Source organism: Streptomyces sp. NPDC046900, from assembly GCF_040644975.1.
Lineage (GTDB): Bacteria > Actinomycetota > Actinomycetes > Streptomycetales > Streptomycetaceae > Streptomyces.
Genome location: NZ_JBEYXD010000035.1, coordinates 7633 through 63321 on the forward strand (window position 1 = coordinate 7633; position 55689 = coordinate 63321).

General features: G+C 71.2%; 55 protein-coding genes and 1 pseudogene. 21 read left to right on the forward strand and 35 right to left on the reverse strand.

Annotation, left to right across the window (positions count from 1 at the left end):
* Positions 1-283: pseudogene (locus ABZ904_RS28395) on the reverse strand (hypothetical protein); the annotation flags it as partial.
* Positions 284-291: 8 nt separating this feature from the next.
* Positions 292-1371 (reverse strand): alpha/beta hydrolase, encoded by a 1080-nt coding sequence (locus ABZ904_RS28400; RefSeq protein WP_361826224.1) that lies wholly within the window; start codon positions 1369-1371, stop codon positions 292-294.
* Positions 1372-1583: 212 nt separating this feature from the next.
* Here ABZ904_RS28400 and ABZ904_RS28405 point away from each other — a divergent pair, with 212 nt between their 5' ends.
* From ABZ904_RS28405 to ABZ904_RS28420, 4 genes are all read left to right on the forward strand, one after another.
* Complete coding sequence (locus ABZ904_RS28405; protein ID WP_359396617.1) at positions 1584-1808, forward strand: hypothetical protein; 225 nt, start codon at positions 1584-1586, stop codon at positions 1806-1808.
* 327 nt (positions 1809-2135) lie between these two features.
* Positions 2136-2780, forward strand: coding sequence for a TetR/AcrR family transcriptional regulator (locus tag ABZ904_RS28410; protein WP_359396619.1), 645 nt, complete (start codon positions 2136-2138; stop codon positions 2778-2780).
* Between the two features lie 151 nt (positions 2781-2931).
* Entirely contained in the window at positions 2932-3159 is a 228-nt protein-coding gene (locus tag ABZ904_RS28415; protein WP_359396621.1) for a DUF3107 domain-containing protein, read from the forward strand.
* A 204-nt stretch (positions 3160-3363) separates the two neighbouring features.
* The gene (locus ABZ904_RS28420) at positions 3364-3633 is read left to right on the forward strand and encodes a hypothetical protein (protein WP_359396623.1); all 270 of its coding nucleotides are present in this window, start codon (positions 3364-3366) and stop codon (positions 3631-3633) included.
* 879 nt (positions 3634-4512) lie between these two features.
* On the opposite strand, the gene ABZ904_RS28425 is transcribed toward ABZ904_RS28420, so the two are convergent.
* A complete protein-coding gene (locus tag ABZ904_RS28425) occupies positions 4513-5250 on the reverse strand; it encodes a ferritin-like fold-containing protein (protein ID WP_359396625.1) in 738 nt (245 codons plus the stop codon).
* Between the two features lie 474 nt (positions 5251-5724).
* Here ABZ904_RS28425 and ABZ904_RS28430 point away from each other — a divergent pair, with 474 nt between their 5' ends.
* On the forward strand, positions 5725-7932 hold the full coding sequence (locus ABZ904_RS28430; protein WP_360998751.1) for a DEAD/DEAH box helicase: 2208 nt from the start codon (positions 5725-5727) through the stop codon (positions 7930-7932).
* 132 nt (positions 7933-8064) lie between these two features.
* Positions 8065-8943 (forward strand): alpha/beta hydrolase, encoded by an 879-nt coding sequence (locus ABZ904_RS28435; protein ID WP_360998735.1) that lies wholly within the window; start codon positions 8065-8067, stop codon positions 8941-8943.
* Here the strand turns inward: ABZ904_RS28435 and ABZ904_RS28440 are convergent.
* A complete protein-coding gene (locus tag ABZ904_RS28440) occupies positions 8940-9836 on the reverse strand; it encodes an NYN domain-containing protein (protein WP_359396629.1) in 897 nt (298 codons plus the stop codon). The genes ABZ904_RS28435 and ABZ904_RS28440 overlap by 4 nt on opposite strands.
* A 249-nt stretch (positions 9837-10085) precedes the next feature.
* On the opposite strand from ABZ904_RS28440, the gene ABZ904_RS28445 reads away from it, so the two are divergent.
* Positions 10086-10238 (forward strand): hypothetical protein, encoded by a 153-nt coding sequence (locus ABZ904_RS28445; protein WP_359396631.1) that lies wholly within the window; start codon positions 10086-10088, stop codon positions 10236-10238.
* 227 nt (positions 10239-10465) lie between these two features.
* Here the strand turns inward: ABZ904_RS28445 and ABZ904_RS28450 are convergent, their stop codons facing one another.
* From ABZ904_RS28450 to ABZ904_RS28460, 3 genes are all read right to left on the reverse strand, one after another.
* Positions 10466-11071, reverse strand: coding sequence for a MarC family protein (locus ABZ904_RS28450; protein WP_359396633.1), 606 nt, complete (start codon positions 11069-11071; stop codon positions 10466-10468).
* A 158-nt stretch (positions 11072-11229) separates the two neighbouring features.
* The gene (locus ABZ904_RS28455) at positions 11230-12096 is read right to left on the reverse strand and encodes a PHP domain-containing protein (RefSeq protein ID WP_359396635.1); all 867 of its coding nucleotides are present in this window, start codon (positions 12094-12096) and stop codon (positions 11230-11232) included.
* 113 nt (positions 12097-12209) lie between these two features.
* On the reverse strand, positions 12210-12851 hold the full coding sequence (locus tag ABZ904_RS28460) for a DUF6758 family protein (RefSeq protein ID WP_359396637.1): 642 nt from the start codon (positions 12849-12851) through the stop codon (positions 12210-12212).
* Positions 12852-13022: 171 nt separating this feature from the next.
* Here ABZ904_RS28460 and ABZ904_RS28465 point away from each other — a divergent pair, with 171 nt between their 5' ends.
* Entirely contained in the window at positions 13023-14285 is a 1263-nt protein-coding gene (locus ABZ904_RS28465; protein ID WP_360998731.1) for an MFS transporter, read from the forward strand.
* A 40-nt stretch (positions 14286-14325) separates the two neighbouring features.
* Here the strand turns inward: ABZ904_RS28465 and ABZ904_RS28470 are convergent, their stop codons facing one another.
* Positions 14326-14910, reverse strand: coding sequence for a suppressor of fused domain protein (locus ABZ904_RS28470; RefSeq protein ID WP_360998730.1), 585 nt, complete (start codon positions 14908-14910; stop codon positions 14326-14328).
* Positions 14911-15421: 511 nt separating this feature from the next.
* Here ABZ904_RS28470 and ABZ904_RS28475 point away from each other — a divergent pair.
* Together ABZ904_RS28475 and ABZ904_RS28480 are read left to right on the forward strand one after the other, a co-directional pair.
* A complete protein-coding gene (locus tag ABZ904_RS28475) occupies positions 15422-16540 on the forward strand; it encodes a magnesium and cobalt transport protein CorA (protein WP_360998728.1) in 1119 nt (372 codons plus the stop codon).
* 59 nt (positions 16541-16599) lie between these two features.
* Entirely contained in the window at positions 16600-17109 is a 510-nt protein-coding gene (locus ABZ904_RS28480; protein WP_360998726.1) for a hypothetical protein, read from the forward strand.
* 32 nt (positions 17110-17141) lie between these two features.
* On the opposite strand, the gene ABZ904_RS28485 is transcribed toward ABZ904_RS28480, so the two are convergent.
* Entirely contained in the window at positions 17142-17885 is a 744-nt protein-coding gene (locus ABZ904_RS28485; RefSeq protein ID WP_359396647.1) for a hypothetical protein, read from the reverse strand.
* Positions 17886-18057: 172 nt separating this feature from the next.
* On the opposite strand from ABZ904_RS28485, the gene ABZ904_RS28490 reads away from it, so the two are divergent.
* The 3 genes from ABZ904_RS28490 to ABZ904_RS28500 are packed head-to-tail and all read left to right on the forward strand — an operon-like array spanning position 18058 to position 21083.
* Positions 18058-19338: a CBS domain-containing protein gene (locus ABZ904_RS28490; RefSeq protein ID WP_359396650.1), complete on the forward strand. Its 1281-nt coding sequence runs from the start codon at positions 18058-18060 to the stop codon at positions 19336-19338.
* On the forward strand, positions 19328-19906 hold the full coding sequence (locus ABZ904_RS28495) for a DUF1003 domain-containing protein (RefSeq protein WP_359396652.1): 579 nt from the start codon (positions 19328-19330) through the stop codon (positions 19904-19906). Before ABZ904_RS28490 ends, ABZ904_RS28495 begins: the two co-directional genes overlap by 11 nt.
* Before the next feature lie 43 nt (positions 19907-19949).
* On the forward strand, positions 19950-21083 hold the full coding sequence (locus tag ABZ904_RS28500) for an Mrp/NBP35 family ATP-binding protein (RefSeq protein ID WP_359396654.1): 1134 nt from the start codon (positions 19950-19952) through the stop codon (positions 21081-21083).
* A gap of 91 nt (positions 21084-21174) precedes the next feature.
* On the opposite strand, the gene ABZ904_RS28505 is transcribed toward ABZ904_RS28500, so the two are convergent.
* The 5 genes from ABZ904_RS28505 to sigE form a co-directional block, all read right to left on the reverse strand.
* A complete protein-coding gene (locus ABZ904_RS28505; RefSeq protein ID WP_360998723.1) occupies positions 21175-21831 on the reverse strand; it encodes a hypothetical protein in 657 nt (218 codons plus the stop codon).
* 241 nt (positions 21832-22072) lie between these two features.
* Positions 22073-22504, reverse strand: a complete 432-nt coding sequence (locus tag ABZ904_RS28510) for a sec-independent translocase (RefSeq protein WP_359396659.1) — start codon at positions 22502-22504, stop codon at positions 22073-22075.
* Positions 22505-22702: 198 nt separating this feature from the next.
* Positions 22703-24532 (reverse strand): trypsin-like peptidase domain-containing protein, encoded by a 1830-nt coding sequence (locus tag ABZ904_RS28515; RefSeq protein WP_361826289.1) that lies wholly within the window; start codon positions 24530-24532, stop codon positions 22703-22705.
* Between the two features lie 643 nt (positions 24533-25175).
* The gene (locus ABZ904_RS28520) at positions 25176-26171 is read right to left on the reverse strand and encodes a zf-HC2 domain-containing protein (RefSeq protein WP_359396661.1); all 996 of its coding nucleotides are present in this window, start codon (positions 26169-26171) and stop codon (positions 25176-25178) included.
* Positions 26168-26938: an RNA polymerase sigma factor SigE gene (gene sigE / locus ABZ904_RS28525; RefSeq protein ID WP_359396765.1), complete on the reverse strand. Its 771-nt coding sequence runs from the start codon at positions 26936-26938 to the stop codon at positions 26168-26170. Before sigE ends, ABZ904_RS28520 begins: the two co-directional genes overlap by 4 nt.
* Before the next feature lie 151 nt (positions 26939-27089).
* On the opposite strand from sigE, the gene ABZ904_RS28530 reads away from it, so the two are divergent.
* A complete protein-coding gene (locus ABZ904_RS28530; protein ID WP_359396768.1) occupies positions 27090-27788 on the forward strand; it encodes an O-methyltransferase in 699 nt (232 codons plus the stop codon).
* 147 nt (positions 27789-27935) lie between these two features.
* Here the strand turns inward: ABZ904_RS28530 and ABZ904_RS28535 are convergent, their stop codons facing one another.
* Entirely contained in the window at positions 27936-28103 is a 168-nt protein-coding gene (locus ABZ904_RS28535) for a DUF3117 domain-containing protein (protein ID WP_003966491.1), read from the reverse strand.
* 369 nt (positions 28104-28472) lie between these two features.
* Between ABZ904_RS28535 and ABZ904_RS28540 the strand changes: the two genes are divergently transcribed.
* Positions 28473-29276, forward strand: coding sequence for an enoyl-CoA hydratase-related protein (locus ABZ904_RS28540; protein ID WP_359396663.1), 804 nt, complete (start codon positions 28473-28475; stop codon positions 29274-29276).
* 21 nt (positions 29277-29297) lie between these two features.
* Here ABZ904_RS28540 and ABZ904_RS28545 read toward each other — a convergent pair whose 3' ends face one another.
* Complete coding sequence (locus tag ABZ904_RS28545; protein WP_359396666.1) at positions 29298-29879, reverse strand: DNA-3-methyladenine glycosylase I; 582 nt, start codon at positions 29877-29879, stop codon at positions 29298-29300.
* Positions 29876-30223 carry a DivIVA domain-containing protein gene (locus ABZ904_RS28550; RefSeq protein ID WP_359396668.1) on the reverse strand — a complete coding sequence of 116 codons (348 nt, stop codon included), beginning with the start codon at positions 30221-30223 and terminating at the stop codon, positions 29876-29878. The genes ABZ904_RS28545 and ABZ904_RS28550 overlap by 4 nt, the downstream gene beginning before the upstream one ends.
* A gap of 151 nt (positions 30224-30374) precedes the next feature.
* Here ABZ904_RS28550 and folP point away from each other — a divergent pair, with 151 nt between their 5' ends.
* The gene (folP, locus tag ABZ904_RS28555; RefSeq protein ID WP_359396671.1) at positions 30375-31235 is read left to right on the forward strand and encodes a dihydropteroate synthase; all 861 of its coding nucleotides are present in this window, start codon (positions 30375-30377) and stop codon (positions 31233-31235) included.
* Between the two features lie 78 nt (positions 31236-31313).
* Here the strand turns inward: folP and ABZ904_RS28560 are convergent, their stop codons facing one another.
* Together ABZ904_RS28560 and dapE are read right to left on the reverse strand one after the other, a co-directional pair.
* Positions 31314-32072 (reverse strand): TIGR00730 family Rossman fold protein, encoded by a 759-nt coding sequence (locus ABZ904_RS28560; RefSeq protein WP_359396673.1) that lies wholly within the window; start codon positions 32070-32072, stop codon positions 31314-31316.
* Positions 32073-32184: 112 nt separating this feature from the next.
* Positions 32185-33264, reverse strand: coding sequence for a succinyl-diaminopimelate desuccinylase (gene dapE, locus ABZ904_RS28565; protein ID WP_361826243.1), 1080 nt, complete (start codon positions 33262-33264; stop codon positions 32185-32187).
* Positions 33265-33359: 95 nt separating this feature from the next.
* Here dapE and ABZ904_RS28570 point away from each other — a divergent pair, with 95 nt between their 5' ends.
* Together ABZ904_RS28570 and ABZ904_RS28575 are read left to right on the forward strand one after the other, a co-directional pair.
* Positions 33360-34316: a heavy metal transporter gene (locus ABZ904_RS28570; protein ID WP_359396677.1), complete on the forward strand. Its 957-nt coding sequence runs from the start codon at positions 33360-33362 to the stop codon at positions 34314-34316.
* Between the two features lie 324 nt (positions 34317-34640).
* Positions 34641-35072 (forward strand): ATP-binding protein, encoded by a 432-nt coding sequence (locus ABZ904_RS28575; protein WP_359396679.1) that lies wholly within the window; start codon positions 34641-34643, stop codon positions 35070-35072.
* Between the two features lie 67 nt (positions 35073-35139).
* Here the strand turns inward: ABZ904_RS28575 and ABZ904_RS28580 are convergent, their stop codons facing one another.
* Positions 35140-36231, reverse strand: coding sequence for a bifunctional succinyldiaminopimelate transaminase/glutamate-prephenate aminotransferase (locus ABZ904_RS28580; protein WP_359396681.1), 1092 nt, complete (start codon positions 36229-36231; stop codon positions 35140-35142).
* 153 nt (positions 36232-36384) lie between these two features.
* On the reverse strand, positions 36385-36705 hold the full coding sequence (fdxA, locus tag ABZ904_RS28585) for a ferredoxin (protein WP_043443616.1): 321 nt from the start codon (positions 36703-36705) through the stop codon (positions 36385-36387).
* 140 nt (positions 36706-36845) lie between these two features.
* On the opposite strand from fdxA, the gene ABZ904_RS28590 reads away from it, so the two are divergent.
* Together ABZ904_RS28590 and ABZ904_RS28595 are read left to right on the forward strand one after the other, a co-directional pair.
* Positions 36846-37895 (forward strand): GNAT family N-acetyltransferase, encoded by a 1050-nt coding sequence (locus ABZ904_RS28590; RefSeq protein WP_359396683.1) that lies wholly within the window; start codon positions 36846-36848, stop codon positions 37893-37895.
* A gap of 17 nt (positions 37896-37912) precedes the next feature.
* Positions 37913-38764: a transglutaminase-like domain-containing protein gene (locus ABZ904_RS28595; protein WP_360998710.1), complete on the forward strand. Its 852-nt coding sequence runs from the start codon at positions 37913-37915 to the stop codon at positions 38762-38764.
* A 37-nt stretch (positions 38765-38801) separates the two neighbouring features.
* Here ABZ904_RS28595 and ABZ904_RS28600 read toward each other — a convergent pair whose 3' ends face one another.
* From ABZ904_RS28600 to ABZ904_RS28635, 8 genes are all read right to left on the reverse strand, one after another.
* A complete protein-coding gene (locus tag ABZ904_RS28600) occupies positions 38802-39416 on the reverse strand; it encodes a response regulator transcription factor (protein WP_359396688.1) in 615 nt (204 codons plus the stop codon).
* Positions 39417-39426: 10 nt separating this feature from the next.
* A complete protein-coding gene (locus ABZ904_RS28605) occupies positions 39427-40605 on the reverse strand; it encodes a histidine kinase (protein ID WP_359396771.1) in 1179 nt (392 codons plus the stop codon).
* Positions 40606-40610: 5 nt separating this feature from the next.
* Entirely contained in the window at positions 40611-41351 is a 741-nt protein-coding gene (locus ABZ904_RS28610) for an ABC transporter permease (RefSeq protein ID WP_360998708.1), read from the reverse strand.
* On the reverse strand, positions 41348-42271 hold the full coding sequence (locus ABZ904_RS28615; protein WP_359396692.1) for an ABC transporter ATP-binding protein: 924 nt from the start codon (positions 42269-42271) through the stop codon (positions 41348-41350). The genes ABZ904_RS28610 and ABZ904_RS28615 overlap by 4 nt, the downstream gene beginning before the upstream one ends.
* A gap of 131 nt (positions 42272-42402) precedes the next feature.
* Positions 42403-44619 (reverse strand): hypothetical protein, encoded by a 2217-nt coding sequence (locus ABZ904_RS28620; protein WP_361826250.1) that lies wholly within the window; start codon positions 44617-44619, stop codon positions 42403-42405.
* 223 nt (positions 44620-44842) lie between these two features.
* Positions 44843-45262: a DUF6113 family protein gene (locus tag ABZ904_RS28625; RefSeq protein ID WP_359396696.1), complete on the reverse strand. Its 420-nt coding sequence runs from the start codon at positions 45260-45262 to the stop codon at positions 44843-44845.
* Positions 45259-46182, reverse strand: a complete 924-nt coding sequence (mshB, locus tag ABZ904_RS28630; protein WP_361826254.1) for an N-acetyl-1-D-myo-inositol-2-amino-2-deoxy-alpha-D-glucopyranoside deacetylase — start codon at positions 46180-46182, stop codon at positions 45259-45261. Before mshB ends, ABZ904_RS28625 begins: the two co-directional genes overlap by 4 nt.
* A gap of 270 nt (positions 46183-46452) precedes the next feature.
* The gene (locus ABZ904_RS28635) at positions 46453-46647 is read right to left on the reverse strand and encodes a hypothetical protein (RefSeq protein WP_003992731.1); all 195 of its coding nucleotides are present in this window, start codon (positions 46645-46647) and stop codon (positions 46453-46455) included.
* Positions 46648-46851: 204 nt separating this feature from the next.
* Here ABZ904_RS28635 and ABZ904_RS28640 point away from each other — a divergent pair, with 204 nt between their 5' ends.
* Positions 46852-48984, forward strand: a complete 2133-nt coding sequence (locus tag ABZ904_RS28640; protein ID WP_361826257.1) for a prolyl oligopeptidase family serine peptidase — start codon at positions 46852-46854, stop codon at positions 48982-48984.
* Positions 48985-49195: 211 nt separating this feature from the next.
* Here ABZ904_RS28640 and ABZ904_RS28645 read toward each other — a convergent pair whose 3' ends face one another.
* The 6 genes from ABZ904_RS28645 to ABZ904_RS28670 form a co-directional block, all read right to left on the reverse strand.
* A complete protein-coding gene (locus ABZ904_RS28645; protein ID WP_359396701.1) occupies positions 49196-50299 on the reverse strand; it encodes a dipeptide ABC transporter ATP-binding protein in 1104 nt (367 codons plus the stop codon).
* Positions 50286-51278: an ABC transporter ATP-binding protein gene (locus ABZ904_RS28650; protein ID WP_360998697.1), complete on the reverse strand. Its 993-nt coding sequence runs from the start codon at positions 51276-51278 to the stop codon at positions 50286-50288. The genes ABZ904_RS28645 and ABZ904_RS28650 overlap by 14 nt, the downstream gene beginning before the upstream one ends.
* 5 nt (positions 51279-51283) lie before the next feature.
* On the reverse strand, positions 51284-52288 hold the full coding sequence (locus tag ABZ904_RS28655) for an ABC transporter permease (RefSeq protein ID WP_359396704.1): 1005 nt from the start codon (positions 52286-52288) through the stop codon (positions 51284-51286).
* Complete coding sequence (locus ABZ904_RS28660; RefSeq protein ID WP_359396706.1) at positions 52281-53204, reverse strand: ABC transporter permease; 924 nt, start codon at positions 53202-53204, stop codon at positions 52281-52283. Before ABZ904_RS28660 ends, ABZ904_RS28655 begins: the two co-directional genes overlap by 8 nt.
* A 34-nt stretch (positions 53205-53238) precedes the next feature.
* Positions 53239-54861 (reverse strand): ABC transporter substrate-binding protein, encoded by a 1623-nt coding sequence (locus ABZ904_RS28665; protein WP_359396708.1) that lies wholly within the window; start codon positions 54859-54861, stop codon positions 53239-53241.
* A 303-nt stretch (positions 54862-55164) separates the two neighbouring features.
* Entirely contained in the window at positions 55165-55551 is a 387-nt protein-coding gene (locus ABZ904_RS28670) for a VOC family protein (RefSeq protein WP_359396710.1), read from the reverse strand.
* Positions 55552-55689: the final 138 nt, after the last annotated feature.

Sequence of the window (55689 nt, forward strand, 5' to 3'; positions counted from 1 at the left end):
CACGAGCCGGAGTGCCATCGGGAAGCCGGGGCACACCACGAGCCGGAGTGCCGTCGGCGAAACGCGGTACGCCGTGAGCCGGAGTGCCGTCCGGGAACCGGGGCACGCCTTGGGCGGGCGTGCCGCCCGGCGCGCCGGGTATCTCATGCGCCGGGGTGCCGCCGGGCGGGCGGGGTCCGTCCGTCGCTTCCCGCGTCGACGCGGAAGCCGCCGATATCCCCGGCGTCGCACCCGTGTCCTTGTTCGTCCTGTCGCCCCGCCCCTTGCGGCTGTGCCGTCCCACGCCGCGCCTCAGCTCCTCGCGCCGGCCGTGCCGGACTCACCCGTCGTCCCTGTGCCCCTGTTCTCGGGCTCATCGCCCCGGCCGGCCGCACGGCCGTCGCGACCGCTCGCCGGGTCGCCCACCGACTCGGGCAACTGCCCCGTGTCCGCGAGCAGTTCCCCGAACGCCGTGGCCACGACCTCCGGATACTCCATCATCGCGACATGCCCCGCGTCCGGCAAAGTCAGCAGCCGGGAGTCACGGAAGGCGCGCGCCGCACGGTGGGCCATGCGGTAGGACACCAGCTGGTCCCGGCCGCCGTACACCAGCAGCGTCGGCGCGAGGACCCGCTCCGCCTGGCGCCACAGCCCGTGCTGACCGCCCAGCGTGTACGCGTTCACGATCCCGCGCGCCGAGCGTGCCATCGCGTCCCAGAAGTAGGGCAGCCGCAGCCGCCGCTCCATCTCCTCGACGGCGTGGTCGAACCCTTCCGGCGTGACCTGCCCGGGATCTCCGTAGCACAGGGCCAGGACCCCGCGGACGCGCTGCTCGGCGCTCCATGACTTGGTGTAGCGGATGAACAGCCCGGCCACGCCGGGCAGCGCGAGCAGCCCCGTCGGCACGGCGCCGCGCTGGATGAAGACCTCCGGCAGCGCGGGCGACACGAGCGTGAGCGTACGGACGAGATCGGGGCGAACGGCCGCCACGCGGGTGGCGATGGCACCGCCCATCGAGTTGCCGAACAGGTGCACCGGTCCGCGGCCGGTGGCATCGAGATAGCGGATGATCGCCCTCGCGTGCCCCGTGACGGAGTAGTTGCCGTCGTCCGGGGGCGGCGAGTCGCCGAAGCCGGGCAGATCCATGGCCTCGCCGTCGACGAACCCGTCGAGCCGTGCCATGAGCGCGGACCAGTTCTGGGAGGACCCGCCGAGCCCGTGGACATACAGGGCGGGGGGCAGTCCTTCGCGCACCGGCGGCCGCGACCGCAGGGTCAGGGTGATCCCCGGCAACCCGACCGACTTGAGGCGCTCCCCTTCCTCGACCCTGACAGGAGCCACCTTCGGGAGCACATTGGCGGCAGCGACGGACGGCAGCTCGGTCGACGACATGCGGCAATGTTACGAGACGATCACACAGCGGCTCATGTGTTCGCCATCACAGAAGCTGGACGTGGCGCGCCGCTGCCGCCGGAAAGCGTCAGGAGTCCCGCTTCACCACACATAGCGTCCGTATCGGGTGTCTCCTAGGCTCATAGCAGGGCACCCGGTGGGGACCCTGCCTCTTTCAGGGACGTTCCAGGAGTTCTAGGAGGGAGCCCACCATGGCCGTAGACCCCACTGATCCCGAGACGTTCGAGGAAGACGTGAACGAGGCCGTCGAGATCGACGTGGAGGCCCCGGAGAACGACGTCGCCGAACAACTCACGGAGCTCACCCCGGCGCGGGAGGAACCCCTGACAGAAGAGGAGATCCTGCGGGCCAACGAGGCCGATCTCGTGGAGCAGAAGCGCGTCGTCGAGATCGATGACGAGGACGCCTATCAGTGAGTGGTGAGTATCGGCCGGACACGGGACCGGTGAGGCACAGGACGATCCCTTCGGGCGGTCGGCCCGTAGGTGCCGGAGGTCCGCCTCGGGCAGGACGCCCGCACCGGAGACGTGACAAGTGACCAGGGAGCGGACGAGTGCGCAGGTCGCGTGCCGCCGGGATCAGGGAGAGCCTTTCGCCCGCACTGCCCCGTTCGGCGCGCTCCGCGCGGCTTTCGCCACCGTCCGGTCCATGAAATTCTGCGTTCGCACCGCGCACAGCACGGTTACCGAAAAGTACGATGGCGGCGCGGCGCACACCGCATGTGGACGATTTTGGGAGGCGGCGTGACAGCCATCGAGCAGACAGAGGCGGCACGCCCGCGGGGCACTCGCCTGCCGCGCCGTGCCCGACGGAACCAGCTCCTGGGCGCCGCCCAGGAAGTGTTCGTGGCGCAGGGCTACCACGCGGCGGCGATGGACGACATCGCCGAGCGGGCCGGCGTCAGCAAGCCGGTGCTCTACCAGCACTTCCCCGGCAAGCTCGACCTCTATCTGGCCCTGCTGGACCAGCACTGCGAGGCCCTGCTGCAGGCCGTACGGAACGCGCTCGCGTCGACGACCGACAACAAGCAGCGCGTACGGGCCACCATGGACGCGTACTTCGCCTACGTGGAGGACGACGGCGGTGCCTTCCGGCTGGTCTTCGAGTCGGACCTGACGAACGAGCCCGCCGTGCGTGATCGTGTCGACAAGGTCACGATCGAGTGCGCGGAGGCGATCTGCGACGTCATCGCCGAGGACACCGGCCTGTCGCGGGCCGAGTCGATGCTGCTGGCGTCGGGGCTCGGCGGCCTCGCCCAGGTCGTGGCGCGCTCCTGGCTGCACAGCGACCGCAGCGTGCCGCGCGACCAGGCGGTGCAGCTGCTGACCTCGCTGGCCTGGCGGGGCATCGCGGGATTCCCGCTGCACGGCAGCGAACAGCACCACTGACGCGGCGGCCGGGGCGACGTGGGTTTTGTTCCCGGCGGCTGTTCGCTCCTGGCGTGCCGGAGCGGAGCGTGCACGTCCCCTCACCGGGCTAATGTGTGCTGGTACGGCGCGGACGGCCGCGCCCATCACTGACCGTCGGAGGGACAAAGCCGTGGAGGTCAAGATCGGCGTGCAGCACGCGCCCCGCGAGATCGTTCTGGAGAGCGGTCAGAGTGCCGAGGAGGTCGAGCGTGTCGTGGCCGAGGCGCTGGCCGGCAAGTCGCCCCTGCTGACCCTCGTGGACGAGCACGGCCGCAAGCTCCTCGTCCCCGCGGACCGCCTCGCGTACGTGGAGATCGGCGAGCAGGCCCCGCGCAAGGTGGGCTTCGGCGCGCTGTAGATCCATACGGAGCAATGGAAGGGGCCCGGTGGGACGCACCACCGGGCCCCTTCTGCTGCTCTGTCCCCGGCCTGTTTCAAGGCCGGCGGACACACAGACGGGGCACATCCCCCGCACAGAGGAGGATTGCCTTCCGCACGCCACGGGTAGTACCGGCTACGACTGATTTGCCCTGGCAGCAGCCGTGCGGGAGGGACCCTCGTCATGCTCTTGGAAGCGCTCGGCTCCGCCGTCCTCGGGCTCGCCCTGGCATGGGTGGCCGCACACCGACTGCCCCACCGGCTACCCGCCCGCCGCCTGGTGCTGCCCACCGGCGTGGCAGGGGCTCTCTTCGGCGCGTTCATCACTCACAGCGCGCTGGGTTCGGTGGGTCTGCTCCTGATCCTCGTCGGCTCGCTGGTCGTCTCCGCGGCCTCACTGTCGCTGCTGCTGCGTCCGGCGGAAAGATTCCGCCGCCGATCGGCGACGGCCTGAGGCCGGCCGCCGGACACGGCGACGCCCAGGACACCCCCGGCACCCGGCGCGAGCGGCTACGCCGACGCGTCGGCGTGGCGTCGCGACGGCAGCGGCAGTCTCATCGATGAGGTCATGGGCCTGCGGGCCGCCACGCTGATACGGGCGTGACGCCGGGGACAGCCGCGTCCAACCGAGCCACACCGGTCGCGTCGACCAGGCCGACCCAGCGGCCCCGCCACAGCCACGCCGACAGCGGCGACCGCGCCGACCGAGCCCGCCGGCCGGGGCGCGACCCCATCGACCCAGCCACACCGACGGCAGGTGCGCCAACTCAGCACGCCAGCCGGGTGACCTACTGGCCCAGCCACGCCGGACACGGCGACCCGAGCGACCCAGCCATGCCGGGCGGGCGACGCCCGGGACACGCCCGCCGAGGCGCCCAGGGCACCCCGGCGGCATCGCGCCGCGCCGATGCGACGATGAGCCGTCACGACGGCAGCGGCAGCCGCGCAGATACGGTCATGACGCCGAGGACAGCCGCGCGGCACCAGCCACGCCGGGCACGGCAACGCCTGGGGCGCCCGCCCCCGGCACCCATCGCGGCGATGGGTCACAGACGCACCGGCAGCCGTGTTGATGGAGCCATGCCTGCGGCGGTAGCCGCGCCGCCGCCACCACGCCAGGCAAGTCGACGCCCGGGACACGCCCTGGCGGCAATGAGCCGCGCCGACGCAGCTGTAAACCGTCACGACGACAGCGGCAGCCGCATCGAAGGAGGCCACAGACGCGTCGCCAGCCGCGCTGATACGTCCACGACGCCAGTGTCAGCCACACCGACCGCGGCGACGGACCGCCCCGCCCACGCCAGGCACAGCAGCCCCCGCCCACGAGAAGGGATCAGGCGGCCAGCCCCAAGGCGGCCATCCGCTTCGTGTGGGCCTCGGTGATCCGGGAGAACATCCTGCCGACCTCGGCGAGGTCGAAGCCGTCCGCGACGCCGCCGACGAGCATCGTCGACAGCGCGTCCCGCTCCGCGACCACGCGCTGCGACTGCGACAGGGCCTCGCCCATCAGCCGGCGCGCCCACAGCGCGAGCCGCCCGCCCACCCGCGGTTCGGCGTCGATCGCGGCGCGCACCTTCTCGACGGCGAAGCCGGCGTGCCCGGTGTCGTCGAGCACGGCCAGGACGAGCTCTCGCGTGTCGGAGTCCAGCCTGGCCGCCACCTCCCGGTAGAAGTCGCTGGCGATCGAGTCGCCCACGTACGCCTTGACGAGCCCCTCCAGCCAGTCCGAGGGCGCCGTCTGCTTGTGGAAGCTGTCGTACGCCGTGACGAACGGGTCCATCGCCTCGGTCGGCTCGATCCCGATCTCGGTGAGCCGGTTCCGGATCCGCTCGAAGTGGTGGAACTCGGCGGACGCCATCTTCGCGAGCTCCGCCTTGTCCGTGAGCGTGGGGGCGAGCTTCGCGTCCTCCGCGAGCCGTTCGAACGCCGCCAGCTCGCCGTAGGCGAGCGCGCCGAGCAGATCCACGACCGCGGCACGGTAATGGGGGTCGACGGAGGCCTTCGCCCAGTCCTGGGCGGCGACCGAGGTGGGTTCGGCGGATGCGTCGGTGGCGTTGTCAGGCGTCGTCATGCAGCGCACAATAGTCCGCTCCGCGCCCCGAGGAAGTCCCTGGTCAATCACTGTGACGACGACTACGTGACCGAATCGGCCATCACGTGTGCGCGATTCCGGGGTATGGTGGTAATGCGCCTGCTGAGTACTACGACGTACCTCGACAGGCCGCACGTATGAGGATGCCCGGTCGGTGGCCCGATCGGCTCCGACCCGACAGCCCTCCCTGTCCGTACGGCACAGTGCGTACGGCATCCGGAGGGACCCTCAGCGATACGAGCGCTGGAACGTCGGCGTGGTCCCGTGGCACTAGGCCCGTCCCCCAAGCAGGCCGACGTCGTACACACGGTCACGACCCCCGCGTTCGCCTCGCATCGCGTACACAGAAGAGGCAGCACCCTGACTACGACTTTTCGAGAACTCGGAATCCTTCCCGAGACGGCCGAGGCCCTGGAAGCCGTCGGCATCATCAATCCCTTCCCCATCCAGGAGATGACCCTTCCCGTAGCCCTCTCCGGCACGGACGTCATCGGCCAGGCCAAGACCGGCACCGGCAAGACGCTCGGTTTCGGCCTCCCGCTCCTCGAGCGCGTCACCGTCCCCGTGGACGTCGAGGCGGGCCGGGCCAAGCCCGAGGCCCTCACCGACGCCCCCCAGGCACTCGTCGTCGTGCCCACCCGCGAGCTCTGCACGCAGGTCACCAACGACCTGCTCACCGCGGGCAAGGTACGCAATGTGCGCGTCATGGCGATCTACGGCGGCCGGGCCTACGAACCCCAGGTGGAGGCCCTGAAGAAGGGCGTCGACGTCATCGTCGGCACCCCGGGGCGTCTGCTGGACCTGGCCGGCCAGAAGAAGCTGAACCTGAAGCATGTGAAGTGCCTGGTCCTCGACGAGGCCGACGAGATGCTCGACCTGGGCTTCCTGCCCGATGTCGAGAAGATCATCGACATGCTGCCGGCCAAGCGGCAGACCATGCTGTTCTCGGCGACCATGCCGGGCGCGGTCATCGGGCTCGCCCGCCGCTACATGTCCCAGCCGACGCACATCCGTGCCACGGCACCGGACGACGAGGGCGCGACCGTCGCGAACATCGCCCAGCACGTCTACCGCGCTCACTCCATGGACAAGCCGGAGATGGTCGCACGCATACTGCAGGCCGAGACACGCGGACTGGCGATGATCTTCTGCCGTACGAAGCGTACGGCGGCCGACATCGCCGAGCAGCTCCAGCGGCGCGGCTTCGCGTCCGGCGCGGTCCACGGCGACCTCGGCCAGGGCGCGCGTGAGCAGGCGCTGCGGGCCTTCCGCAACGGCAAGGTGGACGTGCTCGTCTGCACCGACGTGGCCGCGCGCGGCATCGACGTCGAGGGCGTCACGCACGTCGTCAACTATCAGTCCCCCGAGGACGAGAAGACGTACCTGCACCGCATCGGCCGCACGGGCCGGGCGGGCGCGTCGGGTACGGCGATCACGCTCGTCGACTGGGACGACATCCCGCGCTGGCAGCTGATCAACAAGGCGCTGGAGCTCAACTTCAACGACCCGGTGGAGACGTATTCCACCTCCCCGCACCTCTTCGCCGAGCTCGGCATCCCCGAGGGCACGAAGGGCGTCCTGCCGCGCTCCGAGCGCACGCGTGCGGGGCTCGCTGCGGAGGAGCTGGAGGATCTCGGCGAGACAGGCGGCCGGGGGCCGCGCGGCCGCCGCTCCTCGGGCCCGTCCGCGGAGGCCGAGCGTCCGGCACGTACGCCGCGTCGCCGGCGTCGTACGCGGAACGGGTCGCCGATGGAGACGCCGTCCGCCCCGGAGGCCACTCAGGCCACGGACACGGTGGAGGCCGTGGAGCCGCGCGCCCAGCGCCGTCGCCGCCGTATGCGCGGCGGTGTGGCCGAACCGGTCGCCGCGGTGACCGAGACGGCGGCGCCGGAGGCGGCGGAGACCGCTGTGGACACGGCCGAGCCCGTCAAGCCGCGCCGCCGCCGGACCCGCAGGGGCGCGGAGGCTGCGGAGACCGCCGTGAACACGGACGGGGCCACGGAGACGGCTCCCATCGCCGCAGAGGCCGCGGTGGACGTGGCGGATGCCGTGGAGGCCAAGCCGCGCCGTCGTACGCGCAAGGCCGCCGAGGCCGTGGTCGACACGGCGGAGGCCGCCGTGGACACCGTCGAGGCGACGGAGGCCACGCCGCGCCGACGCACCCGCAAGACCGCGGACGCGACCCCCGGAGAGGCGGCCGTCGACACTGCCGAGGCCGCGGAGGACAAGCCGCGCCGACGCACCCGCAAGGCGGCCGAGACCCCGGTCGACACGGCCGAGGCCGAGGCGGCGGTCAAGCCGCGGCGTACGCGCAAGACCTCAGAGGCCGCCCCTGCCGAGACGGCCGAGGCGGCACCGGAGCCGGAGGCGAAGCCGCGCCGACGCACCCGTAAGGCCGCTGAGGCGACCCCCGCGGAAGCGGCCGTCGACACTGCCGAGGCGACGGAGGCCACGCCACGCCGACGCACCCGCAAGACCGCGGAAGCCGCCCCCGTCGAGGTGGCGATTCCCGCTCAGGCGGCGGAAGAGCCGGAGGCCAAGCCCCGGCGCCGGACCCGCAAGGCGGTAGCCGCCGACACGGAGCTGCAGGCGCAGGCGGACGAGGTCGCGGCGAAGCCGCGACGGCGTACGCGCAAGGCCGCCGAGCCGGCCGAGGGCTGACCCGACACCCGGTCGATGGCCCGTCTCCACCCCGCGTGGAGACGGGCCATCGGCGTTTCTCCCGCTCCGTACACCTTGATGTCACCCTGCCCCACCCGCGCACGGCACCGACCGCCCGGTAACCTCCCCTCCATGAGCCGTCCCCCCAGCTTCACCCCGCCGCCCGGTGTCCGGGCGTACCGGCTCGGTACGGACCGCGGGGAGTTCGCCGTCCTTGAGGCCGACGCCGCGAGGGATCGGGTGAAGGGGACCGCGCTTCTACTGCCCGGGTTCACCGGGAGCAAAGAGGACTTCATCGTGCTGCAGCCGCTGCTGGCCGCGGCCGGATACCGGACCGTCGCCGTCGACGGACGAGGGCAGTACGAGTCCCCCGGCCCCCGGGACGACGAAGCGCCGTACGAGCAGGCCGAGTTGGCGCGGGACGTGATCGCGCAGGCGCACGCCGCCGGGGCGCCCGTGCACCTGCTCGGGCACTCCCTGGGCGGTCAGATCGCCCGCGCCGCCGTCCTCCTCGACGCTTCCCCGTTCGTCTCGCTGACCCTCATGGCCTCCGGCCCGGCCCAGATCTCGGCCCCCCAGCAGCAGCGCGTCAAGCTGCTGCACGACGCGCTCGCCGTCCTGGACATGGCCCAGGTCTGGGAGGCCATCCAGGCCATGGAACCGCCGGAGGACGTCGACGCCGGGGACATCGACGAGGGGCTCGCCGACGGGGAGGACCTGCGCCGCCGCTGGCTCGGCAACAGCCCCGCCCAGCTCATGGCCACCGGCCGGCAGTTGTGCACGGAACCCGACCGGGTGGCCGAACTGGCTGCCGTGGGCCTGCCCGTGCACGTGCTGTCCGGCGACCGCGACGACACCTGGCCGGTCCCGCTCCTGGACGACATGGCCGCCCGGCTCGGTGCCGACCGCACGGTCGTACCGGATGCCGAGCACTCCCCCAACACCGATCAGCCGGCACACACGGCCCGCGCTCTGGCCGCCTTCTGGGACCAGGTCCTCGGGGCGGCCTAGTACTGGCCCTGGAGGTGCTCCCAGAATCCGTCCCGCAGGGCGCGCCGCAGGTCCGACTGGCCGCGGAGCGAGTACTGCAGCAGGCCCTCGGCCTCCACCAGCAGATCCTGGTCGACGGAGCCCGGCAGATACGGATGGCCGGGCAGCAGGTCGGCCAGCGCCTCCCGGCCCCGGGCCGCCAGCCACTTCGCCGCGATCTGCGCGCCCACGAAGCGGACGTCCTCGCGGGTGGGACGGGCGACGGACGAGGCCTCGTAGGTCGTGGCCGTCCGCCGGCTCACATACGGCTTGAAGAACTCGAGCTCCAGGGTGCGCTGGCTGTCGACCTCCCACAGCAGCGGTTCCGCCTGGTTGCGGCCCTCGGGCGCCTCGATGCCCCACAGGTGCACCCGGGCGCCGTAGCCCTGCGCCGCCTCGACCGCCGACACCAGGTCCTCGTCGCCGCCGATGAGCGCCGCGTCGCTGATGGCCCGGTGCCGGGCGAGTGACTCGAGGTCGGTCCTGATCAGGGAGTCGACGCCCTTTTGCTGGTTGTTGGCGTTGAGGTTGCCGAGCCGCACCTTCACGTCGGGGAGTTCGGCGATGGACTGCTGCTCGGCGGTGTGGATACGGCGTCTGGCGCCGTCGTACCAGTACACGCGCAGCAGCCGGCTGTCCGCGAAGATCGTGCGCGCCTTGTCGATGAGTGCCTCGATCAGTCCCTCGGCGTCGAGGTCGAAGGCCCGGCGGTCCTCGGTGCCGGCGACGAGGCGTCCCGCGGCCGCGTACAGGTAGCCGGCATCGACGAAGATCGCATGGGTCGAGGGCGTCTTGGCCACCTCGGCGAGCATGCGCTGGAGCAACTCGTTGGTGCGGTCGATACGGGCGCCGAGCGCCGACAGGTCGTCGTTCATACTGCCTCCATTGTCCCGGCGGTCACGCTGCGAACACAAACGGCGCCGGTCAGTGCAACGTGAATCCAGTCAGCGCCGGAAACCAACTCCTTACCAGTCGGTCATTAGAGACTCGAAAAATTTCCTTAGCGTAGGGAATGTTCTGCCGGGGCACCCGGTTGATTCCTACAGGAACACGGGCACCGTCGCCCGTGCTCCGCTCACCAGTAGTTCTCCTCAGGAGGATGACCAGACGAAGGGAGAAGCCTTATGCGCTTCGAAATCATGCGACTCGACGACGTCGACGGCACCCCCGTGGACACCACCGTCGTGGACGCCGCCTCCGTCAAGCAGATCGTTCAGCAGGCCGCGGCCATCGGGCAGCGCCTCTGGATCCGCCCGGCCGAGACGACAGCCTCGTAATCGAATCGGGCGGGCTCGGAGAAGCCGGCACAACCGATACTTCTGCACAACCGAACCACTTGACGCAACCGGCGCTCAGGCGTGACCGACCAGGCACGGCCTCGGCGCGAACGACGTAGACGACGTACAACGACGTGAGCAAGTCCTCGGCGTGACCGAAACTTCGAAGCCCCGTACGGCACCTGTGCCGTACGGGGCTTCGCGTGTACCGGGACCGCCCGGGCAGTTCAGCTCCCGCGGACGACCTCGGTGATGCCGTTGATGATCTGCTGCACGGCGATCGCGGAGAGCATCATGCCCGCGAGCCGGGTCACCAGGACCACGCCGCCGTCTTTGATGACGCGGATGATCACCAGCGAGTAGCGCATGACCAGCCACAGCACGACGTGGATCGCGAGGATCGCCGTCCACACCGACACCTGGGCGCCCACGCTGTCGGCCCGCTGGACCGCCAGGATCACGGACACGATGGCGCCCGGCCCGGCGAGCAGCGGCATGCCGAGCGGCACGAGGGCGACATTGACGTCCTTGGTCTGCTTCGGCTCGTCGGTCTTGCCGGTCAGCAGGTCGAGGGCGATCAGCAGCAGGAGCAGTCCGCCCGCGATCATCAGGGCGGGCACCGAGACATGCAGATAGTCCAGGATCTGGTGGCCGAGCACCCCGAACACCGCGATCACACCGCCGGCCACGCAGACGGCCTGGAAGGCCATCCGCTTCTGCACCTTGGCGGAGCGTCCGGCGGTGAGCGCGAGGAAGATCGGAGTGATCCCCGGGGGATCCATGATCACGAAGAGGGTGAGGAAGAGGGAACCGAAGAGGGCGACGTCGAACATGAAGGCCTTGCGAAGAGGTACGGACGGACACACGGCGGCGGACGCGGCCGATGGACTGGTTCAAGGGGGCGGAGCCGGAAGGCACGCGACGGTGGGGGCACGGCGGCGTATGACGGGCCCGAAAGCAGTGAGAACGAGCAGCGGGGACTACGACAGCGCTAGGCGCTCGGGTGTCCACCGGTGCCCGGCACCGGGAACCCCCCGGTGCCGCGCCTGATGATCTCCCCGTACACCTCGGGGTCGGTGGTGTTCTCCCCGAGCACGCACGTCTTGCGGCTGCCGTGGTAGTCGGAGGAACCGGTGACGAGGAGCCCCAGTTCGCCGGCGAGGCCGCGCAGCCGCGCCCGGGTCGCCTGGTCGTGGTCCATGTGGTCGACCTCGATGCCGTCGAGCCCCGCGGCGGCGAGGTCCGCGATGACGGACTCCGGCACGGTCCGCCCGCGCTGGGAGGCGGCCGGGTGCGCGAAGACGGTCACCCCGCCCGCGGCCTTGACCAGCCTGATCGCCTCGAACGGATCGGTCGCGTGCTTCTCGACGTAGGCGCGCCCGCCGTCGGCCAGCCAGTCGGGCGTGAACGCGTCCGAGACGCTGTCCACGACGCCGAGCTCGACCAGGACGGTGGCGATGTGCGGGCGTCCGACCGAGCCGTCGCCGGCGATGCGGGCCACCTGCTCCCAGGTGATCGGCACGCCCAGCTCGCGGAGCTTGTCGACCATCGCGTGCGCCCGCGGCACCCGGTCGTCCCGGACCAGCTCCCGCTCGGCGAGCAGGTCAGGCTGCTCGGGGTCGAACAGGTAGGCAAGCATGTGCATGCTGATGCCCTGCCACCGGCAGGAGAGCTCGGCGCCGGGAACCAGGGTCAGCCCCTCGGGCAGCGCGCGGATCGCCTCGGCGTGGCCGCGGGTGGAGTCGTGGTCGGTCAGGGCGATCACGTCCAGTCCGGCGGCAGCGGCGGCCAGCACCAGCTCCGCCGGGGTGTCCGTACCGTCGGAGGCGGTGGAGTGGGTGTGCAGGTCGATGCGCACGACGCGGACTCCAAGCGACGACGGGGGGAGGGGACGCTCAAGAATAACGGGATCCCTCAGTTCGTCATACCCGCAGCCGGGATGCGCCCCCTACGCCCGCGGGCTCCCCCGCGTCATGGCTGCAGCAGGCGCGGCGACAACGCCCCGCAGGGGAGCAGGTCGACTTCGGCCCCCGCGTCCCTGAGGTCGGTCAGTACCAGTTCGTCGTACAGCAGCATGCCCGTCTGCTCGGGCCAGACGACCGCCCACAGCCACAGTCCTCGCGCCTCGCCCGCGAAGACCGCGCGATCGTCGGGGGTGCCGGTGACATGCCACAGCGGGGTGGGGCGGCCGGCCGCCAGCACCTTGGCCTGGGGCGGCTTCTCGACGTTCAGATAGGGGCCGGGGTCCGGGCCGTCGATGCCCGCGTACCACGCACCCAGGCCGACCCCCAACTCCTCGGCGACGAGGATCAGCTCGCCCATACCGCCGAGCGGTCCCGGGCCCGAACAGGCCACGGCCGTGGCACGGCCCCCGCTGCGGTCGTCGCCCGCGCACGCCACGCCGGTGAACAGCCATCCGACCGGCAGCGGCCACGGCATCCACACCGGCACCTTCGCCCGGTGCACCACGACGCCGAGGGCCTCGACGCTGGGCGGGATCACGGGCTGCAGGGGATGCACGCTGCCGTGCACGTCGCACTGCCACGAGTCGGCAAAGAGTCCGGGAGCCCTGACCCGGCCACCACACTTCGGGCAACTGGGTTCGCCCCTCATAGGCCCCCACGGTCCTCCCCGTCCCGCGCCGCGTCAAGGACGATCACCCGTCCGGCGTGTAGCTCGCACGCACGCCTGATCGACCAAAACTAGATGCAGTTTGCATTAATTAGTTCCCCTAACATAATGTATGTATAGGCCAACCAATCCAGGGAGAGTGCGAGGACAAGCATGAGCACCCATACAGGAGGACCGGCCGCGGCGGCCGGGACGGATCCGTTCGACGCGGGAGCCGGCGGCATCCTGCGCCAGCCCAAGTCCGTGTGGGCCACAGCCGGCGCGTCCGTCGTCGCGTTCATGGGCATCGGGCTCGTGGACCCGATCCTGCCGTCCATCGCCAAGGGCCTGCAGGCCACGCCCAGCCAGGTCTCCCTCCTCTTCACCTCGTACTTCCTGATCACCGCCGTCGCCATGCTGGTCACCGGCTTCGTCTCCAGCCGTATCGGCGGCCGCAGGACACTGCTGCTCGGCCTCGCCTTCGTGGTGGTCTTCGCGGCCCTCGCAGGCACCTCGGGTTCGGTCGCCCAGCTCGTCGGCTTCCGCGCCGGCTGGGGCCTCGGCAACGCGCTCTTCGTCTCCACGGCGCTCGCCGTGATCGTCGGCGCGGCGGCCGGAGGCAGCGCCGCGGCGATCCTGCTGTACGAGTCGGCGCTCGGCCTCGGCATGGCGTGCGGCCCGCTGCTGGGCGCGCTGCTCGGGAACATCAGCTGGCGTTACCCGTTCTTCGGCACGGCCACGCTGATGGCGATCGGCTTTCTGTGCATCACGGCGTTCCTGAAGGAGCAGCCGCGGCCCGCGCGGAAGACCTCGCTCCTCGACCCGATCAAGGCACTCGGCCACGGCGGGCTCGCCTCGGTGGCCGCCTCCGCCTTCTTCTACAACTACACGTTCTTCACCGTGCTGGCCTTCACACCGTTCGTGCTGGACATGACCCCCTACAAGTCGGGCGCGGTGTTCTTCGCCTGGGGCCTGCTGCTGGCCGTCTTCTCGGTGATCGTGGCGCCCCGTATGCAGGCGCGCTTCGGTTCGCTGAAGGTGCTCGGCGGCTCGCTGGTGCTACTGGCGATCGACGTGGCCGTGCTCGGCTACGGCGACCACACCGCCGCGATCGTCTGCACGGTCCTGTCCGGTGCCTTCATCGGCGTGAACAACACGGTCTACACCGAGCTGGCCCTCGGCGTGTCGGACGCCCCGCGCCCGGTGGCCAGCGCGGGCTACAACTTCGTGCGCTGGTTCGCCGCGGCGGCCGCCCCCTACCTGGCGCCGAAGATCGAGGAGTGGAGCGACATCCACATCCCGTTCGTGGTCGCGGCCCTCACCGCCGTCGTGGGCGCAATCGTGGTGTTCGTACGACACAACGCCCTCACACACGAGGCCGAGGAGCTCGAGACGCGGCACGCGAGCGAGGACGGTGTCACCGTCTTCGCCAACTGACCTCCGGCGGCCGCGGATCGGTGAGCTTGCTCACTCCGCGTCAGTCCAGCGGGACGGACCTGCGGGACGGATCCCGCAGGTCCGTCCCGCTCGTCAGCCAGCGTTCCTGGAGGGCCGGTGCTCCGTGCACCCGCTTCCAGGCGGCCTCGTTCGGGGTCATGGGCAGCAACGGCAGGAACCGCACCGGGTCGAGCGGCTCCTCCAGTTCGAGGTCCTCGACCAGGCCGCCCGGCTCGGCGACCAGGACCGAGGTGAACGGTGCGCCGGGCCACAGCGGTTCGCCCACGTCCAGCGAGGCGCCGGGCGCCACGACCACGCCCTCGACCTGGGGGGACGCACCGAGCACAGCGAGCGGACGCAACACCTTGTCGGTGTCGGCGACACCGGCGCGGACCGAGAGGACCAACTCGGCGCGGGGTCCCTTGAGGGCGTCGGCGAGCGTCGCCGTGGGGTCCGTCATCGGCTGGGCGGACATCCCCAGAGTGGCGTAACGGACGATGTCCTTCTCCCGGAAACGCAGCACCTCGATGCGGTCCGTACCCAGGAAGGTGACCGCGGCGCGGGCGTCCGGTTCGCCCAGCGCTGTGCGCAACCGAGCCTCGACCAGTGGAAGAACATCAACCATGCGGTGAATATAGAACTCGTCAGTACCGGGCAAAGCAGCGCCTTGACACTTCGGTCGGCTGATACTCTTGGCCGGTGGTTCGGGGCAGCACGCAGAAGCGTCGCGGTCGGGTCCCGACACCGTGAGATTCCCCGACGGGGAATGAATCGTCCCTCACGAGGGACTGGCTGGAGGAGGTGGGGCTGTCATGGATCGAAGTCGACCGTGCAGTAGCACCCGCTCTTCCGGTCATTGATGTAGCTGCTCTGGCTGGCCGCCACCTCTCACTTGCGCGCCATGATTTCGCGCGGATCCCCCTCGGACCCGCTCCGGACTCCCGGTGCGTCACGGAAGAGCACTTCGTTTCGTTCTGCTCTGTCTGATCTGAATCAGCAGCGAAGTCCGCCACCGCGATGGTGCGGTGCTCCCCGCTTTGTGGACGTGCCAAACATGCGCACTCCCAGGACGTCCTCATTCCGGGCAGTTCCACCCGTCGTCGGCGCCATCGCTGCTCGTTGCGAAGGAGCCCGCCATGTCGATGATCCGTGACCTGCGTGCCGCGGTCCGCCCCTCCCGCCCCTCGCTGCGCAAGGACGCCGCCCCGTACGACAGCACTCGCGACCCCGCGACGCCGTCCGCCGTCGTCGACTGCGCCGTCTACCGCGACGGGTTCCGGGTCGACACGGCCAGTCCGCTGTCGCCGCAGGAGGCGATGCGCCGGGTGCAGCGCGACGGAGGCTTCGTGTGGATCGGTCTGCACGAGCCGACCGAAGCCGAATTCTCCGGTATCGCAAGCGAGTTCGGGCTGCACCCGCTGGCGGTCGAGGACGCGGTGCAGGCGCACCAGCGCCCCAAGCTGGAGCGGTACGACGACTCCCTCTTCGCCGTCTTCAAGACCATCCACTACGTCGACCACGACGAGCTGACCGCCAACAGCGAGGTCGTCGAGACCGGCGAGGTCATGTGCTTCACCGGACGGGACTTCTTCATCACCGTCCGGCACGGCGGCCAGGGCTCGCTGCGGACGCTGCGGCACCGGCTGCAGGACGACCCCGAACTGCTCGCCAAGGGCCCCTCGGCCGTGCTGCACGCGATCGCCGACCACGTCGTCGACGGGTACATCGCCGTGGCCGACGCGATGCAGGTCGACATCGACGAGGTGGAGACGGAGGTGTTCTCGCCGGGCAGGAAGGGCGGCACGCCCCGGGGCACGGACGCCGGCCGCATCTACCAACTCAAGCGCGAGGTGCTGGAGTTCAAGCGGGCGGTGGCACCGCTCATGCGGCCGATGCTGCTGCTGAGCGAGCGGCCGATGCGGCTGGTCGACCCGGACATCCAGAAGTACTTCCGCGATGTCGCCGACCACCTCGCCCGGGTCCACGAGCAGGTGGTGGGCTTCGACGAGCTGCTGAACTCGATCCTCCAGGCCAACCTGGCGCAGGCGTCCGTCGCGCAGAACGAGGACATGCGCAAGATCACGGCGTGGGCGGCGATCATCGCCGTGCCGACGATGGTCTGCGGCGTGTACGGCATGAACTTCAAGCACATGCCGGAACTCCACTGGAAGTACGGCTACCCGGTGATCATGGGCATCACGGTGGCCATCTGTCTGGGTATCCACCGCACACTGAAGCGCAACGGCTGGCTGTGACGGCGGGTCCGGGCCACGGCTGCGGACGGGATCGGCACGGCACGTCCTAGGCTGGGCCCATGACAAGCGAGCTGCTCGACCGGGCCCTCGTCGAGGAGGCCACGAAGAAGTCCGGGCTGATCTGGGTCCAGGGAGCACTGCCGGACCCCCCGCGGGCGCTGTGGCACGTGTGGCACGAGGGCGCCGCCTGCGTGGTCGGCGACGGCCCCGGCGAACAGCCGCTGACCGGCCTCTCCGACGGCGGGGACGCCCTCGTCACGGTCCGCAGCAAGGACAAGGGCGGCCGGATCGTCACCTGGTCCGCGAAGGTGGTCGAGCTGGCGCAGGGCTCGCCCGAGTGGGAGACCGCGGTCGCCGAGCTGAAGGGCAAGCGGCTGAACGCTCCCGACGGCGAGGAGATGCCGGAGCGCTGGCGCCGGGAGTGCCGTGTGCTGCGCCTGGAGCCGGCGGGCGCGACGGTGGCGCTCCCCTCGGACTCCCAGGCCGCGCCGCCCGTCCCGACCCCGGCGACGACCCGCCGGCCGATCCCGGCGGCCCTGCCCCGTCTGCTGCGGCGCAAGCGCCGGTAGCCCTGCCTCGCGGCCGGGCTCCCCGCCCGCCGTCAGGACGACGGCAGTTGCCTCCCGTAGTCCACCGTCTCGTTCTTCGACGGCTCCGCCAGGGCGAAGCTCTTCCCCCAGTCCGAGAGAGTGAGTGTCCCCGCGTTCCCGGCGCGGACCAGGCGCAGCGGATAGGGGGTTCCCTCCAGGGAGACGTCCAGCGTGCCACCGGAGCCCTTGTCCCCGGTGATCCGGATCGTGCGGATGCCGTTCTGCTCGTGGTGGCCGTCGGTCGCCAGCGCGCCGTGGAGGGTCAGAAGCCCCTCCAGCAGCACGTCCTTGTCGGTGAAGCCGCTGAAACGCTTGTAGGCCGGGTCCCCCGTCGGCACCGTCACGTACTTGCCGTCGAGCTTGTCGGCCGCCGCCTGCGAGCCCCCGCCACCCTCCTTGCCGTCCTGCTGGTTCCAGAACTTGGCGTCGGCCTTCAGGAACAGGTGCCGGCCCACCCGCAGCAGCTTGAACGTGCCGTTCTTCGAGGTGACCGAGCCGGTGCCGCCGTCGGCCTTCAGTTGCATGTCCAGCGTGTAGGTGGTGCCGCTGCTGACGACGGTCCCGGACAGCCTGACCGCCGACGCCGATGCGGCCGCCGTCCGCGTACGGCTCTGGATCTTGTCGGCCGGCAGCTTGCCCACCCCGTTCGTCCCGGCGTCCGGATCGCTGCTGCACCCGACGAGCCCCGTCCCCGTCACGACCAGCGCGCACACCAGTACGGCCCTGCGGGTACGGCCGTGGGGAAATGCGGTCACAGGTGGGGCTGCCTCTCATCCGGAGTCCTCATCGGCTACGGCAGCGTACCGGTGCCTGTGAGGCCCTCCGGAGCCAGTCCGTCCGCGCCTCTCGCCAGGGCGTACCGCACCAGGACGGGCTAGCCTGAAGCCCACGCGAGCGGACAAAACAGCAGGAAAAGGAGGTGCGGGCATGGCGGCAAGCGCCCCTCGCATCTTCGTCTCGCACCTGGCCGGCGTCCCCGTCTTCGACCCCAACGGCGACCAGGTCGGACGCGTGCGCGACCTCGTGGTCATGCTGCGCGTGGGCGGGCGTCCTCCCCGACTCCTCGGCCTGGTCGTGGAGCTGACCACCCGTCGCCGTAGCTTCCTGCCCATGACCCGCGTGACCGGCATCGAGTCCGGCCAGGTCATCACCACCGGCGTGCTGAACGTGCGGCGCTTCGAGCAGCGGCCCACCGAGCGGCTCGTCTTCGGCGAGCTGCTGGACCGGCGCGTCACGCTCGTCGAGAGCGAGGAGGAGGTCACCGTCCTCGACCTGTCCGTGCAGCAGCTGCCCGCCCGCCGTGAGTGGGAGGTCGGCAAGGTCTTCGTGCGCAAGGGGAAGGGCGGGGCGTTCCGGCGCAGCAAGGGCGAGACGCTCACGGTCGACTGGTCCGCCGTCACCGGGTTCTCCCTGGAGGAGCAGGGCCAGGGCGCCGAGAGCCTGCTCGCCACCTTCGAACAGCTGCGGCCCGCCGACCTCGCCAACGTCCTGCACCATCTCTCCGCCAAGCGCCGCGCGGAGGTGGCCGCCGCCCTGGACGACGACCGGCTCGCCGATGTGCTGGAACAGCTGCCGGAGGACGACCAGGTCGAAATCCTCGGCAAGCTGAAGCAGGAGCGCGCCGCGGACATCCTGGAGGCCATGGACCCGGACGACGCCGCCGATCTGCTCGGCGAGCTGCCGGAGGACGAGAAGGAACGGCTGCTGAGCCTGATGCAGCCCGCCGACGCGGCCGAGATGCGCCGTCTGATGGCGTACGAGGAGAAGACCGCGGGCGGTCTGATGACCACCGAGCCGATCGTGCTGCGGCCGGACGCGACCATCGCCGACGCCCTCGCCCGGGTCCGCAACCGCGATCTGTCGCCCGCGCTCGCCGCCCAGGTCTACGTCTGCCGTCCGCCGGACGAGACACCGACCGGCAAATACCTGGGGATCGTGCACTTCCAGCGGCTGCTGCGGGACCCGCCGTACACGCTCGTCAGCTCGATCCTGGACAACGACCTGCAGCCGCTGGCCCCGGACGCGCCGCTGCCGGTGGTGGCCGGGTTCTTCGCCACCTACGACATGGTCGCGGCGCCCGTCGTCGACGAGTCCGGCTCGCTGCTCGGCTCGGTGACCGTGGACGACGTACTGGACCACATGCTGCCCGAGGACTGGCGCGAGACGGAGTTCGACCTGAGCGACGAGGGGGTCGCCCATGGTCCCTGAGCGTGAGAAGGTGCCCTCCGGCGCGACCGCCGCGACCCGTACCCGCATCCGGCTCGACCAGCCGCAGCCCCGGCGCACCCGTGTGCTGCCCGAATGGGACCCGGAGGCCTTCGGACGCCTCTCGGAACGGATCGCGCGCTTCCTGGGCACCGGGCGGTTCATCGTCTGGATGACGGTGGTCATCATCATCTGGCTGGTGTGGAACGTCACCGCCCCGCACTACCTGCGCTTCGACCCGTACCCCTTCATCTTCCTGACCCTGATGCTGTCCCTCCAGGCCTCGTACGCGGCCCCGCTCATCCTGCTGGCCCAGAACCGTCAGGACGACCGCGACAGGGTCAACCTCGAGCAGGACCGCAAGCAGAACGAGCGATCGATCGCGGACACCGAGTACCTGACCCGGGAGGTCGCCGCGCTGCGCACCGGCCTCGGCGAAGTGGCCACCCGGGACTGGATCCGCTCCGAGCTCCAGGACCTCGCGAAGGAACTGGACGGGCACCGGCGCCCCGACGGGCATGCCGTACTTCCGGCGGACCGGGCGGGCGGACGTGACGTAGACGACCGCTGACACGGCGTACCGGCGCCCCACCGGGCGCCGTACCATCGTGGTTATGGCTACGGAAGACGCGGTGCGCCAGGCACTGGCGACGGTGAACGACCCCGAGATCCAGCGACCCATCACCGAGCTGGGGATGGTCAAATCGGTGGAGATCGGCGCGGAAGGAGCGGTCGCGGTCACCGTGTACCTGACGGTTTCCGGCTGCCCCATGCGCGACACCATCACCCAGCGCGTCACGGAGGCGGTCTCCCGTGTCGAGGGCGTCACCCGGGTGGACGTCACGCTCGACGTGATGAGCGACGAGCAGCGCCGCGAACTGGCGACCGCACTGCGCGGCGGCCAGGCCGAACGTGAGATCCCCTTCGCCAAGCCGGGCTCGCTCACCCGTGTGTACGCGGTCGCGTCCGGCAAGGGCGGCGTCGGCAAGTCCTCGGTGACGGTGAACCTGGCTGCGGCGATGGCGGCCGACGGCCTGAAGGTCGGCGTCGTGGACGCCGACATCTACGGCCACAGCGTGCCGCGCATGCTCGGCGCCGACGGCCGTCCGACCCAGGTCGAGAACATGATCATGCCGCCGCAGGCGAACGGCGTGAAGGTCATCTCGATCGGCATGTTCACCCCGGGCAACGCGCCGGTCGTCTGGCGCGGCCCGATGCTGCACCGCGCGCTCCAGCAGTTCCTCGCGGACGTGTTCTGGGGGGATCTGGACGTGCTGCTGCTTGACCTCCCGCCGGGCACGGGCGACATCGCGATCTCGGTGGCCCAGTTGGTCCCCAACGCGGAGATCCTGGTGGTCACCACTCCGCAGCAGGCGGCCGCGGAGGTGGCGGAACGCGCCGGCTCCATCGCCGTCCAGACCCACCAGAAGATCGTCGGCGTGGTCGAGAACATGTCCGGCCTGCCCTGCCCGCACTGCGGCGAGATGGTGGACGTGTTCGGCACGGGCGGCGGCCAGCAGGTCGCCGACGGCCTCACCCGCACGACCGGCGCCACGGTCCCGGTCCTCGGCTCCATCCCCATCGACGTCCGGCTGCGCGAGGGCGGCGACGAGGGCAAGCCGGTGGTCCTGACCGACCCGGACTCCCCGGCGGGCTCGGCCCTGCGTGCCATCGCGGGCAAGCTGGGCGGCCGTCAGCGCGGCCTCGCGGGGCTGGCGCTGGGGATCACGCCGAAGAACAAGTTCTAGGCCCGCCTGCGCCGACAGAGGCGTTCCGCGAGCTGTGTACGCCGATGGGGGCGCCGTCCGGGTGGGACGGCGCCCCCATCGGCGTACCCGGCTAGGCGTAGGCCGCGAAGTCCCTGACCACGGCGAAGCCCAGACCGTACGCGCTCATCCCTCTGCCGTACGCCCCCACGTGCACACCCGCCTGCGTGGAGCCGGCCAGCACCCAGCCGAACTCGGACTCGCGGTAGTGGAAGGGCGTCGGAACGCCGTCCACGGGCAGCGACAAGGTCGACCAGGCGGGGCCGGACAGGTCGTCCGCGAGCACCCAGGCCGTCTCGGTCTGCTGGTCCAGCCAGTCGTCCCGCAGGGTGTGGTCCATCTGGCCCGGCCAGGTGAACGAGAGCAGCCCCACGCCCGCGAGCCAGGCCGCCGAGGAGACCGATGTCGCCTCCAGCAGGCCGGTGCCGTCCGGGCTGCGCCGAACGGGGTTGGCGGCCACGGTCACCACGACCGCGAACCGCTCCTTGTCCTCGGTGGCCTCGCTGCGCACGGAGGGCTCTTCGCCGTTCCCGATCGATCCGTGCTCCACGGCTCCGTCGGCCGCCGTGCCCACGTGCATCAGCCAGCGCGGACCCGTGAACGCCTCATCGAGGCCGTACCACGGGAAGGACGCCTGGAGATAGCCGTCGACCGTGCCCCGGGCGAAGGGAAGCTGTTGTCCGCCCTCCGCGGCCGGCGCCTGTACGCCCACCCGACTTGTCGTCTCCATCTGCCCGGACGCCTCCTCGCTCTCGTCGGACCCGAGCGGCCCGCCCCCCACGGGCGTCCTCGCTCCGAAACCGGTCCGCACAACAACTGGGCAGCATAGCCACAGCTCTCGGGACAGCAGGGGAACGCCCGCGTGTACGGCCCTGTGGGCGTCGCGATATGGCCGCGCGCACGCCGACGGGTGTGTGGCCTGCGTCACCTCGCCACGTGACGGGTACGCAGGGCCTGCGTACGCGGACGGCTCAGGTCGCGTCCGCGTCGAAGGGCGGACGCTCGCCGGGTTCGGTCTTCTCGGGCCTCTTCGTCATGTCGACGGGGCCGGAAGGAGAGGACGAGGACGGGGACTCGGTCTCGCGGCCGTGCACCGAGTCCGTGATCTCGGCCATTTCCTTCTTCAGGTCGAAGCCGTTGCGGATCTCCTTGAGCCCCAGGTCGTCGTTGTCCAGCTGCTTGCGGATGAACGTCTTGGGGTTGAGGTCCTCGAACTCGAAGTCCTTGAACTCCGGGCCCAGTTCGCTTCTGATGTCCTGCTTGGCGCTCTCCGAGAACTCCCGGATCTTGCGGATGGTGCGGGTGACGTCCTGGATCATTTTCGGGAGCTTGTCCGGACCGAAGACGAGCACGGCGAGGACAACGATCGTGACCAGCTCGAGCGGTCCTATGTCATTGAACACACGAAGCTCCTTGCGATGTCCTCGGTCCTCGGCCTTCGGTGGTCTGTGCGGTCTTCCGTGGTCCGGGCCGGATCCACCGTACCCGGCGTTTCCGTCGGACCGGTACTGGACCGGCCTCCCCGCCACGTGTACACGTCGGGTTTTCCGGGTTGTTTGCCTTGTGGTACGGGTTTCGGACCCATACCGGTGGGGTTCGTGTCAGTTGCCGTCCGCCGAACCGAGGCGGAGCGTGAGCTTCCGCCGGCTGCCGTCCCGGACGACGGTGAGCTCGAGCCGGTCGCCCGGACGGTGGGCGCGCGTCCTGACGATGAGTTCCTCACCGGAGTGCACCCGTACGCCGTCGACTTCGGTGATGACGTCACCGGACTTGATGCCCGCCTTCTCCCCGGGGCCGCCCGCGGTGACCGCTGGACCGCCGCCCGCGCTCTTGGTGCCGACGCGGGCGCCGTCCCCGGCATAGCCCATGTCGAGCGTGACGCCGATGACCGGGTGCGTGGCCTTGCCGGTGTTGATGAGCTCTTCGGCGACGCGCTTGGCCTGGTTGACGGGGATCGCGAAGCCGAGACCTATGGAGCCCGCCTGGCCGTCCCCGTCCGAGCTGCTGTCGGCCGACCTGATGGCGGAGTTGATGCCGACGACGCGGCCCTTGACGTCGAGGAGGGGGCCGCCGGAGTTGCCGGGGTTGATCGGGGCGTCTGTCTGCAGGGCGTCGACGTACGACACATCGCTGCCGTCGCCCTTCTCGCCGCCGGCGGTGATGGGGCGTTCCTTGGCGCTGATGATCCCGGACGTGACGGTGCCGGCCAGGTCGAAGGGCGCTCCGATGGCGACGACCGGGTCGCCGACCTCGACGTTGTCGGAGTTGCCGAGGGGCATGGGCCTGAGGCCGTGCACATCGTTCACCTTGACGATGGCGAGGTCGTACCCCGTGTCCCGGCCGACGACGGTGGCGGCGGCCGTCTCGCCTCCGTTGAACGTCACGCTTATCTCGCCGCGGGAACCGGCCGGTTCGACCACGTGGTTGTTGGTGAGGATGTGCCCGCGCCCGTCGAGGACGAAGCCGGTGCCGGTGCCCGCGGCGTCCGCTCCCTTCACATGCAGGGTCACGACGCTGGGCAGCGCCCGGGCGGCGATCCCGGCGACGGTGTCCGGGGCGCGGCCCTGGGGCTCCTTCCCGGCCTGCGGCAGCCGGACGTCCCCGACTCCGCCGTCGCGCTCCAGCGCCGCACCGATGACTCCCCCGGCACCGCCGGCCACGAGCGCCAGCAGCACGGCCCCGAGCACCAGGGTCTTCCGGGCACGGGCGCGCTTCTGCTCCGGGCCGGCCGGGTGGGCGCCGTTCTGCTGGAAGGGGGCCCGGGGAGCCCAGGGATCGTAGTTCTGCCAGGGGGCCGTCGTGTACGGCGCAGGCACAGGAGCCGACGGCCCCGCGGCACCGGACACCAGCGGGGGCGTGGCCGCGGCCGCCTCTGCGTGGGATGCGGCCGGTGCGGGCATCGGCGCACCCGGGGGCGGCACGGCACCGGGTGCGGCAGGGACCGCCTCTGCATGGGACACGGCTGGCGCAGGCATCGGTGCGCCCGGGGGTGCGGCCCCCTGTGCGGCGGGGGCCATCTCTACGTGGGGCACGACTGGGGCAGGCATCAGTGCGACCGGCAGGACAGCCCCGGGTGCGGCAGGGACCGCCTCTGCATGGGGCACGGCTGGCGCAGGCATCGGCGCACCCGGGGGCAGCACGGCCTCGGGTACGGCAGGGGCGGCTGGCGCAGGCATCGGTGCGCCCGGCGGTGCGACCCCGGCCACGGCAGCGGCCGCCCCTGCATGAGGCACGACTGGGGCAGGCATCGGCGCACCCGGCAGGACGGCCCCGGGCGCGGCAGGGGCCGCACCCGAATGGGGCACGGGCGCCGGTGGCATCGGACCGGCCTGTGCCGGGATCCGCGGGGACGCCGTGCCGTGCCGGGAGGCCGCGTCGTGTGCGGGCGCCGTGCCATGCGCGGGCGCCGTGCCATGCGCGGGCGCCGCCATCGGGTGCTGGACCGGCGGGGCGGGGGCCCAAGGGCCCGGTTCGCCGTAGGGCGGGGTGCCGTAGGGGTCAGGGTCGTGCAGGGGCCTGGGGCGGTCTGCGAGGTCCGGGAGCGGGCGGGCCACCGGAGCCCCGGCCTCTTCCGCCGAAGCCCCAGTGGCGCCACCTCCGGACACCGCGGAACCGGGCTCGGCAGGCGGCACAGCGGACCCGGTCGCGGTGGGCGCGGACGGCGTCCCGGTGGCGGGTCGTGCCGCGGCAGGGCGTGCCAGCTCGAAGTCCCCCTCGGCGTTGGCCATGCCTCGCGGGCGCGCCTCGGGGACGTCGATCGGCTCGCGACCGCCGCTCGCGGCACCATCCGGCGTCTCGCCGTCGGCAGCCGGGTCCTGCGGGCGGGCGGACGTCTCAGCGGGCACCGCGTCGGACGGTTCGCGTCCGTACGCGTCCAGGTCCGCGCCCACCCCGGCACCGTCGCGTACCCCGGACGTCCGCGCCTCGGATTCCCCCGGAGGGACCGCCCTGCCCTCGTTCATGCTCCCCCCACACGGTCGCCACTGGATGGTCGACTCCGCGCCCCGGAAAGCTCCGCGTGCGCGGCCTGCCCTGGATTCAACCAGGTTCCCCGGCCGTCGCGCAGACGGCGGTTCAGCGGGCGGTGTGTGAAGAGGGTGTGGGAGATGCGGTGGCAGACGCGGCCGGCACCGGCGCGGTCGACGCTCCGGGAGCCGTGATCCCCGAGGCCGCGGCCGACCAGGAGGTCAGCGTGACCGGCGCGGTGTCGGTGAGCGGGCGTATGAGCGGAGACATCGCGGCGGCTCCGGCGAGCACCGGAGCGGTCAGGGCACGCATCTCCGAGGTGTCCTGGACGCCTGGAGCGGCGATTCCGGGCAGCAGCGGGGCCGTGGCCTGGGTGGACGCACGAGGTACCAGGTTGAGCGCTCGCTGACCGAGCAGCGGTCCGACGGAACGCCGGCGCTGGGCCTCGGGCCCCGTGGTCCCGCCCGTACCGGGCGAGCGCGTCGGGGTCACATTGCTCCCGGCACCCGAACCACCGCGGGCATCGACGCTCGCGTCGGTGGCGGCACCCGTCGACACCCCGCCGAGCGCGATCGCGGCCAGCGACACGGCACCCGCCGCGGCGAACGCGAAGCGCAGCCCGCGCGAGGCCGGCCGCTCGGCGTCCGGGCGGCCCACGTGATGGATCCGGAAGCCGCGGTCCTCGGAAAGGGCCGGGTCCTCGGAGGGCGCCAGGGCGGTGGCGTGCGGCCCGGCGGGCACATACCGGAAGGATTCTCCGGGCACTCCGAACACACCGGGGCCGGAGGGCAGTCCGGTGGACGACGGGAGCCCCGCGCCGAAGCCGCCCCCGCCCAGCGGTGTGCCGTTGCCGTCGGAGTCGCCTCCCGCGGGCAGGCCCTGGAGCCGTGCCAGGAAGCTCTCGGAGGGCGGCGGCGGGGCCGCCTCCGCGAAGACGTTCTTCAGCCGGCGCTGTGCGTCGGCCTCGGCCTTGCATTTAGGGCATGTGGCCAGATGGGCCAGTACGCGCTCACGCGTGTCATGACCGAGCTCTCCGTCCACGAGGGCGGAGAGACGGTCTCCCAGATGCTGCTCTGCCGGTGTGGGACGACGGGTTCCACTCACGCGGTCGCGCCCCCTCCCCCCAACGCGGGCACGCGGGCCACAAAGGACCGGCGCTCGGCGCGGGCCTCGGGCGAGCGGTGCGCCAGGGCCTTGCGCAGCTGCGAGCGGCCGCGGTGGATCCGGGACCGGACCGTGCCGAGCTTGACGCCCAGGGTGGCGGCGATCTCCTCGTACGACAGTCCTTCGATGTCGCACAGGACGACGGCCGCGCGGAACTCGGGCGCGAGCGTGTCCAGGGCCTGCTGGACGTCCGCGTCGAAGTGGGCGTCGTGAAGGACCTGCTGCGGGGTCGGCTCGCGGCTGGCGAGGCGCTCGGCCGCGTCCTCGCCCAGCGCGTCGAAACGAATGCGCTGCTTGCGGCGGACCATGTCCAGGAAGAGGTTCGTGGTGATGCGGTGCAGCCAGCCCTCGAAGGTGCCGGGGGTGTACGTCGACAGGGAACGGAAGACCCGGACGAAGACTTCCTGGGTCAGGTCCTCGGCGTCGTGCTGGTTTCCGGTCAGGCGGTACGCCAACCGGTAGACCCGGCCGCTGTGAGTGCTGACGATCTCCTCCCAGCTGGGCGGAGCCCACGCCTGCGCGTCCGCGTCGGTGGCGAACGTCGCGGTCTGCGCGGTGTCGGCAGCGTGGTGGGTGTCAGCGATCTCGGTCACGGATTTCGGCTCGCCGGACGACCTGAGAAGGCGCCGTAGCACTCCTCCCCGATCCACAGGCGCAGCCGCACCTCCCCTGTCGGCTCTGGTGGTGTCCAGTGGAGCCCCTACCATAGCCACCCCGCCCGTTAGCTCCGGATAAGCGGTTTTACGTGAATTTGATGTGAGGTGATGTGGCTGCGTCATCACTTGCTCGGCGTCCGGGTCCATCCGTTCCCCCCGTCGATCCCCGCTTCTCTTTCCACTCTCCTAAACGCCCGGTCCCATCTGCGGGTTCCCGGGGCCAACGGATACAGTCACGCCGAGGCAATCACGGGGACAGGAGAGGGTCATTACCGGCAACCGGCAGACGAGCTGGGCGTTCGCCGACGCCTATGTCGCCGAGGACGACGCACTGCACTGGGCCCGCGACCGAGCCCGTGAAGCGGGGTTGCGCTCGGTGTCTCCCGGCGCGGGCGCCGCGCTGCGGATGCTCGCCGCCACCGTGGACGCCAAGGCGGTGGCGGAGATCGGGACCGGATGCGGCGTCTCCGGGATCCATCTGCTGCATGGCATGCGGCCGGACGGGGTGCTGACCACCGTGGACCCTGAACCGGAGCACCAGCAGTTCGCCCGGCAGGCCTTCAGGGCCTGCGGCTTCGCGAGCAACCGCGCCCGGTTCATCCCCGGCCGGGCCCTGGACGTGCTGCCCCGGCTCGCGGACGCGGGCTACGACCTCGTCTTCTGCGACGGCGACCGGCTCGAGGTCCTCGACTACCTCGCTGAATCGTTGCGCCTGCTGCGCCCCGGCGGGCTGGTCGTCTTCGAGGGTGTCTTCGCCAACGGCCGCACGGTGGACTCCGGGCCGCAGCCCACCGAGGTGCTGCGCCTGCGGGAACTGCTGCGGGCGGTGCGCGAGAGCCCGGACCTGATGCCCTCGCTGCTTCCGGTGGGCGACGGGCTGCTGTGCGGGGTCAAGCGCTGAGGCCGCGCACCGCAAAAGGGTGAGCACTCCGCTCCCCCCGGGGCAGGCGTTCCGGCCCGTGGCAACGCGATGCCCCACCCCTGCAAAACAGCGGCCCCGGCACCGCGTACGATGCCGGGGCTACCGAGAACCGGGGTCGCTTGCGCGTCAGCCGACGACCTTCTTGAGGGCGTCGCCAAGCGCGTCGGCCTCGTCAGGGGTCAGCTCGACGACGAGCCGACCGCCGCCTTCGAGCGGAACGCGCATGACGATGCCCCGCCCCTCCTTGGTCACCTCGAGCGGGCCGTCGCCCGTCCGCGGCTTCATGGCCGCCATGCTCGTTCCCCTTCCTGAAACCAGCTCACGTCAGCCGACGGCCCTTGAAGGGCACACGGTCCATCACGGGACACGCGACACCGGCATCGAACACATTGCTTCCAAGCCATTATCCCGCATCTCAGGACCCGATGACCAACATGAGTCGGCATCGCTTGGGCAACACGCGCGAGCAAAACCACTCAATTCGGCGATGTGACTGTGATACTGCGCTCTTGCACGGACACCCGCCGTCCGGACCTGGCGGGCAATTCTTTGACGCAGGTCACACGTGCGCCTCGTTTCCCCGGCGGTGATCTCCGCCATGCTGTCTTCGACGCAGGACGTACCGACCGGTACGACCGAGCCGTGACTTCAGAGGGGACCACCATGGCCGACACCGTGCTCTACGAGGTGAGCGACGGACTCGCGACGATCACGCTGAACCGTCCGGAGGCGATGAACGCGCTGAACATCGCGACCAAGGCCGCCCTGCGGGACGCGGCTCAAGAGGCGGCGGCCGACGAGGCCGTACGGGCGATCCTGCTGACCGCCGCCGGGGACCGGGCGTTCTGCGTGGGCCAGGACCTCAAGGAGCACATCGGCCTGCTCCAGGCCCAGGACGCGGGCTCCGGCACCGCGGTGATGAGCACCGTGCGGGAGCACTACAACCCCATCGTCCGGGCGTTGACCGGAGCGCCGAAGCCGGTGGTCGCCGGAGTGAACGGGGTCGCCGCCGGAGCCGGCTTCGGATTCGCGCTCGCCGCGGACTACCGGATCGTCGCGGACACGGCGGCCTTCAACACGTCGTTCGCCGGGGTGGCGCTCACCGCCGACTCCGGGACCTCCTGGACGCTGCCGCGCGTCGTCGGTCCTTCCCGCGCCGCCGACCTGCTCCTCTTCCCGCGGAGCATCAGCGCCCAGCAGGCCTACGAGTGGGGGATCGCGAACCGCCTGGTCCCCGCCTCCGAGCTGCGTGCGGAGGCGGAGAAGGTGGCCCGGTCGCTGGCCGAGGGCCCGACGCTGGCGTACGCCGCGCTGAAGGAGTCCATCGCCTACGGGCTCTCCCACTCCCTCGACGAGGCTCTCGAGAAGGAGGACGAACTGCAGGGCCGCGCGGGTGCCTCACACGACCACGGCATCGCGGTGCAGGCGTTCGTCAACAAGGAGAAGCCGAAGTACGTGGGCCACTGAGGCGGGTTCGCGCCGCCCGGGTCAGCTGCTCCGGGCGGCGCAGTCGGCCAGGTGGTCGTCCACCAGCCCGCACGCCTGCATCAGCGCGTACGCCGTCGTCGGGCCGACGAACCGTATGCCGCGCTTCTTGAGGGCCTTGGACAGGGCCGTCGACTCGGTGGTGACGGCGGGCACGTCGCCGAGGGACATCGGCGCCGGGCGCGAGGCCCCGTCGGGCGCGTACGACCAGATCATTTCGTCCAGCTCGCCCGGCGCCCAGTCGGCCAGCACGCGCGCGTTGGCGAGCGTCGCCTCGATCTTGGCGCGATTGCGGATGATGCCGGAGTCGGCGAGCAGACGCTCCTGGTCGGCCTCCGTGAAGGCGGCCACCTTGGCGATCCGGAAGTCGGCGAAGGCGGACCGGAAACCTTCGCGGCGGCGCAGGATCGTGATCCACGACAGACCGGACTGGAAGGCCTCGAGGCACAGCCGCTCGTACAGCGCGTCGTCCCCGTGGACCGGGCGGCCCCACTCCTCGTCGTGGTACGCCACGTAGTCCTCGGCGGACAGGGCCCACGGGCAGCGCAGCACACCGTCCGGCCCGGCCACGGCGGCGCCGCTCATCGGTGGTCCCCCTCGCCCCGCTCCTCGGTGGCGGCTCTGGACGCGCGGGCACCGGCGAGCGCGGACTCCAGGTCGGCGATGCGGGCGTCCCGTTCGGCGATCTCGGCGCCGAGGCGGCCGAGCGCGTCGTCCACGTCCGCCATGCGGTAACCGCGCAGGGCGAGCGGAAAACGCAGGGCCTCCACGTCCGCGTGGCCGACCGGGCGGTCCGGCGGCAGCGGGTCCTCAAGCCGCTCGGGCGCCGCCTCCGGCAGGGGTGCGCTCTCGCCGCCGCCCACCACGGCCAGTGTCACCGCGGCCACCACGACGGCGAGCGCGACGACCAGGAACAGGAACATGAGCATCAGTGAGGTCCCCACGCTCGGTGCCGGCGCGCGGTGCGCCGGCGCGAAGTGCCGATGTCGATTGTGTCTCGGTCAGATCGTGCCATGCCAGGCTGACGGTTAAGGTCGCAGGCGGCCGAGGAACGGGACGTACTGGGAGAGGTCACAGGAGATGCTCAGGCTGGGCAGGCGGGAATTCGGCGCACACGAGCCGGTGATCATGGCGATCGTGAACCGGACCCCCGACTCCTTCTACGACCAGGGGGCCACGTTCCACGACGAGCCCGCCCTGGCGCGCGTGGAGCAGGCGGTCGCCCAGGGCGCCGCGATCGTCGACATCGGCGGGGTCAAGGCCGGACCGGGAGAAGAGGTCACGGCCGAGGAGGAGGCGCGGCGGACGGTCGGTTTCGTCGCCGAGGTACGGCGGCGCTTCCCGGATGTGGTGATCAGCGTGGACACCTGGCGCCACGAGGTCGGCGAGGCGGTGTGCGAGGCGGGCGCGGATCTGCTGAACGACGCGTGGGGCGGGGTCGATCCACGGCTCGCGGAGGTCGCGGCACGGTACCGGGTGGGGCTGGTGTGCACCCACGCCGGAGGTGCGCAGCCGCGGACCCGTCCGCACCGGGTGACGTACGACGACGTGATGGCGGACATCCTGAAGGTGACCCTGGGGCTGGCGGAGCGGGCGGTGGCGCTCGGCGTACCGCGCGAGTCGGTCCTGATCGACCCGGGCCATGACTTCGGGAAGAACACGCGGCACAGCCTGGAGGCGACGCGGCGGCTGGACGAGATGGTCGCGACGGGATGGCCGGTACTGGTGTCGCTGTCCAACAAGGACTTCGTGGGCGAGACGCTGGACAAGCCGGTGAAGGAACGGGTGCTGGGGACCCTGGCGACGACGGCCGTGTCGGCGTGGCTGGGAGCGCAGGTGTACCGGGTGCACGAGGTGGCGGAGACGCGCGAGGTCCTGGACATGGTGGCGTCGATCGCGGGCCATCGCCGGCCGGCGGTCGCCCGCCGCGGTCTGGCGTAGCCCCGCCGGGTGCCGGGGGCCTGGTCCCGCCGGCCCACCCGTCGCGGGGCTCCCCCCGGCCCCGGCGTCCACCGGGACCTAGCGGCCGGCCTCCTTGGAGACCAGCTCGACGGCCTCGTCCACGTCGTCCGTCAGGTGGAACAGGAGCAGGTCCTTCTGCGAGGCCTTGCCCTGGGCCACCAGGGTGTTCGTCAGCCAGTCCACCAGACCGCCCCAGTACGCCTTGCCGTAGAGGACGATCGGGAAGCGGGTCACCTTCTGGGTCTGGACCAGGGTCAGGGCCTCGAAGAACTCGTCCAGCGTGCCGAGGCCGCCCGGCAGCACCACGAACCCCTGCGCGTACTTCACGAACATCATCTTGCGCACGAAGAAGTAGCGGAAGTTCAGTCCGATGTCGACGTACGGGTTCAGCCCCTGCTCGAAGGGCAGCTCGATGCCGAGGCCGACCGAGACGCCCTTCGCCTCGCAGGCGCCCTTGTTCGCCGCCTCCATCGCACCCGGGCCACCGCCGGTGATCACCGCCCAGCCCGCCCGCACCAGTCCCCGCCCGAGCCGGACTCCGGCCTCGTACTCGGCCGAGTCCACCGGTGTCCGGGCCGAGCCGAACACGCTGATCGCGGGCGGGAGTTCGGCCAGGGTGCCGAAGCCCTCGACGAACTCCGACTGGATCCGGAGGACCCGCCAGGGGTCGGTGTGCACCCAGTCGGTGGGAGCGCGCTCGTCCAACAGCCGCTGGTCCGTGGTGCTCGTCTTCACCTGGTCCCGCCGGCGCAGCACCGGACCGAGCCGCTGCTCGTCCGGCGGCACCTTCTTCCCCTCGGGGTTGCCAGTAGGCATGTGCGCTCCCTCCGCTCGGGGGTGGTTCCTCCCCAGCGTAGATCCACGCTGGTTAAGGACGGGGGACGTGTGCATGTCCGCCATGGGCCGCGGTCCCCACATTCGCAGCAGGTCAGGACGTCAGCCAGGCCCGCAGGCGCTCCTCGCCGGCGAGGATCTTCGCCGTCTCCACGCGCTCGTCCCGCTTGTGCGCCAGGTGCGGGTTGCCCGGACCGTAGTTGACGGCCGGGACGCCGAGCGCGCTGAAACGGGAGACGTCCGTCCAGCCGTACTTGGGCTGCGGGGTGCCGCCCACGGCTTCGATGAACGCCGCGGCGGCCGGGTGCGAGAGGCCGGGAAGCGCCCCGCCGCTGTGGTCGACCACGACGAACTCGTCGATCCCGCAGTCCGCGAAGACCTCGCGGACGTGGGCGACCGCCTCCTCCTCGGTGCGGTCCGGGGCGTAACGGAAGTTGACCGTGACCACGCACTCGTCGGGGATCACGTTCCCCGCCACCCCGCCCGAGACGCCGACCGCGTTCAGGCCCTCCCGGTACTCCAGGCCGTCGATCACCGGGTACCGCGGCTCGTACGCGGCCAGGCGGGCCAGGATCGGGGCCGTCGCGTGGATCGCGTTCGCGCCCATCCAGCTGCGCGCCGAGTGCGCCCGCTCGCCCCTCGTCTTCAGCAGCACCCGCAGCGTGCCCTGGCAGCCGCCCTCGACCTGGCCGTCGGAGGGCTCCAGCAGCACCGCGAAGTCGCCCTCCAGCCAGTCGGGCTGGGCCTTGGCCACATGCCCCAGACCGTTCAGGTGGGCGTCGACCTCTTCGTTGTCGTAGAAGACGAACGTGAGGTCGCGGTTGGGCACCGGGACCGTCGCCGCGATACGGAGCTGAACGGCGACGCCCGACTTCATGTCGCAGGTGCCGCACCCCCACAGCACACCGTCCGCGTCCAGGCGGGAGGGCACGTTGTCCGCGATCGGGACCGTGTCGATGTGTCCCGCCAGGATGACGCGCTCCGGCCGCCCCAGGCCCGTCCGCGCCACGACGTTGTTGCCGTACCGCTCGACCGCCAGGTGCGGCAGGGCGCGCAGTGCGCTTTCGATCGCGTCCGCGAGGGGCTTCTCAGCGCCGCTCTCGGAGGGGAAGTCGACGAGCTGCGCGGTCAGCCGCGCGGCGTCCAGCGTGAGGTCAAGAGGGGTATCGGCCATGATGTCGACCCTAGCGCGCCGGACCGCGCCCGCTGCCCCACGAGTTGTCCACAACCTCGGGCGGCGTCCCGAGACGCCTCCAGTACCTTGTACGCGTGCCAGAGCCGTCCCCCAACCTCAAGCGTCGCGGCCGCCTTCTCCGTTTCGGGGCGGCATTCGTGGCCCTGCTCGCCGTCGCGGGCTATCTCGTCGTCCAGTACCTCACCGGCTCCGCCGCGCCCAGATGCACGGTCGTCTCGGGCGAGACCGACGGGACGTCGTACGACTTCACCCCCGAGCAGGCGGTCAACGCGGCGACGATCTCCGCCGTCGGCACCGCTCGCGGCCTGCCCGAGCGGGCGGTGACCATCGCGCTCGCGACCGCGCTCCAGGAGTCGGGCCTGCGCAACATCGAGCACGGCGACCGGGACTCGCTCGGCCTGTTCCAGCAGCGCCCGTCACAGGGCTGGGGCAGCCGGGACCAGATCATGGACCCGACGTACGCGGCGGGCGTCTTCTACCAGCACCTGGCCAAGGTGCCCGACTACAAGGAGCTGCCGCTGACCGTCGCCGCGCAGCGTGTGCAGCGCAGCGGCTATCCGGAGGCGTACGCGAAGCACGAGCCGGACGCCAGGCTGCTCGCCGACGCGCTCACCGGCAGGTCGCCCGCCACGCTCACCTGCCAGGGGCGCCCGGCGCCGACGGCGGCCGGTGGCCCGGACGCGGTACGGGCCGCGCTGGTAAGGGACTTCGGGCGGGACGTGCTCCAGACGGCCGGTGCGGAGGTGGGCGCCCACCGGCCCTCGGCCTCCCCCACCGTGACCGCGAAGACGGCCGGCAACGCGGTGACGGTCCCGGTGCCCCGGAAGTCCACCGCCTCGGGCACCGTCCGCCAGCGCGGCTGGGAGCTGGCGCACTGGGCCGTGGCGAACTCGTCGGCGCTGCACATCGCCCGCGTCTCCTTCGACGGCCGTGAGTGGTCGCGCGGGGGCTTCGCGAACGAGTGGCGTACGGCGGGTGGGTCGGACGCCAAGGCGGCGGCCGCCGAAGTCCGTATCGTCACCGGCGAGTAGATCGGGCAGCAGTACGGGTTCTCACCCCTCCGAGTTGTGCGCGGCGCGCCTCGTCGACGAGGCGCGCCGCCTTTTTCCCGCATCCCCCTGCAGACCCCGAAATCCTTGAGAACAAAGGGCTGCAGGGATTCGGGGGGCTTTCCGGCCGGATGCCGTTTGCCCGATTTCATCCCCAGCCGATAATGCGACGCATTGCCAACTCTTTACCTGGGCGCACCGCAACCTTCGCGGGCTTCGAGCGGTAATCACTGCGTCCGAGCCCGGAATGATCAACTGCCGGACAGAGCCGGGCACTTCACCGTTCTCTCCCGTCTAAGGAGCACCATGTCCCTCCCCCTGACCCGCCGGATCGCCCGTGCCGCGCTGCTGATCGCAGCGGGAGCGGCGCCCGTGGTCGGTGCGGCCGGCTCCGCCAGCGCGACGACGACCGATCTGCCGGCCACTCCGAACCTCGCCGGGCTGACCGCCCTGGACAACGCACAGGTCGGCACCACCGTCGACAGCGCGACCCAGAAGGTCTCCGGGCTGGCGGGTGACGCCGGTGGCCAGGCGGTCCAGGCCGGCGGCAAGGCGGTCAAGCAGGCCGTCCCGGCCGCGAACAACGCCGGCGGCAGGCTCGTCGGAACCGCGGCGCCGATGGCGCAGAAGGCGGCCGGGGACGCGGCAGGGCAGGCCGGCGGTCTGCTCGGCGGTGCCGCCAAGACCGGACTGCCGGGCCGGCAGCTGCCGGTGCAGGGTCTGCCGCTGGGTGGCTGAGTGGCACAGCGCTACGACGGAGGGGTACAGGGAGCCACCCTGGGCCCCTCCTGTTCGTATCGGGGCCTTAGAGCCGCTCCACCGCTGCCGCGACGCGCTCGTCCGTCGCCGTGAGGGCCACCCGTACGAACGTCTCGCCCGCGGGGCCGTAGAAGTCCCCCGGGGCGACCAGGATCCCCAGGTCGGCGAGGTGGGCGACCGTGTCCCAGCAGGACTCGTCGCGGGTCGCCCACAGATACAGGCTCGCCTCGCTGTGCTCGATGCGGAAGCCGTGCTTCAGGAGGGCGTCCCGCAGGACCGTGCGGCGGGCCGCGTAGCGCTCACGCTGCTCGCGGACATGCGTGTCGTCGCCCAGCGCGGCCACGACCGCCGCCTGGGTCGGCGCCGAGGTCATCATGCCGCCGTGCTTGCGGATCTCCAGGAGGGGGCCCAGCACCGCCGGGTCGCCCGCGAGGAACGCCGCCCGGTAGCCCGCCAGGTTCGACCGCTTGGACAGGGAATGGACCGCGACGATGCCCTCGTACGACCCCTGGCAGACGTCCGGGTGCAGGACCGAGACCGGGTCGGCCTCCCAGCCCAGCTCGAGGTAGCACTCGTCGGAGAAGACCAGGACGCCGTGCTCACGCGCCCAGGCCACGATCCGGGTGAGCTCCTCCTTGGCCAGCACCCTGCCCGTCGGGTTCGACGGCGAGTTGAGCCAGAGCAGCTTCACGTTCGCGGGGTCCAGCTCGGTCGGGTCGTCGTAGGCCACGTGGTCCGCGCGGGCCAGGCGCGCGCCGACCTCGTAGGTCGGGTAGGCCAGGCGCGGGTAGGCGACCGTGTCGCCGGGGCCGAGGCCGAGCTGGGTCGGGAGCCAGGCCACGAGCTCCTTGGAGCCGACGATGGGCAGGACATGGCGGTGGGTGACGTCACGGGCGCCGAGGCGGCGCTCCAGCCAGCCCGTGATCGCGTCCCGCAGCTCGGGCGTCCCCCAGACCGTCGGATAGCCCGGGGAGTCCGCCGCCGCGACAAGCGCTTTCTGGATCAGCTCGGGGACCGGGTCGACCGGGGTGCCGACGGACAGGTCGACGATTCCGCCCGGGTGCGCGGCGGCCGTCTTCTTGTACGGCTCGAGCTTGTCCCAGGGGAAGACCGGAAGGCGGTCGGATACTGCGGACACGGGGATCGGGCTCACTTTCTGGGTACGACGGGCGCCTCCTACGAGCGTACGGGCGCCAAACGCCACGGTCCCGTGCGGCGCGGGCGCCGTACGGGACCGAGACGGCACCGGCTCATCGGCTTCCGGGCCGCTGAAGCCGGTTGTGCGGGCCGCTTACTGGTTCATCGGGGGCAGCGCCGCGATGAAGGGGTGATCGCGCTCGATCAGCCCCAGCTTGCTGGCGCCACCGGGCGAGCCGAGCTCGTCGAAGAACTCGACGTTCGCCTTGTAGTAGTCCTTCCACTCCTCGGGCGTGTCATCCTCGTAGAAGATCGCCTCGACCGGGCACACCGGCTCGCAGGCTCCACAGTCGACGCATTCGTCCGGGTGGATGTACAAGGACCGCTGGCCCTCGTAGATGCAGTCGACCGGGCACTCCTCGATGCACGCCTTGTCCTTGACGTCGACACAAGGCTCTGCGATGACGTAGGTCACGCTGTCGTTCCTCCTCGGTAGGGCGCTGGCGGGCCTCCTCAGGCTCCGCCGCCTGGCGCGCGGGAGCGCGGCGTCGTCGATGCCCGCACCTAGTATCTCCGTTCCTGGGCATGATCCGAACAGGAGGGGTGAACTGACCTGTGGAAATCTCTGCGGGCGGACGGCTCGTGGTCCGTATCACCACTGCTGACGTGGGGAAACGCGTCTCCGTACGGCGGTGGAGCGAACATGCCACCGAGGGTGAGAAGTTCACCGACACGGTCGGAGTTCTCACATCATGGGACAAGGGTGTGCTGCTGATCACGCAACGCGACGGAAAGACCGTCCGGATCACGGAGTCCTCCCTGGTCGCGGGCAAGGTGGTGCCCCCGGCACGGGTCCGCCGTACGGGCCCGGCGACGTCGTACGAGGAGCTCGCGCGGATCTCCGCCCGGGCCTGGCAGCCGGTCGAACGGGAGCGCCTCGGTGACTGGGAGCTGCGCGCCGCCGCCGGATTCACGCGCCGGGCCAATTCCGTGCTGCCGCTCGGTGACCCCGGGCTGCCGCTGGACGAGGCCCTGACGGCCGTGCGGAGCTGGTACGCGGCCCGCGGCCTGCCCGCGTACCTGCAGACGGCGACGGGGGCGGAGGGCACCCAGGAGCTGCTGTGCGCGGAACTGGAGGCCCGGGGGTGGACGCGGGAGGTGACCGCGGAGCTGTGGACCGGTGCCCTGGCGCCCGTGTCGGACCGTGAGGCCCCAGGGGTGGAGCTCTCGCGCACGGCCGACGAGACGTGGCTCGCCCGCTATCAGCGCAAGGGTCTCGGCGAGGTGGCCCTGAAAGTGCTGGGCAGCGGGCCCTCGGTCTGGTTCGCGACGGTACCGGGGCCGGAGGGTGCGCCTCCGGCGGCGATCGGGCGGTGTGTGGTGGACGGCCGGTGGGCCGGCTTCGGGGCGGTGGAGGTCGACCCGGACCTGCGTCGCCGGGGACTGGCCACCGCCGTGATGGCCGCGCTGGCCCGGCAGGCCCTCGACGAGGGCGCCTCGGCGGCGTGGCTCCAGGTGGAGAGGGACAACGCGGGCGCCCGGGCCCTGTACGCACGACTCGGCTTCGGGGCGCATCATGCTTATCACCACTACCGGGAGCCGGAGGGCTCCCGCGGTCCGGACGCGGGCGGCCCGGCGGTCGCGCGGTCCGGCCCGGTGGGGTGAGAGGTTTCGAGGCCGTCATGCATTCCCCCTATCCCCCGGAGCCGGAACGGGCCGCCGAGGTGCGTCGGCGGTTCGGCGAGGAGGCCCGCTGCGCGCAGCCCGATCTCACGACCCTCTGCCTGCTCGTGGGAGCCGCCGCGGACGGAACGCTGGACGAGGCGGGGATGGACGCCGCGCAGATGGAGCTGGACCGGCTGGCCGGACAGCTCCCGTTCGGGCCGGGCGGCCCCCGTTCCTGGGCCGTCGCGCTCGCCGACCTCCTCGGGGCGCGCTACGGCTTCCACGGCACGCTCGCCGACTACGAGCGGCTGCAGTCCTCGCTGCTGCACGAGGTGCTGCGGCGGCGGCAGGGGCTGCCGATCCTGCTCTCGGTGGTGTGGATCGAGGTGGCCCGGCGGGCCGGTGCGCCGGTGTACGGGGTCGCGCTGCCCGGGCACTTCGTCGTCGGGTTCGGGTCGCAGGAGGACCAGGTGCTGGCCGACCCCTTCGACGGGGGGCGGGTGCTGACCGGCAGCGACGCCGAGATGCTGGTCGCCGGGGCCACGGGAGCGCCGCTCGACCGGTCGATGCTGGCGCCGGCGGATTCGCTGGACGTCGTGCTGCGGGTGCTGAACAACATCCGCGCGTGGGCCGCCGCCCGGCCCGAGCGGTCCGATGTGGCCCTGTGGGCGGTCGAGTTGTCGTTGCTGCTCCCCGCGCATCCGGCCCGGCTGCGCTACGAGCGCGCGCAGCTGCTGGTCCAGCGGGGAGACTTCGTGCAGGGGGCTGTGGAGCTCGACGCCTACGCGGACCTGGTGTCCGCCGTCGACGAAACGGCGGCCGATCAGGTACGGGGGCAGGCCCGGGCGGCCCGGGCAAGGCTGAACTGAGGCCTCTGCCCCGTCGGGATCGCACCGGGCCAGGCGGCTACAGCCAGCCCTTCTCCCGTGCGATCCGGACGGCCTCCGCCCTGTTGCGCACCGCCAGTTTCTGGATGGCCGTGGAGAGATAGTTGCGGACCGTGCCCTGGGACAGGTGCAGGGCCGCGGCCAGCTCCGCGTTGGTGGAGCCGTCCGCCGCCGCGCGCAGGACGTCGCGTTCGCGGTCGGTCAGCGGGTTGGCGCCGTCGGCCAGGGCGGCCGCGGCCAGCGTGGGGTCGATGACGCGCTCGCCGGCGAGCACCTTCCGCACCGCCTCGGCGAGTTGGGCCGCGGGCGCGTCCTTCACCAGGAAGGCGTCGGCGCCCGCCTCCATCGCCGAGCGCAGATAGCCGGGACGCCCGAAGGTGGTGAGGACGACCACCTTGAGGGCCGGAAGCTCCCGCTGGAGCCCGGCCGCCGCCTCGATCCCGGTCGCACCGGGCATCTCGATGTCCAGGAGCGCCACGTCCACGTCGTGGGCGCGCGCCGCCGCCAGCACCTCGTCGCCGCGGGCGACCTGGGCGACGACCTCGATGTCCTCCTCCAGACCCAGCAGGGCGGCCAGCGCCTCCCGGACCATCGACTGGTCCTCGGCGAGCAGGACCTTGATCGTGCGGCTCATGCCCCGGATCCTACGGCCTGGCACCGCCCACGGGCACGCGCGCGACCAGCCGGAAGCCGTGCTTCACACGGCCCGCCTCCAGCGTCCCGCCGGCCTTCTCCAGCCGCTCGGTCAGACCGGTCAGGCCGTTGCCCGGGCCCTTGCCCGAGCCGCCGGAGCCGTCGTCGTCCACGGAGAGCTCCAGTACCTGCCCGTCCAGGGTCTGCCGCCTGAGCACCTCCACCGTGCAGCGCGCCGCGCCGCTGTGCCGCACGACGTTGGTGACCGCCTCGCGCAGCGCCCAAGCGAGGGCGGACTCGCTGTCCTGGGCGACACCGGAGAGGTCGGGCTCCGCGGGTACGTCTGCGGTGACCGCGGCTGCCGTCAAGGCGACCTGCGCTCCCGCGAGTTCGGCGGCCAGGCGCGGACGCCGGTAGCCCGCGACCGCCTCGCGCACATCGACGAGGGCCTGGCGGCTGACCTGTTCGATGTCGGCGACCTGCTGGGCCGCCTTGTCGGGGTGGTCGGGGAGCATACGGCCGGCGAGCTCGCTCTTCAGGGTGATCAGCGACAGCGAGTGCCCGAGCAGGTCGTGCAGATCGCGGGCCAGACGCAGCCGCTCCTCGTTGGCCGCGAGCTGGGCGACGGTGGCCCGGGCCTTGCGCAACTCGATCGTCGTGCGCACCAGCTGGCCGACGCCTGTCATCGCGAACCCGATGAGCAGTACCAGGAGGATCATGTTCCACGCGTGCTTCTCGCCGATGTGCAGTCCGACGAGCAGCATCTCGGCGGTCGTCGCCGGGATCGCCCAGTAGGCCATGCGAAGCGGCAGGGCCGCCCCGCAGGCGACGGAGACGTAGACGAAGAGGCCGATCCAGGCCGAGCCGAGTGTGAAGCAGAGCAGGGCGGCGAGCGCGGCGAGAAGGACGATGAGGATGCTGACGTACGTCCCGGAGAACGGCCGGCCCATGTTGCGGAAGACCAGCGTGAGATAGACCCCGACGAAGGCCGCGAGGCCCAGCCAGCCGGCCACGGTGCCGCCGGTGGTGTGGTTGCCGGAGGCGAGGTCGTGGACCGGCGAGCTGAGGAAGACCAGCCAGACACCGATCCACAGCGTCTTGCGCAGCAGCTCAGGCCGGTTGCGGGGCGGCTGACTCAGGCGTGTCAGCCGCTCCGACCGGACCTCGTCGGACCGCAGGTCGTCCGTCATGGCGCTCACGCCTTCAAGGTGTCCTTCCGGTACAGCCAGGCCGCGCCGCCCGCGAACAGGGCGAAGAAGGCGACGAGGATGGCGATGTCCTGTGCGTGCGGGGCCCGGCTCTCCTCGATGGCCTGCCCCAGAGCAGCGTACGCGTGGGTGGGCAGCCACTTGGCGATGTCCTGCAGCCACTGCGGGAAGGTGGTCGCGGGCATCCACAGGCCGCCCAGCAGCGACAGCCCGAAGTAGATGATCATCGTGATCGGGCGGACCGCGTCCCCGCTGGCGAGGTAGCCGATGGCCACGCCGAGGGCGGCGAAGACGAGGCTGCCGGCCCAGATCGCGCCGGTGAGGGCGAGCCACTGCCAGGCCTCGAGGCGGACGTGCTTCACGGCCGAGGCGACCACGAAGACGATCACGATGGACGGCAGGCTGACGACGGCCGCACTGGCGGTCTTGGCGAGGACGTAGCCGCGCCCCGGGAGGGGGGTCAGCCGCAGCTGCCGGACCCAGCCGCTCTCGCGCTCCTTGGCGATGCGCTCGCTGTTGCCCATCAGGACGGCGGTCAGTGCGCCGAAGGACGCCATCGAGACCATCATGTAGGTCGGGATTGTCAGGCCGGTGCCGTCGACCTTGGTCACGCTGTCGGCCTTGCCCGCGATGAGCAGGAAGAGGAGCGACGGGTACAGCACGGAGAAGAACAGGAACTTGCGGTTGCGCAGGGCCCTGGCCAGTTCCAGCTTGATCAGGCTGCTCACGACTGCTTGGCCTCCTCGGCCTCGGTGATGGCGACGAATGCCTGCTCGAGCCCGAGCCCGGCCACTTCGAGATTGCGGGGGTAGACACCGAGGCCGTACAGGGCGTGGACGGTGGCGTCGGCGTCGGTGGACTGGATGCGGACCGTCTGCCCGGAGATGTCCATCACGGTGAGGAAGGGCAGCGCGCGCAGCGGGGCCTCGTCGATCGAGCCCTCCAGATCGAAGGAGATACGGCGGGCACCGGCCTTCGCCTTGATCTCGGCGGCGGTCCCGTCGGCGAGGAGGCGCCCGCGGTGCAGGACGAGCACCCGGTCGGCGATCGCGTCGGCCTCTTCGAGGTAGTGCGTGGCGAACAGGACCGTACGCCCCTCGTCCGCCTGTTCCCGCATGGTGGCCCAGAACGCCTGGCGGGCGGAGACATCCATGCCGGTGGTCGGCTCGTCCAGGACGATGAGGTCGCTGTCGCCCGCGGTGGCGAGGGCGAAGCGGACACGCTGGGCCTGGCCGCCGGAGAGCCTGTTGACCTTGCGGTCGGCGATCTGCGCGATGCCCGCGCGAGTGAGCACATCGTCGATCTTGTACGACTTCGGGTGCAGGTCGCAGGCGAGCTTGACCAGTTCGGCGACCGTGACCTCGTCCATCAGGCCGCCGCTCTGCAGCATGGCGCCCACGCGTCCGGCGACTATGGCTTCGCGCGGACCGGTCCCGAACACGCGGACCGTGCCGCTGTCCGCCTGCTTGAGCCCGAGGAGCAGGTCGAGAGTGGTGGACTTGCCCGCGCCGTTGGGCCCCAGGAGGGCCACCGTCTCGCCCGGGTGCAGGTCGAGCGTCAGACCGTCGACGGCCCGGACGCTCCCGTAGGCCTTGGTCACCTGGTCGAATGCGACCACCGTTGTGGTGACCGCAGTTGTCGTCGTCATGACCCCATCGTCGCCGCGCGGTGGTGCCGCGGAGCAGTGCCAGGTGTCGTGACTCCCACATGACAGATGTCATATGGCCGGCACGACGACGGGGGTGCCCGCTCCCGGCGGCCACCCCCGTGTCGTCCGGATCAGCTGGGGTTCGTGTCGATCGTCGCGATACGGGCCGCCGGCGACTTGCCGAGCAGCGCGGGCCGCAGCGCGCCGATCACGTCCTCCACCGTGACCGCCGTCTTCTGGCCGGTGGCGCGGGTGATGAGCACACCGTCGAAGGTGTTGCCGTACAGCCCTTGCAGCGCCGCCTTGTCATATGTGTCGACGAGCTTGCCGTTGATGGCCTTCACCCCGATGAACTTCCACAGGGAGTTGCGGGGGCTGAAGGAGATCGTGTGGGCGGCGTCCGTGCGCACCGTCACGTTCTGGGACATCGCGGGCTGCGCGAACTCCTTCATCATCCGGTCGACCTCCGCGTTGGAGACCGTCGGCCGGCGCGTGGTCGTGGGCACCTTCACGGGCGTGCTCGTGCCGGTCTCCACCTCGGTGCGGTACGCCTGCTCGACGGCCGCGGTGGAAGCGGAGACGTCGACGCCCTCGCCCGCCTTTCCGTACACGGCGACGGCCTTGCCCGACTCGAACTTGACCGTGCCCTCGACCATCGAGCCGGCACCGCCCGCGGCGCGTTCCAGTTCGGCCTGCAGTTTCTCCTCGTCGACCGGCATCACGGGATCGATGACGCGCTCCTGCCCGAACAGGGAGCCGATCACCGACACCGGGTTGTAGTCGCTCTGTGCGGCGGTGGCGACCGTGGCCTTGCTGTCGAGCTGGAGGCCCGCCTGGTCCGGCCTGAGGGCGACCGTCTTGCCGTCCACCGACAGTTCGAGCGGCTTGCCGGTACGGCTGCCCAGGGCGGAGTCCAGCTTCTGGATCGCGTCGTCGCGGGTTCCGCCACCGATGTCGACACCGAGCACGGTGGTGCCCTTGGGCACGTCGGAGTGGTTCATCAGCAGCCCGGCGCCGTAGGCGACACCGCCGAGGAAGACCAGGCCGCCGATCAGGAGCGCCGGCTTGCTGCGGCCCTTGCTCCTGGCCGGCTTCGCGCTCTTGGAGTTCTGGCTCTTCGGCGGCTCGGGCAGCTTCGGTGCCGTGTGCTGCACGGGCCCGTCGGACTGCGTGCCCGGGAACGGGCCGTTCTGTGCGCCCGTGGGGACGACCGGGATGCCGCTGGTGACCGTGTGCCCGGAAATGTTGTCGCCGGGGCGGCCGTAGCCCTGGCCGCCCGGAGCGGGGGCCGGCTTCTGCGGGGTGAGGATCGCGGTGTCGTCGCTGAGTCCGCCGCCGGGCCGGCCCTGGCCCGGGCCGGCGCCCGGCGCGCCCGGTGCCCCGGGGCCGTACGGGCCGCCCTGGCCTGCGCCGGGCGTCCCCGGGAGACCCCGTGCCGGCAGGCCGCGGCCGCCGGGTGTGGGACCCGCGGGAGGTATGGCGGGGCCGTCGCCGATGACCGGGCCGCCGGTGGGACCGGACGGGCCGTGCGGGCCCGCGTCCGTGAAGTACGGCAGATCGTCGCGGCTGGGCTCCACGCCGTCCTCGGGACCTATGACGGGCAACGAGGCGGTGGTGGCGGCCACGGCGTCGGAGACGTCGAAGGAGCCGGTTCCTCCGCCGTGCCCCGGCGCGACGGGTCCCGCGCCGGTGGCACCCGGAAGTCCTCTGCCGTTCGTCGCGCCCGGGCGTGCGCCCAGCGGGCCCGCGGCGCCCGTGCCCCCTGTGGGCCGTGCGCCCGCGGCGCCCGGCGCACCGGAAGCACCAGGGTGCACGGCACCGGCGCCGTTCGCGCCGGGAGCACCCGGACGCGCTCCGCCCGCGCCGAATCCGCCGGGCACGTCGGACCCCTGTATGCCGGACCCTCCCGGCATACCCGCGCCGTCGGTCGAGCCGCCGCCCTGCGGGCCCTTGGCCGCCGAGGGCTTGCGGGGTGCGAACCAGTCGCTCGTCTTCTCCCCGGCCGGCGCCGGGGGCTCCGCGGTGCTGTCGAGGGCGCTCAGCGGGGTGACGGTGCTCGTCGGCTGCGGGTCGGCAGCCGCTTCGGCCGTCGTGTCGGCGGTGTCGGCGTCCGCGACGGGGGTGCGCACGACGACCGGCGGAATGGGCCGTGATCCGGGGATGTTGATCCGGATCCGGGTCGTCAGTGTGGTCTCGGTCTTTCGTTCCTCCGGCCGCGTGGCCGAACGGCTCGCGTCGACACCGTCCTCGGAAGCCATGGGGGTCCCGTACGGCGGCGTCCCGGACGGATACGCGGCTCCGCCACGCCCGTTGGATCCGGCGGACGAACTGTCAGTTTCACGACTCAAGGCAGGTTCTCCCGGTTGGCTCCACCGCCTGTTTCGACCTCAACAGGTGGCCTCCCGTGCTCGAGCGAAGCCAGGGGCTCGGGGAAGGCTCGGCGGCGCGCACCACCATACTGGCCGCAGGTGGTCCGCAGACCGCGCCTGTCAGGAAACCCGCACGGTACTCCTACGCGCGCACCCCGTTTTCCCCGGGGGCATTCCGTGATCCCGGAGACGAAGTGGTACGTCACTTGCCGAGTCGGACGCCTGAGCCACCTGCCGGCCGCCCCGGGGCGAGGGTGGCGCAGATCACAGCGACGGCCATTCCGCCGAGCAGGAAAAGATAGGACCCGACGCCCGCACCGAACAGGAAATCTCCTTCCGGACGGCTCGCGGTGAGCAGGATGACGGAGACCACCCAGCCCGCGGCGGGCGCGACGGCCCCCGCCCGGGTCCCCATGACCCGGGCACCGCCGACGAAGAGCCCGGCCGCACCCGCCAGCGCGAGGAGCAGCCCACCGGGAAACCAGCCGCCCTGCACGAGCGCGCCCGCCGCCCCCACCACCGCGCCGAGCACGAACAGACCCAGATAGGCGGCGGCCCGGCCGGCCGAGGGCGGTTTCAGCGGCTGCGCGAGCGTGCTCTGCTGCTTGCCCGTGGACATCATGGCGCCACTCCCTCGAACAGGTCCGTCTCCCGGGCCTCGGCGCTCCCGGCACCCTGGGCCGGGGGGACCCCCGTCCCGGTCTGCTCACCACGGACCAGCTCGTAGTACTCGGTCGTGAACAGGGGCTGCGCGAGGGCGTTGGAGAGGGCGAACCACGGCTCGGCGACCTCGATCTGCGTGGCGTGGGCCCGCATCGCGGCGGCCTTCGCGGCGGCGAACGCGGTGCCGTCGATCTCTGTGGTGATCACCTCGTCGCCGACCACGCCGGGGACGTCCTCGACGGCCGCCGCCTTGGCGAAGGGGGTGTCGTCGAGCGCCTCGCCGAGCCGCGCGAAGGCGGCCTCGGCCACCCGGCGCGGCACCCGGTTCCAGTAGATCTTGGTGATCTCCCAGGGCGCTCCGAGGTCCGGTCTGAAGCCGGGGTCGGCGGCCAGCCGCGCGGCGCGCATGGCGACACGATGGGCCTGGATGTGGTCGGGGTGACCGTAGCCGCCGTCGGGGTCGTAGGTGACGAGGACCTGGGGGCGCACCTCCCGGACGACCGCCACCAGGTGGCCGGCCGCCTCGTCGGGATCGGCGGACCAGAAGGCTTCCGGACGGCTGTTCTGCGGGGCGCCCATCATCCCGGAGTCCCGGTAGCGGCCGGGGCCGCCGAGGTGGCGGTGGTCGCTGACGCCGAGCGCGGCCATGGCGGCGGCCAGTTCGCCGGCGCGGTGGGGGCCGAGCGTGTCGTCGCGGTCCGCCGCGAGATGAGCGACCGGCGGCGGGATGACTTCGCCCTCCTCACCGAGCGTGCAGGTCACCAGCGTCACCCGGGCACCCTCGGCCGCGTATCTGGCCATGGTCGCGCCGTTGTTGATCGACTCGTCGTCCGGGTGCGCGTGCACCAGGAGCAGACGCCGGTCGGGCAGATCCGTCATGGGGTCCACCCTACGAGGCGCCGGGTCCCCTCCGGGCCTGGGCCGTACACCGCCCCCGCCTGTGGCCCGGCAGACCGTCCAGGAGGGCGGTGACGGGCCTGAGGAGCACCGGGGCGGCGTAGGCGGGCGAGGTACGGCGGGAAGCGACGGGGGCAGGGGGTGTCGGGTCTGTGGATGCGACGGGGGCACGGGCGGGGATGCGAGGACCAGGACCGAACCCCGGCACTGAGCCCGGTCCCCACGGTCGCCGGACCCGCGCCCTGTGCGCCGCTAGAACTTGATGCTGCCGATCATGCCGGCGATGTTCGTCGTCAGCTCGCTGATCGTCGGGGCGACGGTCGAGGAGGCGAGATAGAACCCGAGCAGCATGCACACGATCGCGTGCCCGGCCTTCAGCCCTGACTTCTTGATCAGTAGGAAGACGATGATCGCCAGCAGCACCACCGCCGAAATCGAGAGTGCCACGGCGGTTCACCTCCAAAGATCCACAGGGGCGCGGGGGTCGGGCTATGGGGGCAACGAATCCGGGCAGACGTGTCCTCACAGATAAGTCCGCCCGGATGCCAGCGGGTTCATACCCACCATGCGCCAGCGATCATAACTATCCGTACGTGCGCATCGGTCGGCGCACGGCCGCACAAGGGGGCGCATGGCCAATATGGTCGTGGCATGACGACCGAGTCTGATTCCTTCCCCCGACGGCACGCGCGGACCCAGCGGTTCACGCTCGGCGCGCCGCGTGCGTTCACCGTCGCACCCGACGGCTCCCGCGTGTTGTTCCTGCGCTCAGCGTCCGGCGCGGACCGCGCGCACCAGCTCTGGGTCCTCGATGTGGCGGACGGCGCGGAGCGCCCGGCGGCCGATCCGGGTGCCCTTCTCGGGGGCACCGCCGAGCAGTTGCCACCCGAGGAACGCGCCCGTCGCGAACGCAGCCGCGAGGGCGGTGCCGGCATCGTCGGCTACGCCACCGACGCCGCCGTGGAGTTGGCGTCCTTCGCCTTGTCAGGGCGGCTTTTCACGGCCGAACTGCGCGTCGGCACGGCACGTGAACTGCCCGTGCCCGGACCGGTGATCGACCCCCGGCCCGCCCCCGACGGACGGCACATCGCGTATGTCGCCCGGGGCGCGCTGCGGGTGATCGGCGCCGAGGGCGAGGGCGACCGGGTGCTGGCCGAGGCGGAGCCGGAGACGGAACCGGGATCGGTCACCTACGGGCTGGCCGAGTTCATCGCGGCCGAGGAGATGGGGCGTTCACGCGGCTACTGGTGGTCGCCGGAGTCCGACCGGCTGCTCGTCGCGCGCGTGGACGAGACGCCGGTGCGCCGATGGTGGATCTCCGATCCCGCCCATCCGGAGCGGGAGCCGCAGCCTGTCGCATATCCGGCGGCGGGCACGGACAACGCGGAGGTGCGGCTGTTCGTCGTGGGCCTCGACGGGACGCGCACGGAGGTCGTCTGGGATCGGGCCGGCTACCCGTATCTGGCGCGAGTGCACTGGTCAGCGGCGGGTGCGCCACTGATTCTGGTGCAGGCACGCGATCAGCGCAGCCAGCTGTTCCTGGCGGTGGACCCGGACACCGGGGCGACCCGGATGGTGCACGCGGACGAAGATCCACAATGGCTTGAACTTTTCCCTGGGGTGCCGTGCTGGAGCCCCTCGGGGCAGCTCGTGCGGATCGCCGACGAGGGCGGCGCACGGGTGCTCACCGTGGGTGAACGGCCCCTGACCGGAGCACAGTTGCATGTGCGCGCGGTGCTCGACGTGTCCGACGACGATGTGCTCGTCACGGCCTCGGCGGGCGAGGCGGCGGCCGATCCGGAGACCGGCGAGATCCATGTGTACCGGGTGAACGAACTCGGTGTGGAGCGTGTGTCGCAGGAGCCCGGCGTCCATACGGCGGTGCGCGCCGGGGGCGTGACCGTGCTCATCTCCGCCACACTCGGCCGCGCGGGCAGCCAGGCGCAAGTGCTGCACGACGGCAAGCGCGTGGCCGGCGTTGCGTCGTTCGCAGAACACCCGGGTTTGTCCCCGCGCGTGACGCTTGCACAAGGGGGCGCACGACGAATCCCGTGCGCCGTGCTTCTGCCGACGGACTACGACGGTGACACCTCCCTCCCCGTCCTCATGGACCCCTACGGAGGCCCGCACGGACAGCGGGTGGTGGCCGCGCACAACCCGCACCTGACCTCCCAGTGGTTCGCCGACCAGGGCTTCGCGGTGATCGTCGCGGACGGCCGGGGCACCCCGGGCCGCTCCCCCGCCTGGGAGAAGGCGGTGAAGGACGACCTCGCGGCGGTCGTGCTGGAGGACCAGGTCGACGCGCTCCACGCCCTGGCCGGCGACTTCCCGCTCGATCTGACCCGGGTCGCGATCCGCGGCTGGTCCTTCGGCGGCTATCTCGCCGCGCTCGCGGCGCTGCGCCGCCCGGACGTGTTCCACGCGGCCGTGGTCGGCGCACCGGTGACCGATCTGCGGCTGTACGACACCCACTACCAGGAGCGCTATCTGGGGCACCCGGTACAGCAGCCCGAGGTGTACCGGCGCAACTCCCTGGTCGACGACGCCGGTCTTGTCGACGACGCGTATCCGGCCCGGCCGATGATGATCATCCACGGCCTCGCGGACGACAACGTGGTGGTGGCCCACTCCCTGCGCCTGTCCTCGGCCCTCCTGGCCGCGGGCCGCCCGCACGAGGTGCTGCCGCTGTCCGGGGTGACCCATATGACACCTCAGGAAACGGTCGCGGAGAACCTGCTGCTGCTCCAGCTGGACTTCCTCAAGCGCGCTCTGAACCTGGGCTGAGCAGGGATCCCCCACGGAGCACAGCGACCGTCGGCCAAGGGACCACAGCGAAAGATCGGCCGTGTCCGCGAGAGCGGCGCCGGCCCGTGCGCAATGAACGAGCCGGGGTGACATGGCGCACCCCGGCTCGTTTACGGCACCCGCACGGCCGTACGCAGTTCACTCTCCTGTGTCCGTATATCGGTACCGCGTCAGTCAAGTTGCCTGCGTGTTAACGACCTTCGTTCGCATTTGTCCGCTTATGCCGCTCTTCGTGCGGCGCATCGCCGGGCACCGGCGGCTCCTCGGGCGGCACCACTCTCTTCTCCTCCGCGAAGTGGCACGCCGAATCGTGCGCGGCCGGTCCGCTCGTACGGCGGAACTCCTCGGGCACCGCGAGCGGCGGCACCTCCAGGGCGCACCGCTCCTGGGCCTTCCAGCAGCGGGTGCGGAAGCGGCAGCCGGAGGGGATGGCCGCCGGGGACGGCACATCACCGCTCAGGATGATCCGCTCCCGGTGCTCGCGCGCCTCCGGGTCGGGCACGGGGACGGCCGACAGCAGGGCCTGGGTGTAGGGGTGCGTCGGATGCTCGTAGATCTCCGCGTCCCTGCCGGTCTCCACGATGCGCCCGAGGTACATCACCGCGACCCGGTCGGAGATGTGCCGCACGATCGACAGGTCGTGCGCGATGAAGACGTACGACAGCCCGAACTCGTCCTGGAGTTCCGCCATCAGGTTGATCACCTGCGCCTGGACGGACACGTCGAGCGCCGACACCGGCTCGTCGGCGACGATGATCTCCGGGCGCAGCGCCAGCCCCCTGGCGATCCCGATCCGCTGGCGCTGGCCGCCGGAGAACTGGTGCGGGTAGCGGTTGACGTACTCGGGGTTGAGCCCCACCACGTCGAGCAGTTCCTGTACTCGCCGGCGCCGCTCCCCCTTGGGCGCGGCCTCGGGATGGATCTCGTACGGCTCCCCGACGATGTCGCCCACGGTCATCCGTGGGTTGAGGGAGGTGTACGGGTCCTGGAACACCATCTGGATGTTGCGCCGCACGGCCTTCAGGGCGCGCCCGGACAGCCTGGTGATGTCCTCGCCCCGGTAGGTGATCGAACCGGCCGTCGGGCGCTCCAGATTGACCAGCATCCGCGCGACCGTCGACTTGCCGCAGCCGGACTCGCCGACGATGCCGAGCGTCTCTCCCCGGCCCAGGGTGAAGTCGACGCCGTCCACCGCCTTGACGGAGCCCACCTGCTTCTTGAACAGGATCCCCCGGGTGAGCGGGTAGTGCTTGACCAGACCGCGCACTTCCAGAATCGGCTCAGGACCGGCCATGCAGGCACTCCCTCCAGAAGTGGCAGGCGCTCACTCGCTCGCCCCCGTGGTCGCCGGCGACCTCGTAGAGCGGCGGCACGTCGGTGCGGCACACGTCCCGGGCCATGGGGCAGCGGGGGTTGAAGGAGCAGCCCGGCGGGATGTTCATGAGGTTCGGGGGGAGGCCCTTGATGGCGTAGAGCCGGCGGCCCTTCTGGTCGAGCCGCGGGATCGAGTCGAGCAGTCCCCTGGTGTAGGGGTGAGCGGGCGCCTTGTAGATGTCGTGCACGGGAGCCGACTCCACGATCTTGCCCGCGTACATCACGGCGATCCGGTCGGCGACGTCCGCGACGACACCGAGGTCGTGGGTGATCAGGATGAGGCCCATGCGGTACTCGCGCTGCAACTCGGCGAGCAGGTCCATCACCTGGGCCTGGACGGTGACGTCGAGGGCGGTGGTCGGCTCGTCGGCGATGATCAGCGCCGGCTCCAGCGCCATCGCCATGGCGATCATGATGCGCTGGCGCATACCGCCGGAGAACTGGTGGGGGTAGTCGCGCACCCGCTGGGCGGCAGCCGGGATCCGCACCTGTTCCATCAGCTCGACGGCCCTCGCCCGGGCGTCCCTCCTCGACATGCCGCGGTGCACGACGAACATCTCGCCGAGCTGCTCGCCCACGGTGAGCACAGGGTTGAGGGCGGACAGCGCGTCCTGGAAGATCATGGCCATCCGGGCGCCGCGGATCCTGCGCCGCTGATCCTCCTTCAGGGCGAGCAGGTCCTGTCCCCGGAAGAGGACCTCGCCGCCGGTGATCCTGGCGGGCGGTGTGTCGAGGATCCCCATGACGGCCTGTGCGGTGACGGACTTGCCGGAGCCCGACTCGCCTAGCACCGCGAGCGTCTGGCCCGCGTCCACGGCGAAGCTGACGCCGTTGACCGCCTTGGCGATCCCGTCCCGGGTGCGGAACTCCACCTGCAGGTCGCGCACTTCGAGCAGCACGGCGGTCACCTCAGCCTGGGGTCGAGGGCGTCGCGCACCGCGTCGCCGAGCATGATGAAGGCGAGCACGGTGATCGCGAGCGCGCCGGAGGGCCACAGCAGCGCGTGCGGGGCGTTGCGGACGTACGGGGAGGCGGCGGAGATGTCGATCCCCCAGGACACACTCGGCGGTCTCAGTCCCACGCCGAGGTACGACAGGGTCGCCTCCAGGGCGATGTACGTGCCGAGCGCGATGGTGGCGACGACGATCACCGGCGCGACCGCGTTGGGCGCGATGTGCCGCAGCAGGATGCGGGAGTTGGAGGCGCCGAGGGCGCGGGCCGCCTGGACGTAGTCGTGCTGCTTGGCGGTGATGACCGAGCCGCGGGCGATACGGGAGATCTGCGGCCAGCCGAGCAGCACCATGAACCCGATCACCGGCCAGACGGTGTTGCTGGTCACGACGGAGAGCAGGACCAGACCGCCGAGGACGACCGGGATGGCGAAGAAGATGTCGGTGACGCGGGACAGGACGGCGTCCCATCCCCCGCCGAAGAATCCGGCCAGCCCGCCCAGGATCGAGCCGAGCACCGCGACGCCGACCGTGGCGCAGACACCGACCGTGACCGAGGCGCGGGCGCCGTACACGGTCCGGGTGTACACGTCGCAGCCCTGGCCGTCGTAGCCGAACGGGTGTCCGGGCTGGCTGCCCTCCTGCGCCTTGGCGAGTTCGCACTGCAGGGGGTTGCCCGAGGTGATCAGGGACGGCCAGATCGAGATGAGGAAGAGGAAGAGGATCACGAGTCCGGAGACGATGAAGACGGGGTTGCGGCGCAGATCGCGCCAGGCGTCGGACCACAGGCTGCGTGGCTTGCCCGCGGGAGGCACGCCCTCCGGTCCCCCCGCAGGTCCTCCGGCGGCAGCTGTCCGCTGCGGCTCCAGGGTGGTCGCCTCGCTGGCTGCGAGGTCCATCGCGCCGCCCATGCCGGTACCGGCGATGGCCCCCTCGCGCTCAGGCGGCTGGTCATGCATAACGGATCCTCGGGTCGAGTACGGCGTACAGGAGGTCGACGAGCAGGTTGGCGACCAGGAAGACGAGGACGAGGATCGTCACGAAGCCGACGACCGTCTGCGTGTTCTGCCGGAGGATCCCCTGGTAGAGCTGGTAGCCGACGCCGTGGATGTTGAAGATCCGCTCGGTGACGATCGCACCGCCCATGAGGGCGCCGATGTCGGTGCCGATGAAGGTGACCACGGGGATCAGCGAGTTGCGCAGCAGATGCCGGGTGATCACGCGGTGGCGCGGCAGCCCCTTGGCGACGGCCGTGCGGACGTAGTCGGACCGCTTGTTCTCGGCGATGGAGGTCCGGGTCAGCCGGGTGACGTAGGCGAGCGAGACGGAGGCGAGGACCAGGCCCGGGACGATCAGCTCGCCGAAGGCGGCCGCCGGGGAGACCGAGGGTCTGACCCAGCCCCACTCGACGCCGAGCAGCAGTTGGAGCAAAAGACCGGTGACGAAGGTCGGTACCGAGATCACGACGAGGGTGAGCAGCAGCACCGTCGTGTCGACGGGCCGCCCCCGGCGCAGACCGGTGACCACGCCGAGCGCGATGCCGATGACGATCTCGAAGAGGATGGCCACCACGGTGAGCCGGATCGTGACGGGGAAGGCCGTCGCCATCAGCTCGGTGACCGGCTGCCCGTTGAACGCGGTGCCGAAGTCGCCGGTGAACACCTTGCCCATGTAGGTCGCGTATTGCTGCCACACAGGCTTGTCGAGGCCGAAGTCCCGGCGCAGCTGAGCTGCCGTGGCGGGGTCGCACTGCCGTTCCCCGCACAGGCCCGCGATGGGGTCGCCCATGACGTTCACCATCAGGAAGATGAGCAGGGTGGCGCCGATGAAGACCGGGATCATCTGCAGCAGACGCCGGACGACGTACCGTCCCATGGAGCCTCCGGGGGGGTAGCGGGCAGCCGTGGGCTCAGCCGACCTTGATCTCGTTGTAGACGGGGACGCTGAACGGGTTGAGGGCCACATGGGAGAGGCGCTCCGAATAGCCGGCGCTGCCGTTCTGGTACCAGAGCGGGATGGCGGCCATGTTGTCCCTCACCACGCCCTCGGCCTGCTGGAACAGCCTCACGGCCGAGGCCTGGTCGCTCTCCGCGTTGGCCTGGTCGACGAGCTTGTCGAACCCCTTGTTGGACCACTGGCCGTCGTTGGACGAGGCGCCCGTGTAGTACAGCGGCTGCAGGAAGTTCTGGATCAGCGGGTAGTCCATCTGCCAGCCGGCCCGGAACGGGCCCTGCATCTTGTGCCGGCCGATCTGGTTGCGGAAGTCGGCGAAGGTGCCGACCGGGTTGCCGACGCACGCCTTGTCGTCGCCGAGGACGTTGTTGATGTCGTTGCACACGGCGTCCACCCACTGCCGGTGCGAGCCGGAGTCGGCGTTGTAGGTGATCTTGATCTGGCCGCCGGGCAGCCCGCCGCCCTGCTGGATCAGCTGCTTGGCCCGGGCCGGGTCGTAGGTGCAGGCCTCGCCGCACAGCCCATCCTGGAAGCCGCCCTTCGTGCCCAGCACCGGGGAGGTCCAGTCGCTCGCCGGTGTACGGGTCTTCAGGAAGATGGTGTTCGTGATCTGTTTCCGGTCGATCGCCATGGACAGGCCCGTGCGGACCTTCTCCGTCCCCGGCTTGCTCCATCTCGGGTCGTAGAAGGGGAAGGCGAGGGTCTGGATGATGCCCGCCGGGGTGTTGATGTACCGGCCGTGCAGATCGGACTTGATGAACTTGAGCTGCGGGGCGGGCACGTCGTCGACGAGATCGAGGTTCCCGGCCAGCAGGTCGGTGTAGGCCGTGTTGCTGTCGGTGTAGACCTGCAGGTCCACCCCGTTGTTCTGCGCCTTGTCCGCGCCCGGGTAGGCGTTCCACGTCCTGAGCGACATCATGAAGCCCCTGGTGTAGGACTTGACCAGGTACGGACCATTGCCGATCGGTTTCTTCAGCCAGGCCGCGTGGTGGTCGAAGAACGCCCGGGGCAGCGGGGAGAAGGCCACATAGCCGAGGGTGTCCGGGAACGTCGAGAACTTCTGGTTGAGCCTCACGGTGAAGGTGCGGGGGCCGGTCACCGCGAGTCCGGACAGGGTGTCGGCGGTCTGCGTGCCGGTCTCCGGGTGCACCTTGTCGTACCCCTCGATGTATCCGAAGAAGTACGCGTTCTTCTGGTTGTTCCTCAGGCCGGCGCCGTAGTTCCAGGCGTCGACGAAGGACCTGGCGGTGACGGGCTCCCCGTTGCTGAATGTCCAGCCGTCCTTGACGGTGACGGTGAAGTTCTGCGAGTCCGAGGTCTCGATCTTTTCCGCCAGCATGTTCTCGGCCGCGCCGGTTCTCGGGTTGTAACGCCTCAGCCCCCGGAAGAGCATGTCGAGGACCTTTCCGCCCTGGACCTCGTTGGTGTTGGCGGGCTCCAGCGGGTTCTGCGGATCACTCCAGGAGGCGCTGAACACCCCGGGTTCACTGCCCGTGCCCGCACCCCCGCCGCAGCCGGCCGCCGCGAGGGCTGCCGCGGCCACTGCCGCCGCCCGTCTCGCGCGCCTGGCTCCACGCATGGGAGTGCCTCCTCGGAGTGCCCCGTACCTCCAGCGCCGGGGCGCTGTCCGCTATCGGTCCATATCAGCATTCAGCGGACATATCACTCAGTCACGCCACGAGTCGGAGCAGGACGTCATCCGGATGGCAGGCACACTCCGACAGGCCCACGGCCGATCTTGATGTGGCACGGTCACATGTGGGCGTGCATCGATCCCGGGGTGAGACGCGGTACGCCCGTCGGGGGTCGGTCCCCTGACGGGCGCATGGGTACATCACGGTGAAGGGCCTGCCGCCGGCGCAGGCGGGGTGGGCAGGCGCTCTCAGTCCCCGCGTTCCATGCAGAACTCGTTCCCCTCGGGATCGGTGAGGACCACCCAGCCGCCGCCGTCCGGGCGGGTGTGGTCGGCGATCCGGCGGGCGCCCAGAGCCAGGGCGCGTTCCACCTCCTGCGCGCGGGTCCGGCCTTGGGGTCGCAGATCGAGGTGGATGCGGTTCTTGGCGGACTTGCCCTCGGGCACCCGCACAAAAAGGAGGGTCGGACCGCCCCCGGGGTCGCGCAACACGGCCTCCGGGTCGCCCGGCTCGTCGTCGTCGGCGAGGGGGCGTTCCAGCAACGCGCCCCAGAACAGGCCGAGTTCGTACGGGTCACCGGTACAGTCGAAAGTGATGGTGCGGATGACCGGGCCGAGCGATGTCGTCTCTGCCATGTCCGGGTCGGACTCCCTTGGCGCCGTCGGGCAGTTCGTGGAATGTCCGGCGTAACGGGACGCATTCCCCACCCGACATTACGCGACACTCCCCCGTGCTGCTCCCGTTCGACAAAGATCGCGTACAGTTCCGCCCCA

Bases quoted from the DNA above. Each gene is read 5' to 3' on its own strand.
- ABZ904_RS28400 (WP_361826224.1), bottom strand. From the start codon at position 1,371: ATGTCGTCGACCGAGCTGCCGTCCGTCGCTGCCGCCAATGTGCTCCCG.
- ABZ904_RS28405 (WP_359396617.1), top strand. From the start codon at position 1,584: ATGGCCGTAGACCCCACTGATCCCGAGACGTTCGAGGAAGACGTGAAC.
- ABZ904_RS28420 (WP_359396623.1), top strand. From the start codon at position 3,364: ATGCTCTTGGAAGCGCTCGGCTCCGCCGTCCTCGGGCTCGCCCTGGCA.
- ABZ904_RS28425 (WP_359396625.1), bottom strand. From the start codon at position 5,250: ATGACGACGCCTGACAACGCCACCGACGCATCCGCCGAACCCACCTCG.
- ABZ904_RS28430 (WP_360998751.1), top strand. From the start codon at position 5,725: ATGACCCTTCCCGTAGCCCTCTCCGGCACGGACGTCATCGGCCAGGCC.
- ABZ904_RS28435 (WP_360998735.1), top strand. From the start codon at position 8,065: ATGAGCCGTCCCCCCAGCTTCACCCCGCCGCCCGGTGTCCGGGCGTAC.
- ABZ904_RS28440 (WP_359396629.1), bottom strand. From the start codon at position 9,836: ATGAACGACGACCTGTCGGCGCTCGGCGCCCGTATCGACCGCACCAAC.
- ABZ904_RS28445 (WP_359396631.1), top strand. From the start codon at position 10,086: ATGCGCTTCGAAATCATGCGACTCGACGACGTCGACGGCACCCCCGTG.
- ABZ904_RS28450 (WP_359396633.1), bottom strand. From the start codon at position 11,071: ATGTTCGACGTCGCCCTCTTCGGTTCCCTCTTCCTCACCCTCTTCGTG.
- ABZ904_RS28460 (WP_359396637.1), bottom strand. From the start codon at position 12,851: ATGAGGGGCGAACCCAGTTGCCCGAAGTGTGGTGGCCGGGTCAGGGCT.
- ABZ904_RS28465 (WP_360998731.1), top strand. From the start codon at position 13,023: ATGAGCACCCATACAGGAGGACCGGCCGCGGCGGCCGGGACGGATCCG.
- ABZ904_RS28470 (WP_360998730.1), bottom strand. From the start codon at position 14,910: ATGGTTGATGTTCTTCCACTGGTCGAGGCTCGGTTGCGCACAGCGCTG.
- ABZ904_RS28475 (WP_360998728.1), top strand. From the start codon at position 15,422: ATGTCGATGATCCGTGACCTGCGTGCCGCGGTCCGCCCCTCCCGCCCC.
- ABZ904_RS28480 (WP_360998726.1), top strand. From the start codon at position 16,600: ATGACAAGCGAGCTGCTCGACCGGGCCCTCGTCGAGGAGGCCACGAAG.
- ABZ904_RS28490 (WP_359396650.1), top strand. From the start codon at position 18,058: ATGGCGGCAAGCGCCCCTCGCATCTTCGTCTCGCACCTGGCCGGCGTC.
- ABZ904_RS28495 (WP_359396652.1), top strand. From the start codon at position 19,328: ATGGTCCCTGAGCGTGAGAAGGTGCCCTCCGGCGCGACCGCCGCGACC.
- ABZ904_RS28500 (WP_359396654.1), top strand. From the start codon at position 19,950: ATGGCTACGGAAGACGCGGTGCGCCAGGCACTGGCGACGGTGAACGAC.
- ABZ904_RS28505 (WP_360998723.1), bottom strand. From the start codon at position 21,831: ATGGAGACGACAAGTCGGGTGGGCGTACAGGCGCCGGCCGCGGAGGGC.
- ABZ904_RS28515 (WP_361826289.1), bottom strand. From the start codon at position 24,532: ATGGCGGCGCCCGCGCATGGCACGGCGCCCGCGCATGGCACGGCGCCC.
- sigE (WP_359396765.1), bottom strand. From the start codon at position 26,938: ATGGTAGGGGCTCCACTGGACACCACCAGAGCCGACAGGGGAGGTGCG.
- ABZ904_RS28535 (WP_003966491.1), bottom strand. From the start codon at position 28,103: ATGGCGGCCATGAAGCCGCGGACGGGCGACGGCCCGCTCGAGGTGACC.
- ABZ904_RS28540 (WP_359396663.1), top strand. From the start codon at position 28,473: ATGGCCGACACCGTGCTCTACGAGGTGAGCGACGGACTCGCGACGATC.
- ABZ904_RS28545 (WP_359396666.1), bottom strand. From the start codon at position 29,879: ATGAGCGGCGCCGCCGTGGCCGGGCCGGACGGTGTGCTGCGCTGCCCG.
- ABZ904_RS28550 (WP_359396668.1), bottom strand. From the start codon at position 30,223: ATGCTCATGTTCCTGTTCCTGGTCGTCGCGCTCGCCGTCGTGGTGGCC.
- folP (WP_359396671.1), top strand. From the start codon at position 30,375: ATGCTCAGGCTGGGCAGGCGGGAATTCGGCGCACACGAGCCGGTGATC.
- ABZ904_RS28560 (WP_359396673.1), bottom strand. From the start codon at position 32,072: ATGCCTACTGGCAACCCCGAGGGGAAGAAGGTGCCGCCGGACGAGCAG.
- dapE (WP_361826243.1), bottom strand. From the start codon at position 33,264: ATGGCCGATACCCCTCTTGACCTCACGCTGGACGCCGCGCGGCTGACC.
- ABZ904_RS28575 (WP_359396679.1), top strand. From the start codon at position 34,641: ATGTCCCTCCCCCTGACCCGCCGGATCGCCCGTGCCGCGCTGCTGATC.
- ABZ904_RS28595 (WP_360998710.1), top strand. From the start codon at position 37,913: ATGCATTCCCCCTATCCCCCGGAGCCGGAACGGGCCGCCGAGGTGCGT.
- ABZ904_RS28600 (WP_359396688.1), bottom strand. From the start codon at position 39,416: ATGAGCCGCACGATCAAGGTCCTGCTCGCCGAGGACCAGTCGATGGTC.
- ABZ904_RS28605 (WP_359396771.1), bottom strand. From the start codon at position 40,605: ATGACGGACGACCTGCGGTCCGACGAGGTCCGGTCGGAGCGGCTGACA.
- ABZ904_RS28615 (WP_359396692.1), bottom strand. From the start codon at position 42,271: ATGACGACGACAACTGCGGTCACCACAACGGTGGTCGCATTCGACCAG.
- ABZ904_RS28625 (WP_359396696.1), bottom strand. From the start codon at position 45,262: ATGATGTCCACGGGCAAGCAGCAGAGCACGCTCGCGCAGCCGCTGAAA.
- mshB (WP_361826254.1), bottom strand. From the start codon at position 46,182: ATGACGGATCTGCCCGACCGGCGTCTGCTCCTGGTGCACGCGCACCCG.
- ABZ904_RS28640 (WP_361826257.1), top strand. From the start codon at position 46,852: ATGACGACCGAGTCTGATTCCTTCCCCCGACGGCACGCGCGGACCCAG.
- ABZ904_RS28645 (WP_359396701.1), bottom strand. From the start codon at position 50,299: ATGGCCGGTCCTGAGCCGATTCTGGAAGTGCGCGGTCTGGTCAAGCAC.
- ABZ904_RS28655 (WP_359396704.1), bottom strand. From the start codon at position 52,288: ATGCATGACCAGCCGCCTGAGCGCGAGGGGGCCATCGCCGGTACCGGC.
- ABZ904_RS28660 (WP_359396706.1), bottom strand. From the start codon at position 53,204: ATGGGACGGTACGTCGTCCGGCGTCTGCTGCAGATGATCCCGGTCTTC.
- ABZ904_RS28665 (WP_359396708.1), bottom strand. From the start codon at position 54,861: ATGCGTGGAGCCAGGCGCGCGAGACGGGCGGCGGCAGTGGCCGCGGCA.
- ABZ904_RS28670 (WP_359396710.1), bottom strand. From the start codon at position 55,551: ATGGCAGAGACGACATCGCTCGGCCCGGTCATCCGCACCATCACTTTC.